This window comes from Clostridium sp. CM036, from assembly GCF_055081135.1.
This window is the reverse complement of the sequence record NZ_CM143652.1, coordinates 1,038,089-1,095,759: the sequence shown is the minus strand read 5'-3', so window position 1 is coordinate 1,095,759 and position 57,671 is coordinate 1,038,089. Positions and strand designations below refer to the sequence as shown.

General features: G+C 31.2%; 47 protein-coding genes (2 of these 47 running past the window's edge). 33 read left to right on the top strand and 14 right to left on the bottom strand.

Features of this window, described 5'->3' with window-relative positions:
• The 4 genes from ACWJKE_RS05215 to ACWJKE_RS05200 form a co-directional block, all read left to right on the top strand.
• Window positions 1–804, top strand: the 3' portion of a protein-coding gene (locus tag ACWJKE_RS05215; RefSeq protein ID WP_216304418.1) for a dicarboxylate/amino acid:cation symporter. It extends 408 nt beyond the left edge of the window; the window shows 804 of its 1,212 coding nt (coding positions 409–1,212); its start codon lies beyond the left edge, outside the window; the stop codon is at window positions 802–804.
• A 77-nt stretch (window positions 805–881) separates the two neighbouring features.
• Window positions 882–1,721, top strand: a complete 840-nt coding sequence (gene larE / locus ACWJKE_RS05210; protein WP_462959204.1) for an ATP-dependent sacrificial sulfur transferase LarE — start codon at window positions 882–884, stop codon at window positions 1,719–1,721.
• 259 nt (window positions 1,722–1,980) lie between these two features.
• The gene (locus ACWJKE_RS05205) at window positions 1,981–3,660 is read left to right on the top strand and encodes a glycoside hydrolase family 13 protein (protein WP_220286879.1); all 1,680 of its coding nucleotides are present in this window, start codon (window positions 1,981–1,983) and stop codon (window positions 3,658–3,660) included.
• A 283-nt stretch (window positions 3,661–3,943) separates the two neighbouring features.
• Window positions 3,944–6,043 carry a sodium-translocating pyrophosphatase gene (locus tag ACWJKE_RS05200; protein ID WP_216304422.1) on the top strand — a complete coding sequence of 700 codons (2,100 nt, stop codon included), beginning with the start codon at window positions 3,944–3,946 and terminating at the stop codon, window positions 6,041–6,043.
• A 100-nt stretch (window positions 6,044–6,143) separates the two neighbouring features.
• On the opposite strand, the gene ACWJKE_RS05195 is transcribed toward ACWJKE_RS05200, so the two are convergent.
• Window positions 6,144–6,827 carry a tetratricopeptide repeat protein gene (locus tag ACWJKE_RS05195; protein ID WP_216304423.1) on the bottom strand — a complete coding sequence of 228 codons (684 nt, stop codon included), beginning with the start codon at window positions 6,825–6,827 and terminating at the stop codon, window positions 6,144–6,146.
• Window positions 6,828–7,169: 342 nt separating this feature from the next.
• On the opposite strand from ACWJKE_RS05195, the gene ACWJKE_RS05190 reads away from it, so the two are divergent.
• Entirely contained in the window at window positions 7,170–8,462 is a 1,293-nt protein-coding gene (locus ACWJKE_RS05190) for a Na+/H+ antiporter NhaC family protein (RefSeq protein WP_216304424.1), read from the top strand.
• 141 nt (window positions 8,463–8,603) lie between these two features.
• Here the strand turns inward: ACWJKE_RS05190 and ACWJKE_RS05185 are convergent, their stop codons facing one another.
• The gene (locus ACWJKE_RS05185; RefSeq protein WP_220286877.1) at window positions 8,604–9,080 is read right to left on the bottom strand and encodes a DsrE/DsrF/DrsH-like family protein; all 477 of its coding nucleotides are present in this window, start codon (window positions 9,078–9,080) and stop codon (window positions 8,604–8,606) included.
• Between the two features lie 138 nt (window positions 9,081–9,218).
• On the opposite strand from ACWJKE_RS05185, the gene ACWJKE_RS05180 reads away from it, so the two are divergent.
• Window positions 9,219–9,560, top strand: a complete 342-nt coding sequence (locus ACWJKE_RS05180) for a hypothetical protein (RefSeq protein WP_216304425.1) — start codon at window positions 9,219–9,221, stop codon at window positions 9,558–9,560.
• A gap of 281 nt (window positions 9,561–9,841) precedes the next feature.
• Here ACWJKE_RS05180 and ACWJKE_RS05175 read toward each other — a convergent pair whose 3' ends face one another.
• From ACWJKE_RS05175 to ACWJKE_RS05165, 3 genes are all read right to left on the bottom strand, one after another.
• Complete coding sequence (locus ACWJKE_RS05175; RefSeq protein ID WP_216304426.1) at window positions 9,842–10,564, bottom strand: phosphatase; 723 nt, start codon at window positions 10,562–10,564, stop codon at window positions 9,842–9,844.
• 87 nt (window positions 10,565–10,651) lie between these two features.
• A complete protein-coding gene (locus tag ACWJKE_RS05170; RefSeq protein ID WP_216304427.1) occupies window positions 10,652–11,674 on the bottom strand; it encodes a metal-dependent hydrolase in 1,023 nt (340 codons plus the stop codon).
• A 54-nt stretch (window positions 11,675–11,728) separates the two neighbouring features.
• Window positions 11,729–12,370, bottom strand: a complete 642-nt coding sequence (locus tag ACWJKE_RS05165; RefSeq protein WP_462959203.1) for a pentapeptide repeat-containing protein — start codon at window positions 12,368–12,370, stop codon at window positions 11,729–11,731.
• 220 nt (window positions 12,371–12,590) lie between these two features.
• On the opposite strand from ACWJKE_RS05165, the gene ACWJKE_RS05160 reads away from it, so the two are divergent.
• The 7 genes from ACWJKE_RS05160 to ACWJKE_RS05130 all read left to right on the top strand — a co-directional run bounded on the left by ACWJKE_RS05160 (window position 12,591) and on the right by ACWJKE_RS05130 (window position 19,097).
• Window positions 12,591–12,845 (top strand): spore coat associated protein CotJA, encoded by a 255-nt coding sequence (locus tag ACWJKE_RS05160; RefSeq protein WP_462959202.1) that lies wholly within the window; start codon window positions 12,591–12,593, stop codon window positions 12,843–12,845.
• Window positions 12,835–13,110, top strand: a complete 276-nt coding sequence (locus ACWJKE_RS05155; protein ID WP_165414510.1) for a spore coat protein CotJB — start codon at window positions 12,835–12,837, stop codon at window positions 13,108–13,110. Before ACWJKE_RS05160 ends, ACWJKE_RS05155 begins: the two co-directional genes overlap by 11 nt.
• Window positions 13,111–13,113: 3 nt before the next feature.
• Window positions 13,114–13,695, top strand: a complete 582-nt coding sequence (locus ACWJKE_RS05150; protein WP_165414511.1) for a manganese catalase family protein — start codon at window positions 13,114–13,116, stop codon at window positions 13,693–13,695.
• 468 nt (window positions 13,696–14,163) lie between these two features.
• Window positions 14,164–15,387 carry an arginine deiminase gene (gene arcA, locus ACWJKE_RS05145; protein ID WP_216304573.1) on the top strand — a complete coding sequence of 408 codons (1,224 nt, stop codon included), beginning with the start codon at window positions 14,164–14,166 and terminating at the stop codon, window positions 15,385–15,387.
• Window positions 15,388–15,436: 49 nt separating this feature from the next.
• A complete protein-coding gene (gene argF, locus ACWJKE_RS05140) occupies window positions 15,437–16,435 on the top strand; it encodes an ornithine carbamoyltransferase (RefSeq protein WP_216304574.1) in 999 nt (332 codons plus the stop codon).
• Between the two features lie 95 nt (window positions 16,436–16,530).
• The gene (arcD, locus tag ACWJKE_RS05135) at window positions 16,531–17,952 is read left to right on the top strand and encodes an arginine-ornithine antiporter (protein ID WP_216304575.1); all 1,422 of its coding nucleotides are present in this window, start codon (window positions 16,531–16,533) and stop codon (window positions 17,950–17,952) included.
• Between the two features lie 23 nt (window positions 17,953–17,975).
• Complete coding sequence (locus ACWJKE_RS05130; RefSeq protein WP_216304576.1) at window positions 17,976–19,097, top strand: aminotransferase; 1,122 nt, start codon at window positions 17,976–17,978, stop codon at window positions 19,095–19,097.
• Window positions 19,098–19,256: 159 nt separating this feature from the next.
• Here ACWJKE_RS05130 and ACWJKE_RS05125 read toward each other — a convergent pair whose 3' ends face one another.
• The 5 genes from ACWJKE_RS05125 to ACWJKE_RS05105 form a co-directional block, all read right to left on the bottom strand.
• Entirely contained in the window at window positions 19,257–19,964 is a 708-nt protein-coding gene (locus ACWJKE_RS05125) for an MIP/aquaporin family protein (RefSeq protein ID WP_216304577.1), read from the bottom strand.
• 105 nt (window positions 19,965–20,069) lie between these two features.
• Window positions 20,070–21,560 carry a glycerol kinase GlpK gene (gene glpK / locus ACWJKE_RS05120; protein WP_462959201.1) on the bottom strand — a complete coding sequence of 497 codons (1,491 nt, stop codon included), beginning with the start codon at window positions 21,558–21,560 and terminating at the stop codon, window positions 20,070–20,072.
• A 261-nt stretch (window positions 21,561–21,821) separates the two neighbouring features.
• A complete protein-coding gene (locus tag ACWJKE_RS05115; protein WP_220287842.1) occupies window positions 21,822–22,187 on the bottom strand; it encodes a DUF1667 domain-containing protein in 366 nt (121 codons plus the stop codon).
• Between the two features lie 6 nt (window positions 22,188–22,193).
• Window positions 22,194–23,453, bottom strand: a complete 1,260-nt coding sequence (locus ACWJKE_RS05110) for an NAD(P)/FAD-dependent oxidoreductase (RefSeq protein WP_304518689.1) — start codon at window positions 23,451–23,453, stop codon at window positions 22,194–22,196.
• Between the two features lie 15 nt (window positions 23,454–23,468).
• Window positions 23,469–24,908 carry an NAD(P)/FAD-dependent oxidoreductase gene (locus ACWJKE_RS05105; RefSeq protein WP_258280696.1) on the bottom strand — a complete coding sequence of 480 codons (1,440 nt, stop codon included), beginning with the start codon at window positions 24,906–24,908 and terminating at the stop codon, window positions 23,469–23,471.
• A 267-nt stretch (window positions 24,909–25,175) separates the two neighbouring features.
• On the opposite strand from ACWJKE_RS05105, the gene ACWJKE_RS05100 reads away from it, so the two are divergent.
• The 11 genes from ACWJKE_RS05100 (at window position 25,176) to htpG (ending at window position 37,791) form a co-directional block, all read left to right on the top strand.
• On the top strand, window positions 25,176–25,748 hold the full coding sequence (locus ACWJKE_RS05100; RefSeq protein ID WP_165414344.1) for a glycerol-3-phosphate responsive antiterminator: 573 nt from the start codon (window positions 25,176–25,178) through the stop codon (window positions 25,746–25,748).
• A 503-nt stretch (window positions 25,749–26,251) separates the two neighbouring features.
• Window positions 26,252–27,577 (top strand): IS3 family transposase, encoded by a 1,326-nt coding sequence (locus ACWJKE_RS05095; protein WP_462959040.1) that lies wholly within the window; start codon window positions 26,252–26,254, stop codon window positions 27,575–27,577.
• 133 nt (window positions 27,578–27,710) lie between these two features.
• A complete protein-coding gene (gene aroF, locus ACWJKE_RS05090) occupies window positions 27,711–28,724 on the top strand; it encodes a 3-deoxy-7-phosphoheptulonate synthase (protein ID WP_216304052.1) in 1,014 nt (337 codons plus the stop codon).
• A 12-nt stretch (window positions 28,725–28,736) separates the two neighbouring features.
• Window positions 28,737–29,597: a prephenate dehydrogenase gene (locus ACWJKE_RS05085; RefSeq protein ID WP_216304051.1), complete on the top strand. Its 861-nt coding sequence runs from the start codon at window positions 28,737–28,739 to the stop codon at window positions 29,595–29,597.
• Window positions 29,590–30,666, top strand: coding sequence for a 3-dehydroquinate synthase (aroB, locus tag ACWJKE_RS05080; RefSeq protein WP_216304050.1), 1,077 nt, complete (start codon window positions 29,590–29,592; stop codon window positions 30,664–30,666). The genes ACWJKE_RS05085 and aroB overlap by 8 nt, the downstream gene beginning before the upstream one ends.
• A gap of 28 nt (window positions 30,667–30,694) precedes the next feature.
• Window positions 30,695–31,987, top strand: a complete 1,293-nt coding sequence (aroA, locus tag ACWJKE_RS05075; protein WP_220287794.1) for a 3-phosphoshikimate 1-carboxyvinyltransferase — start codon at window positions 30,695–30,697, stop codon at window positions 31,985–31,987.
• Window positions 31,968–33,038 (top strand): chorismate synthase, encoded by a 1,071-nt coding sequence (gene aroC, locus ACWJKE_RS05070; protein WP_462953004.1) that lies wholly within the window; start codon window positions 31,968–31,970, stop codon window positions 33,036–33,038. The genes aroA and aroC overlap by 20 nt, the downstream gene beginning before the upstream one ends.
• A 13-nt stretch (window positions 33,039–33,051) precedes the next feature.
• Window positions 33,052–34,191, top strand: a complete 1,140-nt coding sequence (pheA, locus tag ACWJKE_RS05065) for a prephenate dehydratase (RefSeq protein ID WP_220287790.1) — start codon at window positions 33,052–33,054, stop codon at window positions 34,189–34,191.
• A gap of 40 nt (window positions 34,192–34,231) precedes the next feature.
• Window positions 34,232–35,056 carry a shikimate dehydrogenase gene (gene aroE, locus ACWJKE_RS05060; RefSeq protein ID WP_220287788.1) on the top strand — a complete coding sequence of 275 codons (825 nt, stop codon included), beginning with the start codon at window positions 34,232–34,234 and terminating at the stop codon, window positions 35,054–35,056.
• A 3-nt stretch (window positions 35,057–35,059) separates the two neighbouring features.
• Entirely contained in the window at window positions 35,060–35,569 is a 510-nt protein-coding gene (locus tag ACWJKE_RS05055) for a shikimate kinase (RefSeq protein ID WP_216304045.1), read from the top strand.
• Window positions 35,570–35,910: 341 nt separating this feature from the next.
• Window positions 35,911–37,791, top strand: coding sequence for a molecular chaperone HtpG (htpG, locus tag ACWJKE_RS05050; RefSeq protein ID WP_216304044.1), 1,881 nt, complete (start codon window positions 35,911–35,913; stop codon window positions 37,789–37,791).
• A 141-nt stretch (window positions 37,792–37,932) separates the two neighbouring features.
• Here htpG and ACWJKE_RS05045 read toward each other — a convergent pair whose 3' ends face one another.
• Window positions 37,933–38,193 (bottom strand): IS3 family transposase, encoded by a 261-nt coding sequence (locus tag ACWJKE_RS05045; RefSeq protein WP_462959200.1) that lies wholly within the window; start codon window positions 38,191–38,193, stop codon window positions 37,933–37,935.
• 336 nt (window positions 38,194–38,529) lie between these two features.
• On the bottom strand, window positions 38,530–38,679 hold the full coding sequence (locus ACWJKE_RS05040) for an IS3 family transposase (protein WP_369811885.1): 150 nt from the start codon (window positions 38,677–38,679) through the stop codon (window positions 38,530–38,532).
• A gap of 292 nt (window positions 38,680–38,971) precedes the next feature.
• Between ACWJKE_RS05040 and ACWJKE_RS05035 the strand changes: the two genes are divergently transcribed.
• From ACWJKE_RS05035 to ACWJKE_RS05025, 3 genes are all read left to right on the top strand, one after another.
• On the top strand, window positions 38,972–43,528 hold the full coding sequence (locus ACWJKE_RS05035; RefSeq protein WP_462959199.1) for an amino acid adenylation domain-containing protein: 4,557 nt from the start codon (window positions 38,972–38,974) through the stop codon (window positions 43,526–43,528).
• A gap of 101 nt (window positions 43,529–43,629) precedes the next feature.
• Window positions 43,630–46,818 (top strand): non-ribosomal peptide synthetase, encoded by a 3,189-nt coding sequence (locus ACWJKE_RS05030; RefSeq protein ID WP_462959198.1) that lies wholly within the window; start codon window positions 43,630–43,632, stop codon window positions 46,816–46,818.
• Window positions 46,815–52,817: an amino acid adenylation domain-containing protein gene (locus ACWJKE_RS05025; protein WP_462959197.1), complete on the top strand. Its 6,003-nt coding sequence runs from the start codon at window positions 46,815–46,817 to the stop codon at window positions 52,815–52,817. The genes ACWJKE_RS05030 and ACWJKE_RS05025 overlap by 4 nt, the downstream gene beginning before the upstream one ends.
• 273 nt (window positions 52,818–53,090) lie before the next feature.
• Here the strand turns inward: ACWJKE_RS05025 and ACWJKE_RS05020 are convergent, their stop codons facing one another.
• Window positions 53,091–53,330, bottom strand: a complete 240-nt coding sequence (locus ACWJKE_RS05020) for a hypothetical protein (protein ID WP_216304039.1) — start codon at window positions 53,328–53,330, stop codon at window positions 53,091–53,093.
• A gap of 97 nt (window positions 53,331–53,427) precedes the next feature.
• On the bottom strand, window positions 53,428–54,168 hold the full coding sequence (locus tag ACWJKE_RS05015; protein ID WP_216304038.1) for a LytR/AlgR family response regulator transcription factor: 741 nt from the start codon (window positions 54,166–54,168) through the stop codon (window positions 53,428–53,430).
• 472 nt (window positions 54,169–54,640) lie between these two features.
• Here ACWJKE_RS05015 and ACWJKE_RS05010 point away from each other — a divergent pair, with 472 nt between their 5' ends.
• From ACWJKE_RS05010 to ACWJKE_RS04985, 6 genes are all read left to right on the top strand, one after another.
• On the top strand, window positions 54,641–55,423 hold the full coding sequence (locus ACWJKE_RS05010) for an HAD family hydrolase (protein ID WP_216304037.1): 783 nt from the start codon (window positions 54,641–54,643) through the stop codon (window positions 55,421–55,423).
• A 252-nt stretch (window positions 55,424–55,675) separates the two neighbouring features.
• Complete coding sequence (locus tag ACWJKE_RS05005) at window positions 55,676–56,290, top strand: TetR/AcrR family transcriptional regulator (protein WP_220320506.1); 615 nt, start codon at window positions 55,676–55,678, stop codon at window positions 56,288–56,290.
• A 15-nt stretch (window positions 56,291–56,305) separates the two neighbouring features.
• The gene (locus tag ACWJKE_RS05000; RefSeq protein ID WP_216304035.1) at window positions 56,306–56,785 is read left to right on the top strand and encodes a flavodoxin domain-containing protein; all 480 of its coding nucleotides are present in this window, start codon (window positions 56,306–56,308) and stop codon (window positions 56,783–56,785) included.
• Window positions 56,786–56,806: 21 nt separating this feature from the next.
• Window positions 56,807–57,190: an FMN-binding protein gene (locus ACWJKE_RS04995; protein WP_216304034.1), complete on the top strand. Its 384-nt coding sequence runs from the start codon at window positions 56,807–56,809 to the stop codon at window positions 57,188–57,190.
• Between the two features lie 134 nt (window positions 57,191–57,324).
• Window positions 57,325–57,609, top strand: coding sequence for a putative quinol monooxygenase (locus tag ACWJKE_RS04990; RefSeq protein WP_216304033.1), 285 nt, complete (start codon window positions 57,325–57,327; stop codon window positions 57,607–57,609).
• A gap of 42 nt (window positions 57,610–57,651) precedes the next feature.
• Window positions 57,652–57,671: the start of a flavodoxin family protein gene (locus ACWJKE_RS04985; RefSeq protein ID WP_216304032.1), read on the top strand. The gene runs 616 nt beyond the window's last position; only the first 20 of its 636 coding nucleotides appear in the window; its start codon is at window positions 57,652–57,654; its stop codon lies beyond the right edge, outside the window.

Here is a 57,671-nt window from a genome sequence, read left to right as displayed (position 1 = left end):
GTAATGACTGCTTTAGTTCTTGCATTTACAATAGGTATAGGAATTGCTGCAATAAAATCTACTGCCATAAAGAGTGTTATGAAGGAATTCCAAGAAATTATAAGTAAACTGATTTCTGGAATAATAATTCCACTACTACCTATATACATTATGGGTACTTTCGCAAATATGACTTATGCTGGTCAAGTTGAATCTATATTAAAGGTATTCTCAAAAGTATTCATTTTAGTTATTTTACTTCACATTATAGTAATTGTTCTTCAATATGTAGTTGCTGGAAGCATATCAGGTGCTAATCCATTCAGATTAATTAAGAAAATGATTCCTGCATATTTAACAGCTATAGGAACTCAATCATCTGCAGCAACTATTCCTGTTACTCTTGCTCAAACTAAAAAAAATGGGGTAAGTGATGGAGTAGCTGATTTTGTAATACCACTTTGTGCAACTATACATCTTTCAGGTAGCACAATAACTTTGGTAAGTTGTTCTCTTGCAATAATGATGTTAAATGGTATGAATTATGGTTTTGGAACTTTCTTTGGATTTATTTTAGCATTAGGAGTTACAATGGTAGCGGCTCCCGGAGTTCCTGGCGGAGCGGTTATGGCATCACTTGGACTTCTTCAAAGTATGCTCGGATTCAATGAAACATTGACATCGCTTATGATAGCTCTATATGTAGCCCAAGATAGTTTTGGTACTGCTTGCAACATAACTGGAGATGGAGCAATTGCTGTTATAATAAATAAAATCTCAGGACATAAACTTGAAACTCCAAAAGAAAAAGATGCTATTGCTTAGATATTATGGTAAATTAAATATAGTGATATATTTTTAGTGTAAATAGTAATAGCATTATAAGAACAGGAGGACGAAATATGAAATTAGATTTGAAATTTCAAAAGTTAAAGGAGATTCTTCAAGATTTAGAAAGTGTAGCGGTAGCGTATTCTGGGGGTGTTGATAGCACGTTTCTTTTAAAGGTAGCAGCTGATGTTTTGGGGAATAGGGTTATAGCAATAACGGCAAAGTCATCAACATACCCGGAAAGAGAATTTAAGGAAGCTGTTAAATATATTGAAGGTATCGGGGCAAAGCATATAGTCATAATTTCGGAAGAATTAGAAATTGAAGGATTTGCTAAAAATCCTGTTAATAGGTGCTATTTTTGTAAAAAAGAACTTTTCTCAAAGATTAGAAAAGTTGCTGATGATAATAACATTAATGCAGTTTTAGATGGTTCGAATGTTGATGACTCTTCCGATTACAGACCGGGAATGAAGGCAGCTAAGGAATTAAAAGTTATTAGCCCATTAAAGGATGCTGGCTTTACGAAAAATGATATAAGAGCACTGTCAAAGAGATTGGGTGTACCTACTTGGGACAAGCCAGCATTTGCATGTCTATCCTCAAGATTTCCATATGGCAATGAGATAACGGTGAAAAAACTAAGTATGGTTGAAAAAGCCGAACAGTTTTTATTGGATTTAGGGTTCAGACAGATAAGGGTAAGGCACCACGGAGATATAGCAAGGGTAGAGGTTAATGTTGAAGAAAGAAATAAATTTTTCAATATTGAAATGATGGATAAAGTTGGAAACAAATTGAAAAGTATTGGTTTTAAATATGTAACCCTTGATTTGTTAGGCTATAGAACTGGAAGTATGAACGAAGTACTTAGCGTAGCAGAAAGAAATTCAGTAAAAGCTCTTGATTAAAATCAAGAGCTTTTTTATTAATAGTTGCTACTATATCAAAGATTGTTTTATCTAAATAAATTTAATTTTCATGAAATATTTTTTATAGCAAGTAAAAAATATATACTAATTTACGTTTATATGGTAAAATGTGGTAGAGGAAATTTAATATAGACTAACTGCAATTGGTAGGAACTTAAAGACAAAAACTAGCCATATTATAGAGGTATTGTTACCAAATGTTAAGGAAGTTATAAAACAATAGAAAGAAGGAGAGTTTATGAATAAATATTGGTGGAAAGAAAGTGTAGTTTACCAGATTTACCCAAGAAGTTTTAAAGATAGTAATGGCGACGGAATCGGAGACTTAAGAGGAATAATAGAAAAACTTGATTATCTTGAGGAACTAGGAATTGATGTAATATGGTTGTCGCCTGTTTATGAATCACCTAATGATGATAATGGATATGATATAAGTAATTACCAGGGGATAATGAAAGAATTTGGAACCATAGAGGATTTTGATTTATTGCTATCACGAGCTCATGATAGAAAGATTAAGATAATGATGGATCTTGTCGTAAATCATAGTTCTGATGAGCATAAATGGTTTATTGAGAGTAAGAAATCTAAAACAAATAAATATAGAGATTATTACATTTGGAGGGATGCAAAAGATAGCTTGCCTCCCAATAATTGGGGATCGTGCTTTAGTGGTTCTGCTTGGGAATTAGACCCTCAATCACAAATGTATTATTTACACTTATTCTCGAAAAAACAACCAGATTTAAATTGGGAGAACGAAAATTTAAGAAAAGAAATCTTTGGTATGATGGAATGGTGGCTAGAAAAAGGAATTGATGGTTTCCGTATGGATGTTATTAATATGATTGGAAAAGATCAAAGCTATCCTGACGGTATTCTTAATGGAGATAATAACTATGCAGATCCAGGTAATTTCAGCAAAAATCATCCAAAGGTTCATGATTATTTACAAGAAATGAATAAAGAAGTATTAAGCAAGTATGATGTTATAACTGTTGGCGAAACGCCAGATGTAACACCTGCGCAAGCTATCGAATACGTAGATGAAGATAGAAATGAATTAAATATGGTGTTTCAATTTGAACATATGAGTGTAGGAGATGGGCCAGAAGGGAAATGGGGCAAAACAAAATTTGAGCTGAGTGAATTTAAAACTATTATGTCAAAATGGCAAAATGAACTTGAAGCTAAAGGATGGAATAGTCTTTATTTAAATAACCATGATCAACCAAGAATGGTTTCACGTTTTGGAAATGACAATAAATATAGAATTGAATCTGCAAAAATGTTAGCAACCTTTCTTCATATGATGCAAGGTACTCCCTACATTTATCAAGGTGAGGAAATAGGTATGACAAATGTCAAATTTGATAACATCAATGATTACAAAGATATTGAAACACTAAATGCATATAGAGATTTTACTGAAAGTGGTAAGAAAAGTCATGATGAGATTATGAATTCTATTTATAAAAGGGGCAGAGATAACGCAAGAACGCCATTTCAGTGGAATAATAAAAAAAATGCAGGTTTTACTGATGGAACTCCTTGGATCAAGGTAAATCCAAATTATAAATATGTTAATGCGCAATCGCAATTAGAAGATGAAAACTCTATTTTTAATTATTATAAAAAACTTATAAGACTTAGAAAGAATAATGAAATAATAGTATATGGAAAATATACTTTAATTTTGGGGGACCACAAAGATATCTATGCATATAAAAGAGAATTAAAAAATGAGACTCTTTTAGTAATATGTAATTTCTGTGAGAACATTGCTAAATTTGCTCTTTCCAACAATATAAAATATGAGCATAAGGATCTTCTAATTTCAAATTATATTGTAGAGACTGAGTCCATAGATGAAATTAACCTTAAACCTTATGAAGCAAGAGTATATTTGTTAAAATAAGTGAACTATATAAGTGGAATTAATACTCAAGGTTCGCAACCCTCAAAAACTTGTTAAATAAGGATTTGAGGGTTTTTATTTATAATGATAATTAGGTGTACGAATGATTTTCAAAAATCGATTTATGAGAAGTAAGCTGCTAGAGCATTTAATGTTGGTGGAAAGTAGTAGAAAAAATTGATGATAGCTTAAAGCTTTCAACTAAGCTTAATTTGTGGTATAATAAGACAATATTGTAAAGATAATGAAACACTATTACTAAAATACTTGGGAGGGAATTATTATGAATTTATTGATTTTAGCCCCAGCTTGTTCCATATTAGCCCTTGCTTTTGCCGGTTATCTTGCAGCTAAAGTACTAAAAAAAGATGAAGGAACCGAGCAGATGAAAAAAATTGCGACTGCTATTAGAAATGGTGCAGATGCATATTTAAAAAGACAGTATACAGGAGTGATTATTTTCTTTGCAGCTATGTTTGTAATACTAGGAATACTTGCATCATTTGGGTTTATTACCCCATTTGCACCTTTTGCATTTATAAGTGGGGGGTTCTTCTCAGGTCTCTCAGGCTTTATAGGAATGAAAATTGCTACCCGTGCAAATGTTAGAACTACACATGCAGCTGGGAAAAGTCTTAATAGTGCTTTAAACGTTGCTTTTTCAAGCGGTGCAGTAATGGGACTTACCGTTGTAGGTCTTGGACTTCTTCATGTTAGTATATTTTATTACTTATTGGATTTTTTCTATAGAGATTTAGAAGCGGGTATAAGAATTCAAAATATAACAAGTGCACTGATTACATGTGGAATGGGAGCTAGTGCAATGGCATTATTTGCACGTGTTGGTGGCGGTATATTTACTAAAGCAGCAGATGTAGGTGCAGACCTTGTTGGTAAGCTTGAAGCAGGAATTCCTGAGGATGATCCAAGAAACCCTGCAGTTATAGCGGATAACGTTGGAGACAATGTTGGAGATGTAGCTGGTATGGGTGCAGATTTATATGAATCCTATGTTGGGTCAATAGTAGCTACTGCTGCTCTTGCCGTAGCAGCTGGACTTGGAGTTTCAGGTGTTACAATTCCTATGATCATAGCAGCTATAGGTATAGTTGCATCTATTATTGGAACCTTCTTTGTTAAATCAGGGGAGAAAGCTGAGCAAAAAAGTCTTTTATCAGCTCTTAGACGAGGTGTTTACGTTAGTTCTGCAATAATTGGGATAGCTACATTCTTCCTAGTCTGGAATGTACTTGGATGGGATCATATTGGAGTTTACTTTGCAATATTAAGTGGTCTTATAGCAGGTAATTTAATTGGGTTTTGTACAGAGTACTTTACTTCAGACACATACAAGCCTACCCAAAAACTAGCACAAACAACAAAAACCGGTGCAGCAACAGTTATAATAGGTGGTCTTTCACTTGGAATGATGTCTACTTTTCTTCCAGTTGTAATAGTAGCTGTGGCTATAGCAACTAGTTTTTATTTTGCTGGAGGAGCAGTAGATTATAATATGGGGTTATATGGCGTAGGAATAGCCGCAGTAGGTATGCTTAGCACACTAGGTATAACACTTGCTACGGATGCGTATGGTCCTGTGGCAGATAACGCTGGTGGTATTGCAGAAATGACTCATCAAGATCCTATAGTACGAGAAAGAACAGATGCTCTTGATTCTTTAGGCAATACTACTGCAGCTACAGGCAAAGGTTTTGCTATAGGTTCTGCAGCACTAACAGCTCTTGCGCTTATCGCAGCATATAGAGATCAAGTAGAAATTATTATAAAAAAAGAAAATTTGGATTTTGTTTTTAATTTGTCAGTATTAAATCCCCAGGTTCTTATAGGGTTATTTATAGGTGGAATGGTGCCTTTCATATTTGCAGCACTCACCATGGATGCAGTCGGCACGGCAGCACAACTTATAGTGGTAGAAGTTAGAAGACAATTTAAAGAGATAGTGGGTCTTATGGAAGGTAAATCAGAAGCTGATTATGCAAGGTGTGTTGATATCTGTACAAAATCAGCTCAAAGGGAAATGATTATGCCAGCACTACTCGCTATTACTATTCCAATAGTAGTTGGTTTACTTTTAGGTGTAAATGGCGTAGTAGGATTATTAGCAGGAGCAACTGTAACAGGTTTTGTACTTGCTATTATGATGGCAAATTCAGGTGGAGCTTGGGATAATGCTAAAAAGCATATTGAAGCCGGAAACCTAGGTGGAAAAGGATCGGATTGTCATAAAGCTGCCGTTGTTGGTGACACTGTAGGAGATCCATTTAAGGATACCTCAGGTCCATCCATAAACATATTGATTAAATTACTTTCAATGGTATCAATAGTATTTGCAGCATTTATTTTGAAGTTCTCAATGTTTTAGATATTACAAAGTCAACTGTAAAATAGTAATAATAACCATCGGTTAAGATGCAAGCAGCATCTTAATCGGTGGTTATTATTAGTATTATGGCAAAGAAAAGTTATTCTATTAATTCCTTAAACTCCATATGGTTACGTACATTATCAAAATCTTCCTCATTCTTTGCATTATTTTTTACACTTGGATTAATATCAATAGCTAGTTTTAAGTATTTTACGGTATTATTAACATCACCTTTTCTTCCATAGATACTAGCTATACCATAATAGCTCCATTCAAACTTTTCGACTTCTAGATCTTTTTTATACCATGTTATAGCTTCATCATAATGTTCGTATAATTCATTGGCTAGTGCTTTATTAAATCTTGCATATCCGTAATTAGGGTTAAGTTTTAATGATTGATTGATTTGCTGCATACCTTTTTCAAAATTTCCACTATAAGCTAAGGCAATTCCTTCTACAGCATATGCTTTATAAAAAGTAGGATCTTCTTTTATGACTTGTCTTTCCGTTTCAATAGCTTGCTTATATTTTTTATCAAAAAATTCATCATACCCTTTCTTCCATACCTTTTCTAAGTTTTCTTGTTTTTGATTTATCTGTTGCTGTTTTTCTTTTTCTTTTTCTTTTTCTTTTAATTGTTGCTTTTTTATTTCTTCGTTTTTATTGCTCGATACAATCACACTGTTATTTTTCATTGTAGCATTAACCATTATACCTATCACTATAGCAGAAAGAATAGCAAACATTATTACCCTAAATTTAAATGATTGTGATTTCATATTTTCCACCGATTCCTTTACTATAATATTTTAAACTTAAACTTTAATATTACGCCATATGATTTTGTTCGTTTTTGACAAGTATATGGTAGAGATACCTATATAATAACAATATATGAATATTTAATATAGTAAAAGTTATTAAGGGCTGTGTTTATTTAAAAAAAACATAAAAAAATACCGGAATATATCAAAATACATCGAAATAAACGAAATTAAATGATAGAATAGTAAAAAGATATACAAAATAAATGGTTATATCTAAACAAAAGCTTTAGAACAGACTAAGGCGATGATTTAACATGAAAGAATAATTATTATTATACTTAGGAGGAAAATTAAATGGAAAAAAGAACTAATTTTATAGGATTATTACCTTTGGTATTTTTCTTAATATTGTTTATGGGGGTTGGTATTTTAACGGGAAACTTCTCTAGTATGCCATTATTGCTAGCATTTGTTTTCGCTACTGCTTTTGCTTTATTATTGGATAAAAAAGGAGAGAAAACATCGTTGTCCGACAAGATTGATATATTTGCGAAAGCGGCTGGAGAACCTACTATTATGTTAATGGTAGTTATATTCATATTGGCAGGCGCTTTTTATTCAATTGCAGATGCAATGGGTGCTGTTACTTCCATAGTAAATATGGGATTAAGTGTTTTACCAGCCAATATGATGTTACCAGGTTTATTTATAGTTTGTTCTATTTTATCATTTTCTATGGGCACTTCAATGGGAACTATAACAGCTTTAGCGCCAATAGGAGTTGGTATAGCATCGCAAACGGGTATGGGATTACCTTTGGTATTAGGAACTGTAGTCGGTGGTGCAATGTTTGGGGATAATCTATCTTTTATTTCAGATACAACAATTGCAGCTACAAGAACGCAAGGAGTAAAAATGAGAGATAAATTTAAATCAAACGGTTTAATTATTTTACCCGCTTTTGTTATTACTGTAATAATATTGACTTTTCTATCTGGTGGAAATGTTCAGTTGCAAGCACTTGAATACTCGTTAGTTAGAATAATTCCATATATATCAATTATTGCTAGTGCGGCAATCGGCCTAAATGTTATGGTTGTTTTAGGAATAGGTATAGCTACTGGATCAATAATAGGACTTGCAATGGGTAGTTTTAATATAGTTGAGATGTTTGCAATATTGCAAAGAGGGATGGGCTGGATGGAAGATTTAGCACTGATATCTATTATAGTAGGCGGATTGGTTGGCCTTATGCATTATTATGGGGGGATTGAGTATCTACTAGAAAATTTAGCATCTAAAGTTAAAACAAAAAAAGGAGCAGAAATAGGAATAGCTGCACTAGTAAGCGTGCTAGATATAACTACAACAAATAATACAATATCTATTATTACGGCAGGACCACTCGCAAAGGATTTGTCAGAGAAATATGGGGTTAGTCCAATAAGAGCAGCAAGTATTTTAGATATATTTTCGGCTGGGTTTCAAGGCGTAAGTCCTTATGCAGGGCAAATGCTATTAGCAGCAACAATTGGGAAGATATCACCTATTCAAATTATTCCTTTTTCAATATATTCTTATTTAATGATAGTTTGCGGATTACTTTCAATATTCTTAGATTGGCCCAAAGCCCAAAGTTTTAAATAAACAGGGGCAGTCATGAGAATGGCTTTAGTGGAGTTTTATTCTAGCAATAAGGAAGTAAATCCTAAGTAAGCTGGCACCTATAGAGTAAACACTTTTTTATGTGCTTACCCTATAGGTGCCAGTTTATTTATGCACTTACCCTTATATGAATAATTGTATATCTGATTCGAGAGCATCCTTTAGATAGTCCTTAGCCTCAATTACCTCAAGTTCTGGAATGAGTTCTTCCTTTTTAAGGCCCATAACTTCCATTGAAAGCTTACATCCATAAAACTTAACACCTTTTTTTACAGCACCTTCTAGAAATTTAGAAAGGGTAGGTGTTCCGTCTTCCTTCATCATAGCCTCAAGCATTTTTTTTCCGAAACCACTAAAATTCATGGTGGAAAGGGGTAATTCATCTGGACCTTTTGGAGTCATTGCACCCATAAGTTTCTCCAGCGAAGACTTACCTTCACTTGTATTTATATTTGGATTTCTCAATAAAAGCAGACCCCAAAAGGCGAAAAACATAGACACTTCCATTCCTAATTCTTTAGCTGAATTTGCCAGTATTAATCCAGCTAAAGCTTTGTCATATTCTCCACTAAACATTATAAGACTTAGTTTTTTATTCATTATAGCACCTCATTTTCTTTAGTATGTGTATATATTTACATATTTATTCTTATTCATTAATTGAATTTTTTTATAATAATGGGGAAATAATATAATAAATGTTGCAAAAATATTTATTATATTTAGGAGGATTATTGTATGAATTCTTTAGACAGACTATCAAATAAAAATAAATTTAAAAAAAGAAAACAAAGGGTTTGCCCTATTAACAGTTTAGCAGTGATAGGTGTCGCAATTGGAGGAGCTATTGCAGGTTTGTTCGTTCGAAGTTGTTGTGGCGAAATAAAAAATATTATTATTAGTAATGCAAAAGATATTGAAGAGGATATTGAAGAAGATACAAATACTAAAAGGGATGAAATTAAGCAAACATTGGATAAAGCACTTGATGAATCTGTAGGTGACGTAGGAATTGCAATGGAGAGGGCCTTTGAAGACTTGGAAGATGAGAAACAAAGCAAGGATGAGGTTATAAAATAATATGTATATATTAAATCAACTCCTGCGGAGCTGCACAGCATCGAAGAAGATGAATTGACGACTTCAGAAGGAGATTAATACCGCACTTATAGAAGTAGGAGACTTTCCTTCTGAAATGTCGTTAAACTTTGAGTTATAAAAAATGATTATATGCTAATAGTTAAGAAAGAGGATTAAAAACAACAGAGATTGGAAGCTTTTAGAAGCTTCCAATCTCTGTAAATGGTAAGAACTTTTTGAACAGTCTTATTTATGTCTGTTTAATGATTTTAGCTACTGTATTATATATTTTTACCTTTTTCTTTAAGAAATGATAATAACATTTTTTTATTAGTATTAATAATAAGTTCTTCAGGCATATTTATATCTCTAAGTAGTTTTTCTACAACACTAAAATTTCCTATAGAATAGCAGAAATGAGCATCACTGTTTACAATAATCCTTACTCCAAATTCTTTGCAAAGTTTTAGAATTTTAAGACAGTTTTTGTCACTGCCTTTTCTTGAAGTTACAAAAGAGCTATTATTTATTTCGATTAGTATATTTTTTTCTTTTGCTTTTTTTACGATTTCTTCCGCATGTATAGGGAATTTAGGATTTCCCATATGTCCTAAAATATTCACATAAGGATTATCCATAGCTTTTAAAATAGTAGCTGTATTTAAGTCTGCACTCTTTTCACCTTCCATTAGAGGTTCATGCATGCTTGCTATCATTATGTCAAGAACATTTTGTAGCTTTACTGGTATATCAAGATTACCTTCATAATCAATTATATTAGCTTCACATCCGTAAAGCATTTTAACACCGTATAATTCTCTTGGCAGCACTTTAAAATTTTCAAAATACCAAGGGTCGGGAGCCCCTGGCATATTAGGACCGTGATCTGTAACTCCTAATATCTCAAGACCTTTCTCACTAGCATATTTCGCATTCTCCATTAAAGTACTATATGCATGGCCACTAACTATAGTATGGGTATGTAAATCAGCAATAAACTTCATAAAATCTCTCCTCTCACTTTTCCATCTGTATATATTTAATTGTATCCCAAAATCCATGCTAGTGCTTAAAAAGGGGATATATTTTACTTATATTACTCTGAATTCTCCACCATAAACATTGAAACCTATCACGACTACTACAAATAATACTACAATATATATTACTTCAAATAAATTTCCAGTATCAGAGCCTGTGGTAATATGTGGTGGGAATTTAAGTTTAAACTTACCTATTTTTTCTAATATATTAACAAATTTATTATGAATACCTAATTTTTTCAATAACTGCGCAAGAAACCTGGGTATTGAAAGTATTGGTACTCCTTCTTTAGTAAATATATCAGCCCAATAAATATGACTTATATATCCAACGAAAAAACACCCCGTTAAATATTCATAGCCTAATTTATTAAATACATATGAAGCTGAAATAGTAAAAATAGTAACGCCTTCTATTGAGTGCAAAAATGTTCTGTGTGGGAATATTGCTATACAAATTAATAAAATACAAATAAGATAAATAAATGCATCGTTTAAATTAGTAACGTTATACATTGCTAAAATTGCACTCGAACCAATATAAGTTATAAGCATGGTCGACCTTTTGAAATTATTTGTTCCTTTACTAATTGTGGCGGATAATTTCTTATAAACTAAACCAATGATAGGAATCCTTTTGTAATACCTATCATTGGTGATTCCTAAAACTATAAAAAGGAAAGACATAAAATATGTGAATATCTCAGCATATTTACCTATATATTTTATCATTGTTAACTCTTGTACAATAGTTTTTGAATACCACAAAATCAGTGCCCCAAGTCCAATACTTAATAATAATTTTAGTAATAACTTTAATGATTTTTCCATATTATTTATTACTTTAGTACTTGTGCCTGAAAGTGGGTTCATTTGGTTTATCTTACTATTTTGACTATCTGCATCAACAAGTAATCCCGCCAGAGAGGCAGTTCCAAGGCCAATAATGCTTATTCCCATTGGAACATGTATATATTTATTGTTGAATATTGGCATTGAATTAATTAAAGGTATTGTCGCTACTATAGCATATGATAATATCGCTATTTTTTGGTGTGATCGCCCATTCATCTTATGTACTCCTTACTTCCGTTGATGTCATTGTAAATTTTTTTATAAATTACATTACATATTGTTTTTTAAAAACTTAATTATATAACTTAATGTGTGAAAATCACAATTTAAATCGGATTTAATGATATTTAATCCTTTAATTAAGGTATCCTCATCAAAGTTCTCTAATAATATTGTTAAATTTATCATGTTAATGCCACCATCTTTTGTATCTAGAACCCTTGCAGCCTTTACATATTTATTTTTCATTGCATCTAGAATAGCTATTTTAAGGTCCTCACTAATTTCAAATTGTGGCATTTCATCAAAAATTTTGATGTCTGAGTTTTTAATGCTAAGATTCTTAGCTTTTGTAACATCAGTTGACAAAAATATAGTATTTTTAAATTCCGCATCTTTAAAATCAACACCGTCTAGATTCACAGAATCAAATATAGTATTTTCAAATATAGTATTTTTGAAATCACTGCCTTTTAGATTTGTTCCAATAAATTCGGCCCACTTAAAGGTACACTCAAAAAACACACATGATTTAAAATGCGCACCTCTAAAATTTACAAAATTAAAATTAGAGTTTGAAAAATCACTATTATAACAATTGCTTCTCTCAAGATTTTTATACATAAAATTCTTACCTATTTTCTCTATGTTGTTGTAAATAAAATTACCTTTAACACTTTGATTCTTACCCATTTTTACCTCCATGGCAAATGCATTTATTTGCCTTCCTTAATATTAGTATACCTTAAAAAAACTTCTAACCAATTTTAAGGTGGTTAGAAGTTTTTACATTCATTATAAATAGTATACACAATTTCAATAAAAGTCAATAATTAATTAAAAGAAAACTATCACATTTTTAAATACGTGAATATAATATTATGTACTCAACAATATTATATGGAGGATTAAATTGGAACAGAATGAAATGAGAAAAAAAACAAACTGCCCAACATTGAGTAATTGTATTCCACAAGAAACTATAATAGAAAATGTTAGATTAGCCGCAGCTTACGTTCCGTACCAAAAACTTTGCACGATTTTTGCGCCTTTAGAAGCACTTAAAAGAGGAACTGCTTTCCCAGAACTTTATAGTCCGTTTGAGGGGGAAAACAAAAAAAATAGTCCATTTGCATCAAGTAAAAAGGGGAGAACTTATGAAGACTAAAATGGAACTTTTAAAACTAATTGTTGCTTCAGAATTTATGAAAGATGACCTAGGTTTGTTTCTTAATACCCATCCAATGGATCAAGAGGCTCTTGCAAAATATAATTTTTATGTGATGGAATCAAGAGGATTAAGAGAAAGCTATGAGATGAATTACGGAATGTTGTCTGACAACTCGCTGAGCCCTTATCCATGGCAGTGGATAAATAATCCATGGCCTTGGGAAACTGATGCTAATTTCAAACTTGAAAGGGGGGATATGTAATTTATGTGGACATACGATAAGTTTTTACAGTATCCAGTGAAAATTAAAAATCCAAATCCTGCAATGGCGAAAATTATTATTACTCAATATGGCGGACCGGATGGTGAATTAGGTGCCTCATTAAGATATCTGAGTCAGCGCTTTTCTATGATTACGCCTCAAGCTATAACAACATGTACTGATATTGGTACGGAAGAATTGGCCCATTTAGAAATGGTAGGTGCTATGGTTAGACAGCTAATGAAAGGTGCCAGTCTTGAAGAAATTGAAAAAGGAGGCATGAGTGGCTATTATGTGGATCATGGTAGAGGAGTATACCCTGTAAGTGCTTCAGGAGTACCCTTTAATGCTTCTTATCTTCAATCAAAAGGGGATCCAATTGTTGATCTAACAGAAAACTTAGCAGCAGAGCAAAAAGCAAGGGCCACTTATGAATATCTAATTAACATGGCAGATGACCCTGATGTATTAGATCCATTGAAGTTTCTACGAGAAAGAGAAATTGTTCACTATCAAAGGTTTGGTGAATCTCTTAGGATTGTTCAAGATTACTTACAGGAACCTCGTTTGTTTACAATGAGATAATGAATTATAAGTACACATATAAATGATAATAAAGCTTAGGATTGTGAAAACAATCCTAAGCTTTTAATTTATAAAAAAAATTTGCGGTTGACTTCCATATACAAAGATGGTAAAATCTTAACAGAATTATGAACAAATTATTAACAAAAATCATTAAACACATTTATAAGTATAAATAACCAAAAATAAGTTGAATGAATATTTATGCTTTAGTTTTATTATTATGCATATCAAATTAGATAATTGCGAATATATATACAAACAATCTGACGTTTTAACTTATCAAGAGGAGATGTATGTAGTATTATTGCGCAAAATAGAGATTTTCATAACCATATAGTGATAATTCAGGAGCAAAGCTAATAATCAAGATATATATGCAATTACAGTGAAATAATGGGGTTCCCTTATAAAATCGTACACTTTATAATGATAGTATAAATAAAAATGAATAGGAGGCCAAGTTAAATGGAATCATTTATAAATGTAACTTCTGAAATAGGAAAACTTAATAAAGTAATGCTACATAGACCCGGTAGAGAAATAGAAAATTTAGTACCAAATCTTCTTGAAAGATTGCTTTTCGATGATATTCCTTATTTAGAAGTAGCGCGAAAAGAACATGACATATTTGCAAAAATATTAAAAGAAAACGATGTTGAAGTTCTTTATTTAGAAGAACTTGTTACAGAGGCTTTGAATGAGGATCAAACAAAAAAAATATTTTTACAACAGTTTTTACATGAAAGCCACATTAGTAATAAAGAAATATATAAATCTCTTTATGATTATTTAATGTCAAAGCCTACAAGAGAAATGATTGATATACTTATGGCTGGAGTTAGAAAAAACGAAATAGCTGTTAAGGAGATTCATTCTCTAAGAGGATTAATAGGAACCCAGTATCCATTCTACTTAGATCCTATGCCTAATCTTTACTTTACTCGCGATCCAGGTGCTTCAATTGGAAATGGGATTACTATAAATACTATGCAAACTGAAGCTAGAAGACGTGAGACTTTGTTCCTAGAATTTATTCATGAATATCATAGCTCTTTCAAACAAAATGAAGTGCCACTTTGGTATGATAGAAGCCTCCCAAATAATATCGAAGGTGGGGACGAACTTATATTATCTGCCACAACCCTTGCAATAGGATGCAGTCAAAGAACTTCCCCTGAAGCTATAGAAGTTGTAGCAAGAAATTTGTTTGAAATACATACTACTTTTGAAAAAGTATTAGTACTAGAAATTCCATCTAGCAGAGCATTTATGCATCTTGATACTGTATTTACTATGGTTGATTATGATAAATTTACAATACACCCAGAGATAGAAGGACCACTTAATGTTTTCGAAATTACAAAAGGTGTCAATGGAGAATTAAATATTAAGCAAGAAAAAGATATATTACAAAATGTATTAAAATCTGCATTAAAAGTGCCTTCAGTTGATTTAATAAGATGTGGTGGTGGTGACGCTATTGTAGCGGCAAGAGAGCAATGGAATGATGGATCAAACACTCTAGCTATTGCACCAGGAAAAGTTATAACTTATGAACGAAATTATGTTACAAATGAAATTTTATCAAAACGTGGTGTAACAGTGCTCACAATGCCAAGTGCCGAACTTTCAAGAGGAAGAGGCGGCCCAAGATGTATGAGTATGCCACTAAATAGAGACAACTTATAAACACAATATAAAAACAATATAAAAACAACAATATTAGGAGGAATTTATTATGTTTAACTTAAGAAACAGAAACTTTTTAACTTTGATGGACTTTACTCCAAAGGAAATAAACTACTTTTTAGATTTAGCTAGAGATTTAAAAAGAGCTAAGTATGCAGGTACAGAACAACAGAAATTAAAAGGTAAAAACATTGCGCTAATATTTGAAAAGAGTTCTACAAGAACAAGATGTGCTTTTGAAGTAGGAGCACTAGACCAAGGAGCTCATGTAACTTACCTTGGACCTACAGGAACTCAAATTGGTAAAAAGGAATCTGTAGCAGATACAGCTAGAGTTCTTGGAAGAATGTATGATGGAATAGAATATAGAGGATATGGCCAAGAAATAGTTGAAGAACTAGCAAAATATGCAGGAGTTCCTGTCTGGAACGGATTAACAACTGAAGACCACCCAACACAAATTCTTGCAGATTTTTTAACTATAAAAGAACACTTTGACAAGCCATTAAGCGATATTGTGTTTGTATATGCCGGAGATGGAAGAAACAACATGGCAAATGCATTGATGATAGGCGCTGCTAAAATGGGTATGGACTTTAGAATTGTATCACCAAAGAGCTTATTCCCAGAAGCAGCATTAGTTTCAAAATGTAATGAAATTGCTAAAGAAACAGGAGGAAAGATTACCATTACAGATAGCGTTGATGCAGGAGTTAAAAGTGCAGATGTAATCTACACAGACGTATGGGTTTCTATGGGCGAAGCAGACGAAGTATGGGCATCAAGAATAGAATTATTAAGGCCATACCAAGTTAATATGGAAATGCTTAATAAGACAGGTAATAAAAACGTTAAATTCATGCACTGCCTACCAGCTTTTCATGATTTAAAAACACTTGTAGGTAAAGATATATTTGAAAAATATGGTCTTGAAGGTTTAGAAGTTACAGATGAAGTATTTGAAAGTACACATTCTATAGTATTTGATGAAGCAGAAAACAGAATGCATACAATCAAAGCAATTATGGTTGCTACACTTGGAAACTAGCCTAAAATAATTATAAAATTAATTGGTGAGGGCAATATTATTGCTCTCACCAATTTAAAATATGGCTAATACATTAATCAAAAGGAGATTACAAAATGTCTGATAGATCAAAAAAACTAGGGTTGTTTTCACTAACAGCATTAGTTATTACGTCCTCAATAGGTGCTGGTATATTTAGTATATCTAGTGATTTAGTATCTGGTGCTGCAGCAGGACCTGCAATTATTGCATGGATAATTGTTGGTTTTGGTGTTTTAATGTTATCGTTATCTTTTAACAATTTATTATTAAAAAAGCCTGAATTAAATGGCATATTCAGCTATGCAGAAGATGGTTTTGGAAAATTTGGAGGTTTTATTAGTGGATGGGGATACTGGTTATCATCTTGGCTTGGCAATGTAGCCTTTGCCACAATGCTTATGAGTATACTTTCCTACTTCTTTCCCGTCTTTGGAAATGGTCATAATATACCATCAATTATCGGTGCAAGTGTTTTTATATGGTTACTTACTTACATAGTTAATAGAGGAGTTGAAGAAGCCGCTGTTATAAATACACTAGTTACCTTATTTAAATTAATACCAATCTTTTTATTCATAGTAATAGGTATTATAGCTTTTAAGGTGGATTTATTTACATATCATTTTTGGGGAAACATATCTACTAATTTTAAGATATCAGATATATTCGTGCAAGTTAAAAGTTGTATGATGGTAATGATGTGGGTTTTTGTCGGTATAGAAGGGGCCTCTATGTTATCTTCTCGTGCTAATAAGAAATCTGAAGCAGGCAGGGCAACTGTACTAGGACTATTAGGTTTATTAATTATTTATGTTTTAGCTTCTATGATTCCTTATGGTCTTATGAGTAAAGAGCAACTAGTAAATTTACCAACTCCTACAATGGCGTATATCTTAAAAGATATTGTTGGGCCATGGGGAGCTACATTCATAAACATAGGTTTAATAATATCTATTTTAGGTTCATGGTTATCGTGGACAATGTTACCCGCTGAAACCACTCTTTTAATGGCACGTGCAAACCTACTGCCGAAAAAATTTGGTGAAGTAAATAAAGCTGGTGCGCCTACTTTTTCATTAATTATCACGGCGGCTTTAACTCAATTATTCATTTTCACTTTATTATTTACAGATAAAGCATATCAGTTTGCTTATTCAATGGGTACTGCTGCAATATTAATATGTTATTTATTCGTTGGAATGTATCAATTTAAAATATCTTATATCGACAGACATAAAAAAGGTGAAATAAAACAAATAATCATAGGTTTAATTACAGTAATTTTTGAAATTTGGGGAATTCTAGCTTCAGGAATAAACTATACTTTGCTTTGTCTTTTGGCTTATATTCCTGGGATTGCGTTTTTTGTAATGGCTAGAAAAGAAAATGGTGAAAAGAAATTACTAACAAAAAACCAATTTGTATTAACTTCTTTGATCGTTATTGGATCAATATATGTTATTTATCTATTAGCAATAAGTAAAATTACAATTTAAATTGTTGAAAAGAGGTTTTTAATATGAAAATTGCAAATTTTGGCGTTGAAGAATGGTTAAATGTTTGGGAAAATGATGCTATCTATGATATAGCAGGAAGCTCAATAGCTTCATTTTCATTAGAGGAAATAATATCTATAGATGGGACAACTCCAGAGGAATTTTTCCATGGACTATTAAAAACAAAAATGAACTATGGATGGATAGAAGGGTCCCCAGAGTTTAAAAAAGAGGTTAGTAAATTATATGAAAATGTTCCAGCTGAAAATATTCTACAAACTAATGGAGCAACTGGCGCAAATTTATTAGCTTTATATTCATTAATTGAGCCAAATGATCATGTGATTGCCATGCATCCTAGCTATCAACAATTATATGAGATTCCAAAGTCTTTTGGTGCTGAAGTGGAGTTTTGGGAAATTTATGAAGATAATGACTGGCTACCTAAGTTAGATGAATTAAAAAAATTAATGCGTCCAAATACAAAATTGATTTGTTTGAATAATGCAAATAATCCTACTGGGACTATTTTTGATGATAACTTTCTAAAAGAAATAGTTAAGATTGCGGATGCTGTGGGTGCTTACATTTTAGTTGATGAAGTATATAAACCTTTAGATTCTGACATTTCTGTTTCATCAATAGTAGACCTATATGATAAAGGGATTTCTACAAATAGTCTATCAAAAACATATTCAGTTCCAGGAATACGTGTTGGTTGGATTGCTAGCAATAAAGAATTAGCAGATTCATTTAGGAAGTATCGTGATTACACTATGATTTGCGCAGGTGTTTTTGATGATTATCTAGCTGTTCATGTATTAAAAAATAAAGAATTAGTCCTAGATAGAAATAAAAAAATTATCCATACGAATTTAGAAATTGTTAAGGAATGGATTAAAAATGAACCTCGCGTTTCATTAGTGTTTCCGAAATATGTTTCTACATCATTTATAAAATTAGATATACCTGTTGATATTGAACAATTCTGCATAGATATTTTAAAAGAAAAAGGAGTTCTTTTAGTTCCAGGCAATCGTTTTGATGTTCCGGGGCATGCTAGGTTAGGATACTGTTCGCATTCAAATATATTAATAAATGGATTAAAAGAGCTATCTGCTTATTTAACAAAGTTTGATAAATAATCTAATCTAAAATAATTTATACTTACAAAGTTAATATATTTTACAAATAAAAAAGTTTACATGGAAGTCATAAGATGAAAATACTTACGGCTTGCATGTAAACTTTTAATTTAGTTTATTGAGGATCTATGTGTTCCAATTTAATGACTACATGATTTACTAAAATACAGCTACCCAAACTAATGCTGCAAGTACTGCTCCAACTATTGGGGCAAATACTGGAATCCATGAATACGCCCAATCAGAATCTCCTTTACCGGCTATTGGTAATATTGCATGAACAATTCTTGGTCCTAAATCTCTTGCTGGATTTATTGCATATCCCGTTGGTCCACCTAAAGAAAGTCCTAAACCCAAAATTAATCCTCCAACAACAAATGTTGGTAATCCTGCAGCAGCTGTAACACCACCTATACCTAATATAACAAAAACCAATACAAATGTTCCGATTACTTCAGTTAAAAAGTTTGAAGAATACTTTCTAATTGCTGGTCCTGTACAAAATACTGCGAGTTTTCCAGCCTGGTCATCTGTTGCCTTCCAGTGTTCTAAGTATGTAAGCCATACTAGTGTAGCTCCAGCCATAGCTCCTAACATTTGGGCTATAACATAACCAGGCACTTGCGCCCAGGAAAATTTTCCAGCAACAGCTAAAGCAATAGTAAGCGCTGGGTTAAAGTGAGCACCGCTTATTGCACCAAAAATGAACGCTGGCAACATAACGGCCATTGCCCAACCAGATGCAATTACAATCCATCCGCTATTTTGAGACTTACTTTTGTTTAGTACACTGCCTGCAACTACACCGTCTCCTAAAAGAATAAGTATCATAGTACCAAAAAATTCAGCTAATAGTTTTGTTGACATTTTATTTTCCCCCTAATTTTCGAATATCTTTATAGATGAAATGTATTGCATTTCATCTATATTTGAATACATTTCATATCATATCATATTATAGCTTTATTTTCCTTATTTCGACCAATTTCTTGATCTTCCAATAGCTTTATGCCATCCTTTTAAAAGTTCTACTCTCTTTTCTTCTCTCATTTTTGGTTCAAAGGATTTTGATAGTGCCCAATTTTTCGCAATTTCCTCTTGATCTTTCCAATATCCAACTGCCAGGCCTGCTAAATAGGCAGCACCTAACGCTGTTGTTTCAATTACTTTTGGTCTGTCAACTTGAACATCTAATATATCTGACTGAAACTGCATTAAGAAGTTATTAGCACATGCACCACCATCCACCTTTAATGATTTAAGTGTAATACCTGAATCTTCTTGCATAGCTTTTAATACATCATTTGTCTGATAAGCTAAGGATTCAAGTGCTGCTCGTATAAAGTGTTCTTTCTTAGTTCCACGAGTTAAACCAACTATTGTTCCTCTTGCATATGGATCCCAATATGGAGCACCAAGTCCAACGAATGCTGGCACCATATATACACCATCTGTATCTTCAACAGCACAGGCATACTCTTCTGATTCAGGTGCGGTCTTTATCATTCTTAATTCATCTCTTAGCCATTGAATAGTTGCACCTGCAACAAATACACTTCCCTCAAGAGCGTAGTTAACTTTGCCATTAATGCCGTAAGCTATAGTTGTAAGTAAACCATTGTGGGAATCAACTGCTTTTTCACCAGTGTTCATTAATAAGAAGCAACCAGTACCATAAGTATTTTTAGCCGTTCCAGATTGATAACAAGTTTGTCCAAACAGGGCAGCTTGCTGATCACCGGCTGCGCCAGCTATTGCAATTGGAGAACCAAATATTGAATTATCGGTGTATCCATAAACACAGCTTGATGGTTTTACTTCTGCAAGCATTGATTTAGGTATATCTAAAGTACTAAGTATTTCATCGTCCCATTTCAATTCATGAATGTTGTATAGAAGTGTTCTTGAAGCATTTGTATAATCTGTTACATGAACCTTTCCATTTGTTAATTTCCAAATTAACCATGTATCAATAGTACCAAATATTAAATTACCTTTTTCAGCCTCGTCTCTAGCACCAGCAACATTATCAAGTATCCATTTAACTTTTGTTCCAGAAAAATATGCATCAAGTATAAGTCCAGTTTTATCGCGTACTACTTTATTAAAGCCTACAGTCTTTAATTCATCACACATGCCAGCGGTTCTTCTACATTGCCAAACAATTGCATTGTATACAGGAACTCCAGTATTTTTATTCCAAACCACTGTAGTTTCTCTTTGATTAGTAATACCAATAGCGGAGATATCTTTTGCTGTGGCACCAATTTTAGCCATAGCTTCTTGTGCCATACCTAATTGAGTAGCCCAAATTTCCATAGGGTCATGCTCAACCCAACCTGGACTCGGAAATATTTGTGTAAACTCTTTTTGAGCTACGCTTGCAATAAGTCCTTCTTTGTTAAATAAAATGCATCTTGAACTTGTTGTTCCTTGATCTAGTGCCATTACATACTTAGCCATAATTTGTACACTCCTTTTTCGGTTTAATAGTAATCGTTTACTTAATGATTTATGGAAACACGATATTAATTAATATAATATCGTGAATTATTATTGGATTAGTTGTTAATGTTAAATCATCACCTGCGCAGCGGCAGTATCAACGACTTCAGAAAGAAATTTATACTCTCACTGAAGTTTTTTCTTTATTATAGTGTATAACCCCCTCTTATAGAAGAAGGGGTTATATACTATTACTAATATACTATTAAAGTAATACTATTAGACCACTTTAACGTTCTTAGTTGCTATAATATTCACTCCGGTGTCAAGTATGTTTTCTAGAACCACATCACCTATAGAAATAGGAGCTTTTACTATAACATTTTTTAATGCTCTTACGCAGTCATAAATCATATCCTTTGGAATATCTCTCTCAGTTTTAACAGGAAGTATCTCATTTTCCCCACCTGAAACTAAAACAGAGGATGTAACGACTCTTGTTGGATTAGTGCATTCTTTCTTGCCGTAGGTTTCTCCCAGCTTACAGGTATTTCCTTTAACGCTAATAACTTCTTTGCCCTCAAGCGCTACCACAAGAGCACAACCTATTGGACAGCCTATGCATGTTAATTCCCTTGTACTCATAGTTAACTACTCCTTTTCTACCTTTATGGTAATCTTTTTACAGTTACTATATTTATCAAAAACTGCTTTAGTTAATTTAACGCTTTCCATTTCGCCTGGTGTAAGAATCTTTTTCTTTAAATGCATTTCGCGCACATCATCAAAATAAACAGATATATAAGCAGATTTATGTACCTCACCAACCCTAAATCTAACATCTATTATGTTATCGATATTTTCAGGATTGATAGTACTTGGTACTGTATACCTAACTCCGTCTGTCGCGAAGATCTCAATACTCTTTCCGGCATGGTAAATTCCTTTTATATAATCAGAAGCATTTCTACCAGCAGTGTAGCTTTCAGTGGTTACATTATCTACTAAATCATGAACGTGAAGCACATTGCCACAGGTAAATATTCCAGAAATGCTCGTCTGCATGCTTTCATCTACCTCAGGACCCCCAGTAACTCTGGAAAGTTTAACATTAGCTTTTCTAGAAAGTTCATTTTCGGGTAGAAGGCCAACAGATAAAAGTAATGTATCACAAGCAATGTATTCCTCAGTTCCCTTAATTGGTTTTCTATGGTCATCAACTTGAGCTATAGTAACTCCGCAAAGTCTATCATGCCCATGTATATTTGTTATAGTGTGACTTAATTTTAAAGGAATATTAAAATCGTCTAAGCATTGTACAATATTTCTCTTAAGTCCACTTGAATGAGGCATTAGTTCTACACAAGCCTTTACATTTGCACCTTCGAGGGTCATTCGTCTTGCCATTATAAGTCCGATATCTCCAGAACCAAGTATTACTACTTCTTTTCCTGGCATTAGACCCTCAACATTAACATATTTTTGAGCTGTTCCAGCTGTATAAATACCTGCGCATCTTGCACCTGGTATGTTTAAAGCTCCTCTTGGTCTTTCTCTGCATCCCATTGCAAGTATAACTGCTTTTGCCTGGAGCTCCAATATACCATCTTCTGTATTTACAGCAGTAACTTGTTTACTATCATTTACATCTAGAACCATGGTATTTAGTTTATACTCGATATTAAGTGCAATAACCTTGTCAATAAACCGTTGTGAATACTCAGGACCAGTAAGTTCTTCTTTAAAGGTGTGAAGACCAAAACCATTATGAATACATTGATTGAGAATACCACCTAATTGATTATCTCTTTCTATAATTAAAATGCTGTTTATCCCTTGATCCTTTGCAGAAACTGCAGCTGCAAGGCCTGCTGGACCTCCACCAATTATGATTAAATCATATTCTTGCATATATATTCCTCCAATTTATAAAGATTGTTTATTTTTGCCAGTGAGCAGTATAGAATTTTCGCCTGATTTTGTGATGGCGCATCGTGGTATATTAAGTTCTCTTGAAAGAATATCTACAACTTTTGTTGCACAAAAGCCCGATTGGCATCTCCCCATTCCAGCTCTTGTCCTTCTTTTAACTCCATCAAGTGTTTTTGCTCCAAGAGGTCTTCTTATAGAGTCTATAATTTCACCTTCTGTTACAGTTTCACACCTACAAACAATTGTTCCATATTCAGGTATTTCCTTGATTATTTTTTTTCGCTCATCGTTTGACATTTCTCTAAATTTTCTTGTACCTTTTCGTATAGGGTTGAATTTTACATTTTCCTGCGGTGCTAATTTTTCTGTTACTATATCAGCTACCATTGCAGCAATACTTGGAGCACTAGTTAAACCTGGAGAATCAATTGCTGCTACATTAATAAAGTTCTTAGCGTCTTCTGCTTCCCCAATTATAAAATCATTTCCCTCGCATTTTGATCTATTCCCTGCAAAAGAAGTTATAACCATATTCATAGGAAGTGGCATTTGGATACTTAATTGAGCATTTAAAACGATATCATCGATGCCTTCGCGAGTTGTACTAAGATCAGCTTTGTTATCTTGATCTACAGCATTAGGTCCAATTAGAAGGTTACCATCAACAGTAGGGGTAACTAAAACTCCTTTTCCAAGTTTAGTTGGAAGTTGAAAAATAGTTTTTGTAACTAAATCTCCGCAAGCTTTATCAAATAAGACATATTCTCCTAGCTTGGGAAGTATTTTAAATTTATTATTGCTTACCATATTATTAATTTCATCCGAAAATAAACCGGCTGCATTTATTACTACTTTTGTTTCAATGTCGCCTTTATTAGTTTTTATAACGTAACAACTTTGTTTTTTTTCTATATTAAGGACCTCAGTTCCAAATTCAAATTCCACGCCATTGGTGTATGCGTTTTCAGCCATAGCAATAGTCATTTCATATGGGCAAACAATTCCTCCTGTTGGAGCATATAAGGCACCGACACAGCTCAATGTTACATTAGGTTCCATTTCTCTAACTTGATCTCCATCAAGAATAGCTAAATTAGGTACTCCATTTTTTTCGCCTTGTTCTAGTAATTCTTTAAGATCATTCATGTGTTTCTCGTCGAAGCACAGAACCAATGATCCATTCCTCTTAAATGGGAAATCTAATTCCTTTGCAAGCTTTGTATACATTTCATTACCTTTTGCGTTTAATTTTCCCTTAATAGTACTTGGATTAGCATCATACCCTGCATGTACTATTGCACTATTTGCTTTTGTTGTACCAGAAGCAACATCACTAGATTTTTCAATAACACATGTTTTTAAATTATATTTAGATAGCTCTCTTGATACTGAGCAGCCAATGATGCCAGCACCAATAATAGTTACGTCAAACATCCTTTTACCTCCTAAGTGCAAATAAAAAGAGAACCTTGATTAATAGGTATAAAATACCCATACATCAAGGCTCTCTTTTCTCCGCCTTTACTTATTTAAGTACATACTAACATAATAATTAAAGAAGTACAAGTCCCAATTAAAAACATACATAATTTCGAAACAACAACAGAATGATGTGAATTTGCTTGAATGAGAAATGAGAATGTGATAGTATTTAATTAATTATATCTTATAAACCTAAATAAATTTTTGGAGGGTACATCATTGGAAAACCTAGAACAATTATTAATAGAGAACCCAGTTATTGCAGCCATACGAAATGAGCAGGATTTAAAAAAAGTGATTCTTAGTAATGTTCATATTGTGTTTGTCTTATATGGGAGCATAATAAATTTAAAGAAAACATGTGAGGACCTTAAAGAGGCGGGCAAAGTAGTATTTGTTCACGTGGACTTAATAGAAGGATTAAAGGCAGATTATGCAGGGCTGCTTTTTCTAAAACAATGTGGAGAACCTTATGGAATTATAACTACAAGGGCAACAAATATAAAAAATGGGAGAAAGCTAGGATTCTGCGCTATACAGAGAATATTTGCAGTAGATTCTTTGGCTTTAGAAACGGGAATAAGAAATATACAATCTGTAATTCCAGATGCTGTAGAGGTTATGCCTGGGGTTGCAAGTAAGATTATTAAAAATATAGGAAGTGCAGTGAGAGTACCAATTATAGCAGGGGGATTGATTCAAAATAAGAAGGATATAATGGAATCAATTAGCGCAGGAGCAATGGCTATTTCAACGTCAAAACAAGAATTATGGGGTTTATCTGAAGAATAGTAAAGATGAGATTTTCTTATAGGAACATAAGTTGGTAATTAGTTATCAACTTATGTTCCTATAATTTTTGAGAAATAGACCATTGACAAACATGTTAACATGTTATATCATTTAAACATTAAAGAATTTGAAGATATTAATTTAAACTTTTGTGAGGTGTTATTATTATGAAAAATATCATTATTAAGGAAATCAATAAAAAAGTATATTTTTATTTTAGCTGGGGCTATCGTTATTTTAGCGTTAGTTACTTTTTGTGCAAAAAAAAATATATGGTTTTTTTAAATAATGAGTTTAGTAATAAAACTATGATACCAGCGTATGCTGATTTATAGAAAGTAAACTAAGTCTGTACGCAAGGAGGACTCATTATAGGGGTTCTCCTTTTTTAAAAGGAAGACCCATTATTATAATGGTACCTATAGGAAGGACACTTGAAAAAAAAGTGTTTGGATTATAGGTATTTTTTTCGTATAATTTATATATAGATAGGATGGTGGCAAATGAGTAAGATTTTATTTACCCAAAAAGATATTATAAACCTTGAAAATAATAAAAATGTTAAAAAAGTTAGTGAATATGCGATCACATATAATTATGAATTTAAAATATTATTTATAGATGAATATATAGCTGGAAAACTACCAAGACAGATTTTTGCCGAAAATGGGTTTGATATAAATGTAATTGGATTAGGCAGAATCGAACAATCAGCATATAGGTGGAGTGCAGCTTACAAAAAAGATGGAATAATTGGGTTAGAAGACACAAGGAAAGGGGCAAGTGGTAGACTACGCTCTACCGAGCTTACAAAAGAAGAAATAATAGAGAGGCAAGATGCTAAAATAAAACTGCTTGAGGCACAGGTAGAATTGTTAAAAAAATTAGACGCGAAAGAAAGGCAGGTGGTACAAAAAAATAACAAAATCAAATCAAGCGATGTTTTTAAAACTATAAAAGAAGTTATTGAAAAATATAGCTTTAAAAATGTAACCAGATACTTATGCGAATTATCAGGAGTGTCTAGATCTGGGTACTACAATTATATTGCTTCAAAGGATATACAGATTGAACGCGAGCAGCGTGATTTAGAGGATAGGGACTTAATATTGAAGGCGTTTAATCGAAGGGGTTATAAGAAAGGCTCTAGATCTATTAAAATGACTTTGAAAAATGAATTTAATATTATATATAGTATAAAACGTATCCGTAGGATTATGAACAAATATGAAATAATATGTCCTCACAGAAAGGCAAATCCATATAGAAGAATTGCTAAAGCAACGAAAGAGCATAGCGTAGTAAAAAATATTTTGAATCGTGAATTCAAGCAGGCTACGCCAGGAAAGGTTCTTCTTACTGATATAACATATTTACCATACGGTAATAGTAAAATGGCTTACTTATCCACAATTAAGGACTCCTCAACAAATGAAATATTAGCGTATCAAACTTCAGATAGAATAACACTTGATATAGCCTTAGATACAATAAAGAAGCTAGTTAAAAACAGACGAGTAACGTTAACAAAAGATGCCTTTATTCATTCAGATCAAGGTAGTCATTATACAAGTCCAACATTTCAAAAGCTACTAAAAAAGCACAAATTATCGCAGTCAATGTCGCGTAGAGGTAACTGTTGGGACAATGCCCCTCAGGAATCATTTTTTGGACATATGAAAGATGAGATAGATTTAAAGTCCTGTACTACGCTTGAAAATGTTAAGAAAATGATAGATAGGTATATCACATATTATAATAATTATAGATACCAGTGGGACTTGAAAAAGATGGCTCCTGTACAATACAGAAACCATCTCTTAGCTTGATAGCACCTTTTTTTAGAGTGTCCTTGACATAGGTAACAGTTTATATAAGGGGTCTTCCTTTTTTTATAATTTTTTATAAGTTAAATGACTTATTAAGACTAAGATCAAAATAATATTTTAGGAGGAATTTTAAATGGTAATCGTAATGAAATCAACTGCAAAACAAGAACAGATTATGAATATTAAGAAAAAACTTGAGGGGTTAGGTTGTGCCATCTTTATTACACAGGGAGAAAACTGTTGCATTTTAGGGATTGTTGGAGACACAAGTTCAATAAATGCAGGCCAGATTGAAGCAGAGGAATGTGTTGATAATGTTATGAGAGTTCAAGCTCCTTACAAAAGAGCTAATAGACTTTTTCATCCTGATGATTCATTAATAAAGGTAGATAACAGAATAATAGGTGGAAAAGAACTAGCGATAATTGCAGGGCCTTGTGCTGTGGAAAGTGAAGAGCAATTGATAACTATTGCAAAAGATGTAAAGCTAGCAGGAGCTAATTTTCTAAGAGGCGGAGCTTACAAACCTAGAACTTCTCCATACGCATTTCAAGGAATGGAGGAAGAAGGATTAAAAATATTATTAGAAGCAAGAAAAATAACGGGGCTTCCAATAGTAACTGAAGTTATGAGTGTTGAACTAGTTGATAAAATATCGCAATATGCTGATGTACTTCAAATTGGAGCTAGAAATATGCAAAATTTCGATCTTTTAAAAGAAGTAGGAAGATGTAATAAGACAATACTTTTAAAGAGAGGTATGAGTGCAACAATTGAAGAACTTCTTATGTCTGCGGAGTACATAATGTCTGAAGGAAATCAAAATGTAGTTTTATGTGAAAGAGGTATTAGGACCTTCGAAACTTTCACAAGAAACACCTTAGATTTAAGTGCAATTCCAGTACTTAAGAGGCTTAGTCACTTGCCAGTTATAGTAGATCCAAGTCATGCCGCTGGTAAATGGTGGTTAGTAGAGTCACTTGCGAAAGCAGCTATAGCAGTTGGTGCAGATGGTCTTGAAATTGAGGTGCATAACGATCCTACCAATGCATTGTGTGATGGACAACAATCATTAAAACCGGAGAAATTTGAGGATCTTGTAAATTCCATAAGAGTAATTGCAAAAACACAAAATAGAATAGTTTAAGAGGTGGTAAATTTGGATTGTACAGACTTTAACATTACAATTGTAGGATTAGGACTTATAGGTGGCTCCTTTGCTATGGCACTAAGAGAATTAAAACCTAAAAATATTTGGGCTATTGACATTGATAAAGATGTTTTAGATATAGCTGAGGAAATGAACATTATTGATAAAGGATATACAAGTCCAGAAATACCACTTAGTAATTCGGATATTGTGATACTTGCAGTTTATCCTCAAAAGACTATAGATTTTGTGAAAAACAATATGAACTTATTTAAAAGTGGAGCAGTTATTACAGATACTGCTGGAATTAAGAGTAATTTAATAAGTGAAATTATGATTGAACTTAGAGATGATTTAGATTTTATCGGTGGTCACCCAATGGCTGGAAAAGAAGAATCAGGGCTCAAGGCTGCAACTAAAGATATGTTTAAAAATGCTAACTATATCTTGACACCAATTAATGGAAATAAAGAGGAGAATATAAATTTAGTAACGGGGATAGTTAGGGGAATGGGGTGTAAAAGTGTGGTACGACTTACACCGAATCAGCATGATGATATAATTGCTTATACAAGCCAGTTACCACATGTTATAGCTGTTTCCTTAATAGATTGTAATAGTTTAATTGTCGGAATACCCCAGTTTGTTGGAGGAAGTTTTAAGGATACCACTAGAGTTGCTACTATAAATGGTGAATTATGGCCTGAATTACTTTTTTATAATGAAGAAAATATAGTTAGCAAAATCGAAGACTTTGAAAATAATATAAAAGAAATAAAAGATGCAATAATAAATCATGATGAAGCTTTTCTAAAGAAAAGGTTTGAGAATGCAACTAATAAGAGAAAGGAGATAAGCAAAGGTGTATAGTATAGAAGTTAAAGCTTCTAGCAGAAGCTATCCAATATACATTAAGAATGGATTACTAGAGGAAATTGGAGCAGAAGTTAAGAAGATATATAAAGGAAGAAAAATAGCCGTAGTAACAGATTCTAATGTTAATGGATTTTATGGGCAAAAGCTTATTTGTTCATTAAAAGAGTCAGGATTTGAAACTTTTAAAATTGTTGTAAAAGCTGGTGAAGAAAGCAAGTCCTTCGAAACTCTTTTAGAGGTGTATGATAAACTTTTAGATTTTAAGATAAACAGAGGAGATATTATAATTGCCTTAGGTGGTGGAGTTGTTGGAGATATGAGTGGTTTTGCAGCCGCAACTTTTTTAAGAGGGATTCCACTCATACAAATTCCAACTACATTACTAGCACAGGTGGATAGTAGTGTAGGTGGTAAGGTTGCAGTAGATTTGCCTCGTGGAAAGAACCTTGTGGGAAGTTTTTATAGCCCTACAGCAGTTTTTATTGATCCATTACTGCTTGGAACACTTAATGACAAGTTTTTTAGTGATGGAATGGGTGAAGTTATAAAATATGGAGCAATAAAAGATAGTGAGCTATTTTATACATTAATGAATTATGAAAACAAAGAAGCCCTTTTAAAAGAGATAGATAAAATCATTTATACTTGCCTTAGTATTAAGGCCGCTATTGTTGAAGATGATGAGTTGGATACTGGGGGCAGAATGTTATTAAACTATGGTCATACCATCGGTCACGCAATTGAGCAATTCTTTAATTTTGAGGTGTATTCCCATGGAGAAGCAGTGGCAATGGGGATGTATTCTATAACAAAACTAGGAGAAGAACTAGGAATGACTAAAACTGGAACAGCAAGTGCTATAAAAGATATTTTAATTAAGTATAATTTGCCTTGGATGTTACCTGAAATAAAAAGTGAGAATATAATTGAGACTATTAGTCATGATAAGAAAAACATTGGGGAATCCATGAATTTCATATTAATAGAATCCATTGGAAATAGTTTTATTGAAAAAATTAATGAAGCTAATATTAAGGGTTATCTGCAAAAAATTCTTAAATAATTATTATATTGAATTGAGGTGTTCGTCGATGAAGTCAGTTATAATTCAACCTTTTTCTTTGAATGGAAAAGTCAAAATTCCGCCTTCAAAATCATTATCCCATAGAGCGGTTATAGCTGCAGGATTAAGTGGCGATGAATGTGCCATTAATAATATTAGTATGTCTGAGGATATAATAGCTACTTGTGAAATAATGGAGAAACTTGGAGTTAAGATTAAACAATTCCCAAACAATCTTGTGGTATGTGGAAAAGGTAAGCTTCAGCTTGCATGCGGTGGAACTTTGGGAAGCGAGCTACAATGCAATGAAAGTGGATCAACACTACGTTTTTTAATTCCTATAGCAATTTTAACTGGAGAAAAAATAATCTTTAAAGGGAAGTCCAAACTAGTACAAAGAACACTTAAACCTTATTATGAAATTTTTGATAAGCAGAATATAAAGTACACTACTAACAATGGTTGTCTTCCTTTAACAATACACGGGAGCCTTAAACCTGGGATTTTTGAACTAAGAGGAGATGTAAGCTCTCAGTTCATTACCGGTCTTATTTATGCGCTGCCTCTATTAAATGGAGAGTCAACGATTAAAATTACTAGTTCCATAGAATCTATTGGGTACATAGATTTAACCCTAGATGTGCTTTCTAAATTTGGGATAAAGGTAGAAAATAATAATTATAGAGAATTTAAAATAAAAGGAAATCAACATTTCATGAAAAGAGATTATAGAGTTGAGGGCGATTTTTCTCAAGCTGCATTTTACCTTGCTGCTGGTGTTTTAGGTGGAGAAATTGAATGCATTGATTTAAATATGGAATCACTTCAAGGAGACAAAGTAATATTGGACATAATTAAAAATATGGGCGGAAAGATTACTATTGAAGATGGTATTATAAGGGCTTCAAAATCAAATTTAAAAGGCACCGTTATTGATGCATCACAATGTCCTGACCTTGTACCAATTGCTGCGGTGCTTGGTGCTTTAAGCGATGGAACAACAGAGATCATTAATGCTGCTAGAGTTAGAATAAAAGAATCTGATAGATTAAAAGCTATAGCAACAGAGCTAAATAAAATTGGAGCAGAGGTTATTGAAAGAGAGGATTCACTTCTAATTCATGGTAAACCATGGCTTAAGGGCGGAATTGTAAGCAGTTGGAATGATCATAGAATAGCTATGGCTATGGCAATTGCTTCAATTAGATGCACGCAGAAGCTCACAATTGAGGATAGTGGGGCAGTGAAAAAATCCTATCCAGAGTTTTATGAGGATTTTAAGGGGTTAGGAGGAAAAGTTAATGAGCGGACAATGGGGTAAAAAAGTAAAGTATTCCATCTTTGGAGAATCGCATGGAAGAGGAATAGGAATAATTATTGATGGATTACCGCCAGGTATAAAGCTTGATATGGATTTTATTAATAGTGAAATGCAAAGACGCGCTCCAGGACGAGATGAATTTTCAACTAAAAGAAAAGAAGGTGATAAATTTGAAATACTAAGTGGATATTTTAATGGATATACCACAGGGACACCTCTTTGTAGCGTTATTTTTAATGAAAATCAAAATTCGAAGGATTACGATAAGTTAAAGGATTTAGTAAGACCGGGTCATGCTGATTTTACAGGAAAGGTTAAATATTCAGGCTTTAACGATTATAGAGGTGGCGGACATTTCTCAGGAAGAATTACAGCACCACTTGTTTTTGCAGGTGCTGTTGCGAAACAGATACTTTTTGATAAGGGAATCGAAATAGGAAGTCACATTTTAAGTATTGGGAATGTGTTTGATAGTTATTTTGATGGGGTCAATTTAAAGAAACAGATATTAGCAGATATTCTAAAGAAAGATTTTCCTGTAATTGATGATTCAAAGGGAAAAGAAATGAAGAACATTATATTAAAGGCGAAGGAAGAAACAGATTCGGTTGGAGGTATAATTGAAGCTACTATATTAAATGTGCCTTGTGGACTGGGGGAACCATTCTTTGATTCTATAGAGAGCAATTTAGCTCAATTACTATTTTCTGTGCCTGCAGTTAAGGGGGTAGAATTTGGCATGGGCTTTCAAATAACAAAACTTCGGGGAAGCGTATCAAATGATGTACCGTGCATTAAAAATGGGAGTGTATTGACGAAAACTAACAATAATGGTGGAATTAATGGTGGTATTTCTAATGGAATGCCGATAGTTTTTAGGGTAGCTATGAAACCAACACCTTCTATTGCAAAAACTCAAGATACCATTGATATGGTGACTTGTGAAAATTCGGAAGTATCTGTTACAGGAAGGCATGACCCTTGCATAGTTTTAAGAGCGCTAGCAGTGATAGAAGCTTGCGCTGCAATGAGTATTTTAGATTTTATTTGAAGGATGTGCTTTAATGAGTAAATTAGATGATTTTAATATAGATAATTTAAGAAGTGAAATTGATAAAATTGACTCAAGCCTTGTATCATTATTTGAAAAGCGTATGGAAGTAGTTTTAAAGGTAGCTGAATATAAAAAAAATAATCATATGGAAGTTTTAAATAAGGCTAGAGAAGAAATAGTTATAAAGAAGAATTTAGACTTAGTTAAAAATAAAAATTTGTTTTTAGAGGTAGAAGAATTTTTCAAATCCGTTATGGAAATAAGTAGAGGGTTTCAAAACAAAAATTTAAATCGGGAGGGGGCTTTTGCTACTGAGAAAAAGCTAACAGTTGGTTTTTATGGCGTAACAGGTTCCTTTAGCGAACAAGCTTTAAAGGGATATTTCGGTGAAAATGTGGACGCAAAAGCAATAAGTGAGTTTGAAGATATATTTTTGCAATTGAAATATGGGAAGATAAATTATGGTGTTATCCCTATAGAAAATTCTTCCACAGGAGCAATATCCGCGGTTTATGACCTTCTAAATAAATATAATTTTTATATAACAGGAGAAAAATATCTTAAAATAAGCCAAAACTTAATGGGAATTAGAGGATCAACACTAGATGATATCAAAGAGGTTTACTCTCATCCACAGGGATTAGAGCAAAGTATGGAATTTTTAAAAGGCTACAAGCAGTGGAAGTTAGTTCCCTATAACAGCACTGCAAAAAGTGCGCAGTTAGTTAAAGATAGACAGGACAAAACCTTGGCAGCCATAGCTAGCGCTAAGGCAGCGGAAATATACAACCTTGAGATTTTGCAGAAAAATGTAAATTCAAATGCAACAAATATGACTAGGTTTGTTGTTATTGGTAAAGAGTTGGAGTCAACTAGCGGAAACAATAAAACAAGCTTAGTTTTATCTACTACCCACAAGGCAGGTTCGCTCTATCATGTTTTAAAGCATTTTGAAGAAAATGGTATAAACCTTTTGAAAATTGAATCTAGACCAATAAAGGATAAGCCATGGGAATATTTCTTTTACATAGATTTCCACGGAAACATAGATGAAGATAAAATTATATCTTCAATTAAGTTAATTAAAAAGAATAGCCGTTATTTTAAAATATTGGGCAATTATAAAAGTGAAATGATTGACAATGAATAAATGATATTAGTAAGTTTTACTTAAGAAATGAGGGTGAGTTATGTCAGGGTTATATGGTTTACTTGGAGAAAAACTATCACATAGTGTTTCGCCGCAAATACATTCAATGGTATTTAATAAATTGAATATGAAGGGTTATTATCATCTCTTCGAATTTAAAAGCAAAGATCTGAAAGCAGCAATGGCCGGATTTAATGTTATTAAACCAAGAGGTATTAATGTAACTATTCCTTATAAAATTAAGGTTATGGAATTACTTGATGAGGTTAGCATAGAAGCAAAAGCGATAGGATCTGTAAACACCCTAAAGTTTGAGGAAAACAAAACTATTGGATACAACACAGATTACTTTGGAATTGGAATGCTTTTCAATAAGTATGATATTGAAGTGAAAAATAAAAAAGCAACAATACTTGGAAACGGTGGAGTAGCAGTTACTGTGGTTCAATATTTATTAAATAAGGGAATAACTGAAATTACTGTAGTTACAAGAGATATCTCAAGGATTAAGGAAAACAGCAAATTTAATGGTTGTAAATTGATTTCTTATAATGAAATTCAAGGGCTTAAAGAGTCAGATATAGTGGTAAACTGTACACCACTTGGAATGTATCCTAATTTGGACAATTCTCCAATTGAAAAGAAACATATTGGTAAATTTGGCGCCGCTGTAGATATGATCTACAATCCTAAGGAAACCCTATTTTTAAAGTATGCGAAGGAGACGGGTTTAAAAGCAGTTAATGGTCTTTATATGCTAGTTGGCCAGGCAATTGCTGCTCAGGAAATCTGGAATGATATTAAGATCCCAAAGATAATAATTGATGAAATTTATGATGAACTAGAAAAGGGAGTAGAAAATTAAAAGATGAAAAATATAGTTTTAATTGGGATGCCCGGTTGTGGTAAAAGTGTCATTGGAGAAATAATCGCAGAAAAGATAGAAATGGCATTTATAGACATAGATGCATATATTGAAGCTAGTACAAATCTTACGATTACTGAAATGTTTAAAAATGGTGAGGCTGGATTTAGAGACATAGAATCTAAAGTAGTTGAGAAATTATCTAAAAAAAATCGAGTAATTATTTCAACTGGCGGTGGAGTGATTAAAAAACATGAAAATATTTTAAATTTAAAGAAAAATGGTATTATAATTTACATAAACCGTCCTATTGAAAATATAGTAGCGGATATAGATGTTGAGACCCGCCCCTTACTAGCAAAAGATCCATCTAAGCTTTATAGATTGTTTGAGGAGAGAGGTCACTTGTACAAACAATATTGTGACTATGAGGTTATGAATACTAGTGATATTTACGATGTAGTGAATAATATCATAGAAATATATATAAATGAGATGTCGTTAATTAAATAACTTAACACAGAAAAAAAGCTGTTGATTATTAAACAGTATCGTTGAAAAATAATTGTAAACAAGTATTTTATCATTTAGCATTGAGTAATATGGAAATTATTATTGTGAAATGAATTCAAATAAAGTAATATATATATAAGATTAAATTCAAAACAACAAATTATCTATATTTAAAATGGAGAGAGTAAGTTAATAAATGTTTGAGATGGAAGAAAAATATATTATGTACGTTGACAAATTATAAAAAAAGGTGTAGTTTATAACTAGCGTTAGCACTCGATAACATAGAGTGCTAACAAAATAAAAAATAAGAAGATTTGGTACGAAAGGGGAAATTTTAATTGGAAAAAAAGCAGTTTAAAACGGAGTCTAAGAGAATTCTGGATATGATGGTAAATTCAATATATACTCATAGGGATATTTTTTTAAGAGAACTTATCTCTAATGCTAGTGATGCTATTGATAAAATTTATTATAAGACATTAGCGGATGATTCATTGAATTTTGATAAGGGTAATTACTATATTACAATAGCCAGTGATAAGTTAACTAGAACAATAAAAATTTCTGATACAGGAATTGGAATGACAGAAGCTGAACTTAGTGATAACCTAGGAGTTATAGCTAAAAGTGGCTCTTTAGCATTCAAAAAAGAAAATGAAATAAAAGATGGGTACGACATAATTGGACAATTTGGAGTGGGATTTTATTCTGCATTTATGGTAGCAGATAATATTACTGTTATAAGTAAAGTTTTTGGTAGTGATGAAGCACATAAATGGGAATCTAATGGTGCAGAGGGTTATACCATAGAACCTTGCGCAAAAGATACTGTTGGAACAGAAATTATACTTAAAATAAAAGAGAATACAGAAGATGATAACTTTGATGAATTTCTTGATGAAAATGGACTAAAATCTATTGTAAAGAAATACTCCGATTTCATTAGGTATCCAATTAAAATGGATATAAGTCAGTCAAGACTTAAAGAAGGTAGTGAAACAGACTACGAAGACTTCGTTGAGGAAAAGACTGTAAACAGCATGGTTCCTATATGGAGAAAAAATAAAAGCGAACTTACTGATGAAGATTATGATAATTTTTACGCTGAAAAGCACTATGGATTTGACAAACCAGCAAGGCATATCCATATTAGTGTTGATGGTGTTATAAGTTATAATTCAATTTTATATATTCCAGAAAAAACGCCTTATGATTTCTATACAAAAGAATATGAAAAAGGCTTAGAATTATATTCAAGTGGTGTTTTAATCATGGATAAGTGTGCAGATTTATTGCCTGACTATTTTAGTTTTGTAAAAGGAATAGTTGATTCAGAAGATCTGTCGCTTAACATATCTAGAGAAGTACTGCAACATGATAGACAACTTAAACTTATAGCTAAAAACATTAAAACTAAAATTAAAAATGAGTTAGATAGTTTACTTAAAAATGAAAGAGAAAAATATGAAGAATTTTATGAAGCATTTGGAAGACAATTGAAGTATGGTATTTATAGCGATTTTGGAAGTAACAAAGATGTTTTGCAAGATTTATTGTTGTTTTATTCATCAAAGGAGAAAAAGAATGTTACTTTAGATGAATATGTTTCTAGAATGCCAGAGGATCAAAAATATATTTATTATGCTTCAGGAGAATCAAACGCGCGAATTGAAAAATTACCACAAATTGAAATGGTATCAGATAAGGGATTCGAAATTTTATATTTCACGGATGAGGTAGACGAATTCGCTGTGAAAATGATAATGAAGTACAAAGAAAAGGAATTTAAATCTGTATCAAGTGGTGACTTAGGTATAGAAGTAGATGAAAAAGAAAATCCTTCTAGCACTGATGAAAAAGACAATAAAGAATTATTTGAACATATGAAAAGTGTTTTAACAGGTAGAGTTAAGGATGTTAGGGCATCAAAAAGACTTAAGAACTACCCAGTATGTTTATCAAATGATGGTGACCTTACAATAGAAATGGAAAAAACATTAAATTCTATGCCTAACAATGAAAACATAAAAGCAGATAAGGTTTTAGAAATAAATATAAATAATGATATGTTTAAAGTACTTAAGGAATCTTTCGAAAAAGATAAAGTTAAGTTAGATTTATATACTAATATATTATATAATCAGGCGCTACTTATTGAAGGATTACCGATTAACGATCCGGTAGAATTCACAAACAATATATGTAAAGTAATGATATAAGAAAAATACGCTTTCAATAAAAATTTAAGAGAGCTTTGCAAAAGCGTTACAAATATATAAAAAAAGCATATGCTATATTTGGAAGATGGTTTCTGTATTGTGAAATATAACCCATAAACTAGACAGTTTAAAAAAAATGACCTATGTTAGCACTAAAAAGTGAGTCCTGTATTGAGCAGGGCTCATTTTATTTAATCCCCACTGGTATCTGTCATTATTATAGTAACTCATATAATTATCAACTATTTCTACTAACTCACCGAATGACATAGCTTGTTTATATTCCATCTCGTCTTTCATATGCCCGAAAAATGATTCCATAGGAGCATTATGTAAACAATTACCTTTTCTAGACTTTGATTGTGTCAGTCCTAATTCTTTAACACGAGATTGAAAATGCATTTGTATAATGAAATCCTTGATCAGGGTGTATAATTGTATCTGAATTATCTTCCAAATTAAGGTTACATTCTAACCTATTAAGCGTTTTTAACACTATACTCAATCTGATATTGTTTAAATTCTCGTTTTAATAGGTTTGATAGTGTTTTATGTTCATGGTTTGCTTTTAACATCTTAGCATAAGTCTTTGCCCTTCCTACCTTAGTAATTAAACTATATTTTTTCATAAGCCTTCTTATACGTTTGTGATTCGTTCATTTATTAATCCAGCTTCCCCCAAATGATCATAGATTTTTCTCCAGCGAGCCAGCGTATTGACTGGGTTTCGCTTTTCTATTATAGATATGTCAAATCCACAATGCCTAAAGAAATCCATAGGGGCTTTTTTAGAGTCCATTGATATCTATCTTTATTATAATAGTTCGCATAGTCCTTAATTTCATTTTTTACGCTTTTAGAATAGCAGGCTACCGCCTGAAAAATCATGTGATATTTTAAGTTGAATAATATATCGTGAATACATTTTTTTATCTCAAAGCTAACAAATTTAAATTATATAACGACTTATGGTCTAAAATATGTATTTCATGGTAATAGAGTTTACACTATTTGTACATCTGTGTAAAATGATTATTATAAAGTAATGCCCTATGTATGAAAGAGAATTAACATGTCTTACAAAACTATTATTTAGTATGGAGTGCAATGAGCAAGCAGCATATTGTAGTTCATAGAAGGAGTGGTTAATCACTGAATAAGAAGAATAGGTGGTATAAAAATGGTAAAAAAACAATTAAATGAAGAAGAAATACAAATTTATCCGTTAAGTTTATATCAAAAAGATGTATGGGTTGAACAATGCTTATATAAAGATAAACCAATATATAATATTGGTGGTTATGCAAATATTAATGGTCCTATCGAATACCAAATGTTTCAAAAATCGGTACAAAAGCTAATTGAAGACAATGATAGCTTAAGAATTAGAATATTTGAAAATGATGGACAACCTTCGCAGAAAATATTAAAAGAATTGAAATATGAGGTACCGTTTTATGATTTTTCCATAAAAGAATATGCGGAGAAATTTTCTTTGAATTGGATGCAAAAGGAATTTTTAAAACCATTTATTTTTGATAATGGTGAGAATTTATTTCGATTTGTTCTTATTAAAGTAAATAATAATAGGTATTTCTACTTTATGGAATCGCATCATATAGTATCAGATGGATGGGGATTTTCACTAATATTTAAAGAGACAGTTAATAATTATAACAATATAACTGAGACAAAAAGCAAGTTAGAAAAGTATTCCTATTTAGAATTTATAAAAGAAAATAAAAGATACCAAGAATCAGATACATATTTAAAAAATAAAATGTTTTGGAAGGATAAATTCAAACATATTCCAGAAGCTCTATTTACTAAGGGTGTGAATAGTAATGGAGGTATAGTTAGTAATAGAGAAAGTCTAGTAATAGAAAGAAAAGTGTATGATGAAATAATTGAATTTTCTAACAAGAGAAAATGTTCCGTATTTCACTTTTTTCTTGGTATATTAGCTGTATATTTCGGAGAGGTTTGCAATAAAGAAGAGGTAGTAATAGGAGTTCCCATATTAAACAGAACAAAAGCTAGCAATAAGCAAATAGTAGGACATTTTGCCAATGTTATACCATTAAAGATAGCTATAATAAAAGAAAAGACATTTTCATATATGATAAATGAAATAAGGATGGAATTAGGAGAGTGTTACAGACATCAAAAACTTTCTTTTGGTGAAATTTGCGGTAGCATTTATAAAGAAAGAAAAGACGGCTTATTTGATATAACTTTATCCTATGAACATCATAATTACGCAGCAAATTTTAATGGGGCAAAAACGGATATAAAAACGTTAAGTAATCATCATGAAAGAAATTCCATGAGCGTATTTATACGAGAGTTTGACGAGTGTAAAGATGTTGAGATTAACTTTGACTATAATATTGAAGTATTTAAAAAATTTATGCCTATAAAAGATGTAATTACACATATCCAATATTTAATTAAACATATTATAGATAGTGATGAAAAAAGTATTAATGATATTGAAATAATTACAGAACAAGAAAAACATCAGATATTATGTGATTTTAACGATACAAAGGCAGAATATCAAAAATATAAGACAATATACGAATTGTTTGAGGAACAGGTTGAAAAAACGCCAGATAATATAGCGGTAGTATTTGAAGATAAGAAGCTAACTTATAGAGAACTAAATGAGAAAGCCAATAGTTTAGCAAGAATATTGAGGGAAAAAGGCGTTAAACCAGACAGTGTAGTAGGAATAATGATAGAGAGTTCTCCGGAGATGATAGTAGGAATACTTGCAATTTTAAAAGCTGGAGGAGCCTATTTACCAATAGAACCAAGTTACCCACAAGAGAGAATAAAATACATATTGGAAAACAGTAAGTCTTCTATACTTATTACAAAGTCAGCATATATGGATCTATTTAACATTGAGGTAGAAATAATAGACATGGATAATACTGAAATCTATAATACTGATAAAGAGAATTTGGGGAAAGTAAATATACCCCAAGATTTAGCTTATATAATCTATACATCAGGGAGTACTGGAAAACCTAAAGGTGTTGTAATTACGCATGAGGCAGTGTTAAATACAATACAGGATATAAATAGTAAATTTGCAGTAAAAGAAAATGATAAAATCATAGGACTTTCTTCTGTGTGTTTTGATCTATCAGTATATGATATCTTTGGGGCTTTGAGTACAGGAGCAAAGCTTGTGCAAATTAAAGATCAACGAGATGTAAATAAAATTATTGAGGTATTAAAGGATAAAAGTATAACTATATGGAACTCAGTTCCTGCTATTATGGATATGTTAATAGAAAGTATAACAGAGCCATTTAAAAATGAAAATTTGAGACTAGTAATGTTAAGTGGAGATTGGATTCCTTTAAAATTGCCTGGAAAAATAAAAAAATATTTTCCAAATGCAGCAATAATAAGTTTAGGTGGTGCAACAGAAGCTTCTATTTGGTCTATCTATTATCCGGTTACGGAAGTTAAAATCGAATGGAATAGCATTCCATATGGAATGCCTTTATCTAATCAAAGTTTCTATGTGTTAAACAAAGAAATGAAGTTATGTCCATTTGGAATCCCTGGAAAGTTATATATTGGAGGAGTTGGATTAGCAAAAGGGTATATGAATGATATAGAAAAGACGAAAAATGCGTTTATTAATCATCCTGAGTTGGGTAAATTGTATAGTACTGGAGATTGGGGGAGATTTCGTAAAGAAGGATATATTGAATTTTTAGGTAGAAGAGATCATCAGGTGAAAATAAGAGGCTTTAGAATAGAACTTGGTGAAATAGAAAATCAGTTATTAAGGCAAGAAAATATAAAAGAAGCAGTAGTAGTAGATAGAGAAGACAAAAAAGGGAATAAATACTTATGTGCATATATAGTATTTAAAAAGGAAATGACATTATCAGAATTAAGAGAAAGTTTGTCAAAAGAACTACCAGACTACATGATACCATCATATTTTATACAGATAGAAAAGTTGCCGTTAACACCAAATGGAAAGGTAGATAGAAAATCACTGCCAGAGCCAGATGGAGAAATAAGTACAGGAGTAGAATATGCGGTACCACGAAATGAAATAGAAGAGAAAATGGTAAAGGTATGGTCTGAAGTATTAGGAGTAAAAAAAGTAGGAATTGATGACAGTTTCTTTGAATTAGGGGGAGATTCAATTAAGGCTATACAGGTCTGCGCTCGTTTAAGCAGATATAATTTGAAGATAACAGTTAGTGAGTTGTTTGCAAATCCAACAATAAGAGAATTAAGTATAAATGCTAAGCAAGAGGATAAACAAATAAATCAAAAAGTTATACAAGGAGAAGTAGAACTAACTGCTATACAAAGGTGGTTTTTTAAACAGGAATTTACCAATATGCATCATTGGAACCAAGCATTTATGATGTACTCAAAAGAGTGTTTTGATGAAAAAATTATAGATAAGGTATTTTCGAAAATAGTTGAACATCATGATGCATTAAGGATAGTTATTAGAAAAGAAGAAAATAAGCTAATTCAGTACAACAGGAGAGTAGAAGATAAATTATTTGATTTATCAGTTATGGATTTGGGTAATAAAGAATCATATCAAGCAGAAATGGAAGAAGAGGCAACAAAGATACAGTCAAGTATAAATCTAATTGATGGACCTCTTGTAAAGTTAGGGTTGTTTAAAACTAAAGATGGAGATCATTTGTTAATAGTAATACATCATTTAGTAGTGGATGGTATTTCGTGGAGAGTTTTACTTGAAGATTTTTCGGCAGGATATAGATGTGCTGTAAATAAAGAAAAAATAGAACTACCTATAAAAACACATTCATTTAAGGAATGGTCAGAGAATATTCAAAAATACGCTAAGAGTAATAAACTATTAGAGGAAATAGAGTATTGGAAAAATGTCGAAGATACTGAAGTAATAAAACTTCCTAAAGATCATCAAACTACAAGTAATAATTGGTATAGTTCTAAGAAGGTACAAATGAAAATATCAAAAGAAGAGACAGATAAGCTATTAACAGATACAAATAGAGCTTATAATACAGAAATAAATGATATTTTATTAGCTGCACTAGGATTATCAATAAAAAATTGGACAGGTGAAAATAAAGTTTTAGTAAGTATTGAAGGGCATGGAAGAGAAGAAATAATACCTAATATGAATATAACAAGAACAATAGGATGGTTTACATCATCTTATCCTGTAATTTTAGATTGTGAAAAATCTGAGGATATAAATTACTATATAAAATCAACAAAGGATGGTATAAGGAGAATTCCCAATAAGGGAGTAGGATACAATATATTAAAATATGTAACACTTAATGAGTATATAAAAGATTTAGAATTTAAACAAAACCCTCAAATAAGCTTTAATTATTTAGGCCAATTTGATAATGATGTAAACCAAGAAATGTTTAATGCATCATTTATTCCTACAGGAGATGCTATAGGTAAGGAATGTCAACGTTTATATGATATAGACATAAATGGCATGGTAGTAAAGGGAGAATTGTGTTTAAACTTTGAATATAATAAAGATGAGTATGATGAGAGCACAATTATAGAACTTGTTAAAAATTATAAAGAAGCACTACTAGATATTATTAAATATTGTGTTGAAAAAGAAGAGACGGAAATGACACCAAGTGACTTGGACTATAAAGAAGTTTCTATTGAAGAACTTCAAGATATAAAGTTAACAATTGGAAGTTTATTTAATGAAATCTGATCTCTATTGAAGTGCAATTTGAAATTACTACTAATATATCTTGCTTCGTGTTTCAGTTAGACTGAAGCAAGGTATATATTAAAAATGGGAGATGATAAATAGTGAGTAATAATGAAATGATAAAAAATATATATCCCTTATCTCCAATGCAAGAAGGTATGCTATTTCATAAATTATTGGGTAATGATAAAAATGCATATTTTGAACAATCATCTTCTAAAATAATTGGAAGCTTAGAAGTGGAATTATTTGAAATAAGTATAAATAAACTCATTGAAAGATATGATGTTTTAAGAACCTTATTTATATATGAAGATAAAAAAAGACCTTTACAGATTGTACTAAAAAAAGCCAAAATAAAAATATGCTTTGAAGATATATCGTCCTTAAGAAGTAGTGAGAAAGTAATATTCATAAAGGAATTTAAAGAAAAGGATACAGTTAAAGGATTTAACTTGTCAAGGGAAATTTCAATAAGAGCTTCGATAATTAAAACAGATGAAGAAAAGTATATTTTTATATTAAGTTTTCATCACATAATTTTAGATGGATGGAGTATTCCAATTATATTTAATGAGCTTATGTATATATATAGTGCGCTTAAGGAAAATAGGCCTATAAAATTTAAAAAAGTAAACGAGTACAGTAATTATATAAAATGGTTAGAAAAGCAAGATAAAAAAGAAGCTCTTTTATATTGGGAGAAATACTTAGAAGACTACGAACAACAAGCGCAGATTTCACAATTAGCTAAGTCCGTTAAAGAGGTTAAGTACATAAACAGTGATATAAAATTTATTATAGATAAAGAAACAACAAACAAGTTAGAAAATATAGCAAGAAAGAATAAAGCAACTGTAAACACAGTGTTTCAAACTATATGGGGAATATTACTTCAAAGATATAATAATGTAAATGATGTTGTGTTTGGAGCCATAGTATCAGGTAGACCGGCTGAAATTGATGGAATTGAAAATATGGCAGGGTTGTTTATAAATACTGTTCCAGTACGAATAAAAAGTAGCACAGACAAGAGGTTTATAGGATTATTAAAAGAAGTACAAGATGCTAATGTTAAGTCTAAAAAGTATGAGTATGTGCCATTAGCAGAAGTACAATCAAATACAAGTATAAAACAAAAATTAATAGATAATATAATGGTATTTGAAAATTATCCAGTGATTGAACATAATAAAAAATTAGATTTTAAAATACAAATGGATGAAGTTGTTGAACAAACTAATTATAATTTTAATATTATAATTGGAATGACTGATGAAATATTTATAAAATTAAATTATAATGCATCTATTTATGATGATAAGTATGTAAATATGATAGCAGGTCATATAAAACATGTCATAAAAGAGGTATCAGAGAATCCAGAAATAAAGATATCAGAAATAGATATGCTTTCAGAAGAGGAAAAGACAAAAATATTAGTAGAGTTCAATGATACAAAAGCAGAGTATCCAAAGGATAAAACAATTCATGAATTGTTCGAAGAACAGGTAGAAAAATCACCAGATAATATAGCAGTAGTACTTGAAGATAAAAAGCTAACTTATAGAGAACTAAATGAGAAAGCAAATAGTTTAGCAAGAATATTGAGAGAAAAGGGCGTAGAGCCAGATTCTATAGTAGGAATAATGGTGGAAAGATCTCTGGAGATGATGATAGGGATAATGGGAATATTAAAAGCGGGGGGAGCATATCTACCTATAGATCTAAGCCATCCAAAGGAAAGAATTGAGTATATGCTAGTGGATAGTGGAGTCAAAGTATTATTAAGCGCAGAAAGATTAGTAGATAACATAGAGTTTGATGGAGAAGTTATAGATTTAGTTGATAAAGATTTATTTAAAGGTAATTTAAGTAATCTAGAGAAAGTAAATCAATCAAGTAATTTAGCGTATATTATATATACTTCAGGTACAACTGGTGAACCTAAGGGGGCGATGATAGAGCATTTTAACCTTAATAACTTTATACATTCCTTAGCTAAACAATTTGATAAGGGATTTAATTCAAATGATAGGATTTTATCATTAACAAACTATGTGTTTGATGTAAGTGTATGCGAGTTCTTTGTGTCATTAATCAGTGGAGCAACTTTAGTTATTAATCATAAACAAAAGACCTTTGATCCTATTGAAATAGCAAAATTAATAGTTAATAATCAAATAACGTTTACGTATATTCCACCGTCTCTGTTATTAGAAGTCTATGAAAATTTAAAGATGAATAAGAGAAAGGTAAGGCTAAGGAAATTACTGGTTGGTGTTGAAGCAATAAGAGGCGAGACATTAAATAAATTTTATACTCTAAATAAAGACTTAGAGATAGTAAATGGTTATGGACCTACTGAAACAACTATATGTTCAACTTTTTATAAGGTAACTAAAAATGAGCCTCAAAATAGAAATGTACTAATAGGAAGAAGTGTAGGAAATACTAATATTTATATTTTAAATAAATATTTAAAAATAGTTCAGGTAGGAGTAGTAGGAGAGTTATTCATAAGTGGAGATGGGGTATCAAGAGGATATATAAATAAACAAGAATTGACAGATGAAAAGTTCGTAGGAAATCCATTTAAATTAGGTACTAAAATGTATCACACAGAAGATTTTGCAAGATGGCTACCTGATGGAAATATAGAATTTATAGGAAGAACAGATAATCAAGTAAAAATAAGAGGCTTTAGAATAGAACTTGGTGAAATAGAGAATCAGTTATTAAAGCAGAAAAATATAAAAGAGGCAGTAGTAGTAGATAGACAAGATAATCAAGGAAATAAATACTTATGTGCGTATATAGCATGTGATGAAGAAATGACGGTAGCAGAATTAAGAGAAGGGTTGAAAAAAGAATTACCAGAGTACATGATTCCAGCATATTTTATGCAAATAGAGAGGATGCCACTAACACCAAATGGAAAGATAGATAGGAAAGCATTACCAGAGCCGGATGGAGAAATAAACACAGGAGTAGAGTATGCATCAGCAACAAATGAGACAGAAGAGAAGCTAGTAAAGGTATGGAGTGAAGTACTAGGAGTAGAAGGAATAGGTATTGATGATAATTTTTTTGTATTAGGAGGACATTCACTAAAGGCTATACAGGTAGTGTCAATGATACATAAAGAGCTAAATGTAGAAGTGCCTGTAGGTGAGGTATTTAGTAATACAACTATAAGACAGATAGGAGAATATATAAGCAAATCAAAGGAAAGTATATACTCATCAATAAAAGTGGTAGAAGAAAAATGGGAGAAGGAAGTACTATGAGTTTGATATTTAGAATAAAAGCATCTTCAGCACAAAAGAGGTTATTTACATTAAATCAGTTTGAAAAAGAAAAAACAAGCTACAATATGCCATCAGTAATGGTAGTAGAAGGAAATTTAGAAAAAGAAAAAGTAGAAGAAACATTTAGAAAGCTTGTTGAAAGGCATGAAGCATTTAGAACTTCTTTTGAATTAAGAGATAAAGAAATAGTACAAAAAATACACAAAGAGGTAGAATTTTATTTAGAATACATAGAATTAAAGAAAGAAGAAGAAGAAGAAACAATAAAAATAATAGTAAAAAGCTTTATAAAACCATTTGATCTATCAAAAGCACCTTTATTAAGAGTGAAACTAATAAAAATAGAAGAAGAAAAACATATATTAATGATAGATATGCATCATATAATATCAGATGGTACATCTATAGGAATTATTATAGAAGAATTCTCAAAGCTTTACAAAGGAGAAGAATTAAAAAAATTAAAAATACAATATAAAGACTATTCAGCATGGCAAAATGAAGCTTTAAGCTCAGAAAATATGAAAAACCAAGAAGAGTATTGGAAAAATGTATTTAAGAAGAAAATACCTGTATTAGACATGCCAACAGATTATAAAAGACCTACAATGAAAAGCTTCGAAGGAGAAAGTATAGGATTTAAGATTGATAAATATATAACAGAAAAGGCAAAGAAAATAGGAATGGATAATGGAACAACATTGTATATGACATTATTGTCAACATACAATATACTGCTATCAAGATATAGTGGACAAGAAGATATAATAGTAGGCTCACCAATAGAGGGAAGACCACATGCCGATTTACAAAAAATAGTAGGCGTGTTTGTAAATACTCTTGCAATGAGGAACTATCCAAAAGCAGATAAAACCTTTAAAGATTTTTTGCAGGATGTAAAGAAAAATGCATTAAATGCATACGAAAATCAAGATTATCAATTTGATGAATTAGTAAAAAAGTTAGATATAAGAAAAGATTTAAGTAGAAATGCACTATTTGATGCTATGTTTGTATTACAGAATACTGATGTTTACGGTATAGATATTGATAGCTTAAAATTCAAACCATATAGCTTTGAATATAAAATGTCTAAGTTTGATATTACATTATCAGCAATAGAAGCAAAAGGAGAAATATCATTCAACATAGAATACTGCACAAAGTTGTTTAAGAGAGAAACAATAGAAAGAGTAATACAACACTTTATAAATATATTAAAAGAAGTATCAGAGAATCCAGAAATAAAGATATCAGAGATAGAGATGATTTCAGAAGAAGAAAAGATAAAGATACTAGTAGATTTTAACAATACGAAGGCAGAATATCAAAAAGATAAAACAATATATGAATTGTTTGAGGAACAGGTTGAAAAAACGCCAGATAATATAGCAGTAGTATTTGAAGATGAGAAGCTAACTTATAGAGAACTAAATGAGAAAGCCAATTGTTTGGCAAGAATATTGAGGGAAAAAGGCGTTAAACCAGACAGTGTAGTAGGAATAATGATAGAGAGTTCCCCGGAGATGATAGTAGGAATACTTGCAATTTTAAAAGCTGGAGGAGCCTATTTACCAATAGAACCAAGTTATCCACAAGAGAGAATAAAATACATATTGGAAAACAGTAAGTCTTCTATACTTATTACAAAGTCAGCATATATGGATCTATTTAACATTGAGGTAGAAATAATAGACATGGATAATACTGAAATCTATAATACTGATAAAGAGAATTTGGGGAAAGTAAATATACCCCAAGATTTAGCTTATATAATCTATACATCAGGGAGTACTGGAAAACCTAAAGGTGTTGTAATTACGCATGAGGCAGTGTTAAATACAATACAGGATATAAATAGTAAATTTGCAGTAAAAGAAAATGATAAAATCATAGGACTTTCTTCTGTGTGTTTTGATCTATCAGTATATGATATCTTTGGGGCTTTGAGTACAGGAGCAAAGCTTGTGCAAATTAAAGATCAACGAGATGTAAATAAAATTATTGAGGTATTAAAGGATAAAAGTATAACTATATGGAACTCAGTTCCTGCTATTATGGATATGTTAATAGAAAGTATAACAGAGCCATTTAAAAATGAAAATTTGAGACTAGTAATGTTAAGTGGAGATTGGATTCCTTTAAAATTGCCTGGAAAAATAAAAAAATATTTTCCAAATGCAGCAATAATAAGTTTAGGTGGTGCAACAGAAGCTTCTATTTGGTCTATCTATTATCCGGTTACGGAAGTTAAAATCGAATGGAATAGCATTCCATATGGAATGCCTTTATCTAATCAAAGTTTCTATGTGTTAAACAAAGAAATGAAGTTATGTCCATTTGGAATCCCTGGAAAGTTATATATTGGAGGAGTTGGATTAGCAAAAGGGTATATGAATGATATAGAAAAGACGAAAAATGCGTTTATTAATCATCCTGAGTTGGGTAAATTGTATAGTACTGGAGATTGGGGGAGATTTCGTAAAGAAGGATATATTGAATTTTTAGGTAGAAGAGATCATCAGGTGAAAATAAGAGGCTTTAGAATAGAACTTGGTGAAATAGAAAATCAGTTATTAAGGCAAGAAAATATAAAAGAAGCAGTAGTAGTAGATAGAGAAGACAAAAAAGGGAATAAATACTTATGTGCATATATAGTATTTAAAAAGGAAATGACATTATCAGAATTAAGAGAAAGTTTGTCAAAAGAACTACCAGACTACATGATACCATCATATTTTATACAGATAGAAAAGTTGCCGTTAACACCAAATGGAAAGGTAGATAGAAAATCACTGCCAGAGCCAGATGGAGAAATAAGTACAGGAGTAGAATATGCGGTACCAAGAAATGAAATAGAAGAGAAAATGGTAAAGGTATGGTCTGAAGTATTAGGAGTAAAAAAAGTAGGAATTGATGACAGTTTCTTTGAATTAGGGGGAGACTCAATTAAAGCCATTCGTATGATATCGAAACTGCGAGAATACGGTTATGAGATAGGTATAAGAAATATTATGAGAGATAGAACTATTCGAGCAATTCGTACAGGAATTAGTAAAGTAGAAATAAGTAATGCAGAACAATCAGAAATAGTAGGTAAAGTTGGGTTAACACCAATACAAATAGACATCTTTACAAATAAGCTTGAAGTTCCAAATCATTTTAATCAATCCTTTATTCTTGAAAGTAAAGAAAGAATAAAGCAAGAAAGTCTTAAAAAGGCACTCACAGCAATTGTAGAGCATCATGATATACTTAGAGCAGTGTACAAAGATGATGAACTAACAATAAGGTCAAATTCTGAAGGTAGCTTGTATAACTTTAAGTATTATGATTTTTCTGATATTAAAGAAGAAGAAATATTATACAGAAAAATAGATGAAAGTGCAAATGAAATACAATCGAGTATTAATATTTCAACTGGACCATTAATGAAAGTAGGAGTATTCTGTACAGAATACAAAGACTATTTATTCATTTCCATTCATCATTTAGTGGTAGATGGAGTGTCGTGGCGAATCATTTTAGAAGACTTAAGCAGAGGATATTTAGCATCAAAAGAGAAAAAAGAAATTATACTTCCAGCAAAAACTGTTTCATTCAAGAAATGGAGTGAGACATTAAGAAGATATAGAGAGAGCAATGATTTGAAGAAAGAGATTGTTTATTGGAAAGATATTGAACAAAAGGTTAAAGAGAGTAAGATGGGATTTACAGTAAATGAAGTCGAACATGGAATAAATGATGTTACTGTTCATTTAACTAGTGAACAAACAAATGATTTACTATATAAAGCGGGACGAGCTTATGGGACAGAAATTAACGATTTGCTTTTAACAGCATTATTTAGAGCAGTTAATAAAGTTACAGGAATTAAGAGTGTGTCTGTAAGCGTTGAAGGGCATGGAAGAGAGCCAATAGGGTTCTCCATGGCAATTGACAGAACTGTAGGATGGTTTACAAGCGTTTATCCTGTAGCAATAAATGAAATCGGAGAAACAATAGTAAAGGACATATGTAAAATAAAAGAGACTCTAAGAAAAATTCCTAATCATGGAATTGGATATGGAGTGCTAAAAGTATTAGGAGATGATGTGCTGGAGGGAATAGAGCCTGATATCACATTTAATTATTTAGGGGAATTTGGACAGGAAAATAATACTGAGGATTTTTTATTAAGCAATATCTCTTGTGGACAAGAGATATCAGAAAAAAATAGATTTGGAACACCTATTTCAGTTAATGGTGCTATTATTAACAAAGAACTTAATCTAATTATCAATTTTGATAAGGAGAGATTCAGTAAATGTTTCATAGAAGATTTCAAAAGACAGTATGAAAAACAATTACTTGATATCATAGGGCACTGTGTAAAGGTAAGAAAAAGAGAGAGTATAGAAGTAAATGGACTAGAAATGAATAATAGTTACAATAATTTCGATATGAATCAGTTTATTTGGTCAAGATTTAGTGTTGATAGTATTCTTAAGGTTATTAGTGTAGATAAGCAAGCATATTCTATATTATTTGTAGAAAACATGGATCAAAAAATCAGAAATGAAATTATTAACACAATAACTGAAAAATTGTCAATAAAACATATGCCACATTACTGTATTAATATGAGAAAACATCAACTCTCACAAAGCATAATGGATGAAAAGATGTTTAGAGAGATGTGTAGCGATAATAACTCTTTAAGCAATAAAGATTTTTCACAGATTGAATTAAAGAACTTTAATAATAATTTGAATAACAAAATTATAGACCAATATATAGCTTCTTGTATGCAAAAATCTTTTCTTGAAGCAACGGGCACTATAATAGAAGAAGTGATAACAATTAATGGAATTTATAGCCAAGATAAAATTATGGAAGCAGTTAAATTAGTTGTTCAAGAACAAAGTGTATTAAGAAGTTCATATGAGAAGTGTGATAGAGAATATATTATTTCCGAACATAAATATGATACTTCATGGTATGTTCCATATGTTGACTTAAGATACAGTTCCTATGAATATATCACTACCATTCATAAAGATATTTACGGAATGAAAAATGGAGAAGGTAACTGTGATGGTCGAAATAATTTGATTAGAATGGTGATTACTAGAGAGTCGGAAGTATGTCATAAACTCCATATTATAGCACATCATAGTGGATGGGATAAAGCCAGTACACAAATTTTAAATGATAGGTTAAATGATTTAATTAAATCTGATTCAACTGAAACATTAATTAAAACAACGTATAAAAATTATATTGAAGAGATTAAAAATTGTAATGGATTTACAAAAAATATTGGATATATGGCAGAATTAAAAATTGAAGATTTTATAGAAAATGTTAATGAATATGTTCGAGGTAATATAGATAATAATCTCGAAAAATCAATACTTTTAACAATAAAAATGGGACCAAAATCGTTGAAGGTTTTAAAAGAAAAGCCATGGAATTTATTAACTCATGTATTGAGAATTGTAGCAAGGGAGAATCAATTAATCTCACTAGATAAAACTATTATACCAATGTTTATTTTACAAGAAGATAGAAGAGGTAAGGAGAGAAATTATACCAATACAATGGGTGAATTTTTAGATATATTACCAATATTAATAGATTGCTCACAAGATGCAATTAAATGCGATATGCAAAAATACGTAGAAAAAGTTCAAAATATTAAAAAAGATGAAAATATTAATTATTTAGAACTTTTTAACAGGCAACAGCAAGATTTTTATTTATTAACTGCATCTGTTTTGTCAATCAATTATCATGGTATTTTTGAATTAACATATGATATAGTACAAAAAATGTTAAGTTTAGATAAGATAAGAAGGGCAACAGAAATTTTTGTTAATTGTTATTCAAACTATCTAGTTATATCATTTCCTATTTATAAGAAATGCATTAATAATTTAGAAAAAATCTTACAAGATGAATTCAACATATTAGAGACTAAATTTAGTGAGGGATAACATTTAAACTTCAAATGAAAAATGTGGATTCCACCATTCTCATTTAAAAGGTAAAACAGTTTATGGTCATCAATTAGTTACCGTTATGTTATTGTGCGATACTCTTGTGCTACCATATATCATCGTGGTGAAAATAAAGCATGAATCAATTAGTTAATTCACGAGGAAATACCACTAAAAAATAAAAGTGGTATTTTCTCATGATAAAAATAATATAAAGAGTAATGGATGAAAATTTATGATGTACCCTGGTTAACCAACTAAACTCCTTATTTATATATATTCAATTTGTTTATTAAAGGAATAAAGTGAATAATTTAAAATATTTATAATCATGTTTAAAGATTCGTAGTCTTTTGAAACATATTCTAACATATTTGTGTATTCCATAAGTTTAGACAATTCTTCGTTTCTGCATTCTTGTTCAAAATTTCTTTTTACATTTTCATTATTTAATTCTGTAAGTATAATTATTAAAACTAAAGAATTTAATACAATAAATAGATTTATCATGAATAATTTTATGAAGATATTTAAATGACTTATAAAAAAATTGGATATAAATAGAGTACCATTACAATAGTAGAAATTATAGTACTTATATTTAAAACTAAGCTAAGCATTTTTTTATCAGTCCCTTTAGATACATTGCAGAAACAAAACAAGTTTCATCATTTACAAAATATATAATACGATTTTGTTTATCAATTGAGTTTATGTTAGTTATGTTTACCAAATATGATTTATGAGCTTTATAAAAACATGAGTTTAATTCAACCTCAAAATCTTTCAATTTTCCATAAAACTCAAATTGTCCATTATTTGTATGGAGCCTCAATTTATGAGTTATAGTTGTTGTTTCAAAAAATAACATGTCGCATAAAGAGAAATTAGTTATTCTATTTCCTAAATTTATCGCTATAGTTACTTTTTCTTTAGTATTATTTTTGTTGTAATCATTACATGATTCTAAAATACACTCATTAATTTTATTCTTAATACTTTTAATATCACCTTTTAAAATATAATCTAAAGCTTGTACTTTATATTTGAAAGTTAAAAGAGACATCTCAGAATGTGCTGTAATAAAAACAATATATCCTTTTGAATCATACTTTCTTATAATCTTAGCAAGTTCTATTCCTGATATTTGATCTTTTAGGTCTACATCAAGAAAATAAATAAAGATTCTCTCTTTATTGCTTTTTACATAAGCAATGACTTCTTCATATTTTCTTGTTGATAATTCTATTTCTAAATCAATTTTCAAATTTATTAATTCATCTTTTATAATGTTTTCAATTTGTTTTTTTTGATGTTCATTATCTTCACAAATTATGATACCAAGCATTGTATACCCTCCTAAAGTTATTTCAACACTGATTATTACATATTGTAACATAATAATCCGAATTATGCAGTCCTATTGGTCAAGATATTATCATAAGCATATCTCTCCTTCGTTCGAGAAGATCATATTCCATTATCTTTTATATAAAATTAAAATAATTATTCAACAATAAGTAAATTATGTAATATTTTAAGTTGTACTAAAAATGTTCTTAACATCCGACTCGCCACGCACTCTCGTGACTTCAGTCATGAGTTAGTGGCGGACGCATATGTCGAAAAAAATATAGATAAATCGTTATACATGATTATTTTATTTATAAACATATGTTATTATAAATATATCAAATAAAAAAACGGAGTAATAACATGTGAGTAAAATATATCATGGTAGAGGGTATGTTTATTCCATTCAAATCACAGGCTCTAAGGAGTTTTCGTGAATGCTCTGGTAAACAAAGGAGAAAATACTTATGGTAAAACTCATCGCAACAGATATGGATGGTACCTTATTAAATGACAATGGAAATATAAATGAAAAAATATTTGATTTAATACATATGTTTAATGAAAAGGATATAAAATTTGCAGCAGCAAGTGGCAGATTTTACTCTCAACTAAGCAAAAATTTTGAAAAGGTCAATACAGATATGATATTTATTGCTCATAATGGAGCCCTTGTTAAGTATAATAATAAGGGTAAGACGTTGTATTCAAGCAGTATTGATAGAGAAGAAATAGACTCTGTGGTGAATTTAAATCCAAAGCTAGGAGAGGAATTATTTTTAGCTGGAGAAAATGAGGCATATATAGTAAATCCATCAGAAGATATGTTGAATAACTTTACATCTTTTGAGGTGCCTGTGGTAATATTAAAATCTTTTAGCGAAATAAAAAATCCAATATATAAGATTACTTATTATATGACTGATGGAGTTAAACCATCTATAGTGGATTATATAAAGGGGAATTTGAGTGATAAGCTTGAATTTGTTGTATCCGGCGACAAGTGGATAGATATAATGAACAAAGGTATAAGCAAAGGAAAGGCTATAAATATGATTCAAGAAAAATTTAAAATAAATCAAAAGAACACAATGGTTTTTGGGGATTATTATAATGATTTGACTATGTTTAAAGCAGCACATTATAGTTATGCAATGAAGAATGCTCCAGAAGATGTGAAAAAACATGCTAACTTTATTGCAGGAAGCAATAATGAAGATGGCGTTTATAATGTAATAGCTTCTTTGTAGAAATAAATGCTTTTTATACAATTAGTTAATGAGTTTAAAACAAAGCATAGCCTTTCCTAATAATGGGAGAGGCTATTTTTGGCTGACTCTGTAAGTTATTCGTTGAAGTTCTAGAAATCTCTTTGGATCGTCATTACGCAAAAATTATATGTTTCAATCTATTTACTTATAATCAAGACAATGGTAAAATTACATTAAACGATGTTTAATATAATTACAGTGATTAATAAAACATTAACTATTGGAGGGATTATGGGAATAACAGAAAGAAGACAATTAGAAAAAGAGATCATAAGAAAAAAAATAATAGATGCCACAAATGATATATTAGTGGAAGAAGGCTATGAAAATTTATCTATTCGTAAGATTGCTAGTAGGATTGAGTATTCTCCAGGTATTATTTATCACTATTTTAAGGATAAGGCTGAAATAGTGTCTTTTGTTGTAGCGGAAGGGTATGGAAACATATTAAAAATTATAAGTGAGATTCCTATAGATACTGAAAACCCAGATAAGACAATAGTAAATGGGATGAGGTCTTATATTGAACTTATGCTAGAAAATCCACAGCAATTTAGGGTTGTTTTAATGAATGATATTGAAACTATACAAGAAAAGGTAAATATGCTGCAGGAGGGTATTTCAAAGGAAAGAAAAAGTATACAAGGGCTTTGTAAGTTAGTAGAGTTGGCGATCAGAAAAAACATTTTCAGAAAAATGGATATTGAGCTTACTGCACAAATAATATGGACATCTACTCATGGGCTTGTTTCTAGATTAATATTAGAAAAAAATATTACTAAGCAACAAAAAGAGAGACTTATAAATCATCATTTTGAAATTCTTATTAATGGATTATTAAAATAAAGGGGGGGGGCAAGTATGAAAACAGTTATTATTTATGCATCTAAGCATGGTTGCACAGAAAAATGTAGCAATATTTTAAAAGGTAAGCTACATGGTGAAGTGAAAATTGTAGATATAAAAAAGGAAAGTATGCCGGAAATGATTTTGTTTGATAACATTATTATCGGCGGATCAATCTACATGGGGAGAATTCAAAAGGAGGTAAATTCGTTTTGTTTAAAAAATATTAGTGCATTAAAAAAGAAGAAACTTGGATTTTTTATTTGTTGTATGAGTGAAAATGAGATGGCAGAAAAACAGATACACACATCTTTTCCCGAAGAATTGTTAACAGATGCAATTGCAACACAATACTTCGGAGGAGAGTTCATATTTAAAAAAATGAATGTCCTTGAAAGATTTATTATTAAGAAGATTAGTAAAACTAATAAGGATACATCAACGCTTTCAAAGGAAAATATTAATAAATTTGCACAGGTAATAAACAATGGTTAAGTTGAGGGAGGGTGGGATTAAATGAAGAAAATTTTAAAAGTTACAGTATCTATATCCATTCTCCTATTTTTAATTGCTATAGTCGGAGTGCTTTTTGTTACTCGTGGGCTCGAATCGGGTATCAATCTAGTCGTTAATGATGTGAATTTGTCATCATTAAGTGATGGAATGTACAATGGGAAATATAATGCTGGAAGATGGTCTAATGAGATGAATATAATAATTAAAGAACATAAAATTATTAAAATAGATGTGGTAAAGGATGTTTTTTTCTCAAAACCAGAGGTTACAAAAGCCCTGCTAAGTAAGGTTCTAGAAAAACAAAATACTAATGTAGATGTTATTTCAGGGGCAACAGTAACTTCCAAAGCATATTTAAAGGCTATTGAAAATTCATTAAAGTAAAAAAACAATGCAACATTTCATACCTTTTGGTAAGTTATATTACAAAAAAATGTGTACTTGTTCTATGTTTTTTAATGGCGTATACTTTCAAGTAGAAATGTATTTAATATAATACTAAGGAGTGTGAAAATTTAATGATTACTATAGTCGCAAAAAATTCAATTAAACAAGCCAAAGTAGAAGAATTCAAGCGTTTAGCAGAAAAACTTATAAAAGAAAGCAGAAAAGAAAAAGGAAATATATCGTACAATTTATATCAAGACGCTAACAAATGTAATGTATTAACATTTATAGAAGAGTGGGAAAATGAAGATGTAATTAAGAGTCATAACATCTCAGAACATTTCACTAGCATTGTTCCCCAATTTGAAGATTTACAAGAAAGTCAGTCAGAGGTTAATTTATATAAATTGATATAACAAAATATTTTATTCGGAGAATAAAATTAGGAGGTAGAATAAATGAAAGTTGTAGCTATTAA

Coding starts and splice junctions, on each gene's coding strand:
- aroC (WP_462953004.1), top strand. CDS start 31,968: ATGAGCGGACAATGGGGTAAAAAAGTAAAGTATTCCATCTTTGGAGAA.
- argF (WP_216304574.1), top strand. CDS start 15,437: ATGTTTAACTTAAGAAACAGAAACTTTTTAACTTTGATGGACTTTACT.
- ACWJKE_RS05190 (WP_216304424.1), top strand. CDS start 7,170: ATGGAAAAAAGAACTAATTTTATAGGATTATTACCTTTGGTATTTTTC.
- arcA (WP_216304573.1), top strand. CDS start 14,164: ATGGAATCATTTATAAATGTAACTTCTGAAATAGGAAAACTTAATAAA.
- ACWJKE_RS05165 (WP_462959203.1), bottom strand. CDS start 12,370: ATGGGTAAGAATCAAAGTGTTAAAGGTAATTTTATTTACAACAACATA.
- ACWJKE_RS05155 (WP_165414510.1), top strand. CDS start 12,835: ATGAAGACTAAAATGGAACTTTTAAAACTAATTGTTGCTTCAGAATTT.
- ACWJKE_RS05125 (WP_216304577.1), bottom strand. CDS start 19,964: ATGTCAACAAAACTATTAGCTGAATTTTTTGGTACTATGATACTTATT.
- ACWJKE_RS05185 (WP_220286877.1), bottom strand. CDS start 9,080: ATGAATAAAAAACTAAGTCTTATAATGTTTAGTGGAGAATATGACAAA.
- ACWJKE_RS05000 (WP_216304035.1), top strand. CDS start 56,306: ATGAAAACAGTTATTATTTATGCATCTAAGCATGGTTGCACAGAAAAA.
- ACWJKE_RS05025 (WP_462959197.1), top strand. CDS start 46,815: ATGAGTTTGATATTTAGAATAAAAGCATCTTCAGCACAAAAGAGGTTA.
- ACWJKE_RS05175 (WP_216304426.1), bottom strand. CDS start 10,564: ATGAAGTTTATTGCTGATTTACATACCCATACTATAGTTAGTGGCCAT.
- arcD (WP_216304575.1), top strand. CDS start 16,531: ATGTCTGATAGATCAAAAAAACTAGGGTTGTTTTCACTAACAGCATTA.
- aroE (WP_220287788.1), top strand. CDS start 34,232: ATGTCAGGGTTATATGGTTTACTTGGAGAAAAACTATCACATAGTGTT.
- ACWJKE_RS05095 (WP_462959040.1), top strand. CDS start 26,252: ATGAGTAAGATTTTATTTACCCAAAAAGATATTATAAACCTTGAAAAT.
- aroA (WP_220287794.1), top strand. CDS start 30,695: ATGAAGTCAGTTATAATTCAACCTTTTTCTTTGAATGGAAAAGTCAAA.
- ACWJKE_RS05045 (WP_462959200.1), bottom strand. CDS start 38,193: ATGCATTTTCAATCTCGTGTTAAAGAATTAGGACTGACACAATCAAAG.
- ACWJKE_RS05005 (WP_220320506.1), top strand. CDS start 55,676: ATGGGAATAACAGAAAGAAGACAATTAGAAAAAGAGATCATAAGAAAA.
- ACWJKE_RS05170 (WP_216304427.1), bottom strand. CDS start 11,674: ATGAATGGGCGATCACACCAAAAAATAGCGATATTATCATATGCTATA.
- ACWJKE_RS04990 (WP_216304033.1), top strand. CDS start 57,325: ATGATTACTATAGTCGCAAAAAATTCAATTAAACAAGCCAAAGTAGAA.
- ACWJKE_RS05010 (WP_216304037.1), top strand. CDS start 54,641: ATGGTAAAACTCATCGCAACAGATATGGATGGTACCTTATTAAATGAC.
- ACWJKE_RS05035 (WP_462959199.1), top strand. CDS start 38,972: ATGGTAAAAAAACAATTAAATGAAGAAGAAATACAAATTTATCCGTTA.
- ACWJKE_RS05200 (WP_216304422.1), top strand. CDS start 3,944: ATGAATTTATTGATTTTAGCCCCAGCTTGTTCCATATTAGCCCTTGCT.
- ACWJKE_RS05110 (WP_304518689.1), bottom strand. CDS start 23,453: ATGCAAGAATATGATTTAATCATAATTGGTGGAGGTCCAGCAGGCCTT.
- ACWJKE_RS05180 (WP_216304425.1), top strand. CDS start 9,219: ATGAATTCTTTAGACAGACTATCAAATAAAAATAAATTTAAAAAAAGA.
- ACWJKE_RS05015 (WP_216304038.1), bottom strand. CDS start 54,168: ATGCTTGGTATCATAATTTGTGAAGATAATGAACATCAAAAAAAACAA.
- aroF (WP_216304052.1), top strand. CDS start 27,711: ATGGTAATCGTAATGAAATCAACTGCAAAACAAGAACAGATTATGAAT.
- larE (WP_462959204.1), top strand. CDS start 882: ATGAAATTAGATTTGAAATTTCAAAAGTTAAAGGAGATTCTTCAAGAT.
- glpK (WP_462959201.1), bottom strand. CDS start 21,560: ATGGCTAAGTATGTAATGGCACTAGATCAAGGAACAACAAGTTCAAGA.
- ACWJKE_RS05105 (WP_258280696.1), bottom strand. CDS start 24,908: ATGTTTGACGTAACTATTATTGGTGCTGGCATCATTGGCTGCTCAGTA.
- ACWJKE_RS05195 (WP_216304423.1), bottom strand. CDS start 6,827: ATGAAATCACAATCATTTAAATTTAGGGTAATAATGTTTGCTATTCTT.
- ACWJKE_RS05055 (WP_216304045.1), top strand. CDS start 35,060: ATGAAAAATATAGTTTTAATTGGGATGCCCGGTTGTGGTAAAAGTGTC.
- ACWJKE_RS05040 (WP_369811885.1), bottom strand. CDS start 38,679: ATGATTTTTCAGGCGGTAGCCTGCTATTCTAAAAGCGTAAAAAATGAA.
- ACWJKE_RS04995 (WP_216304034.1), top strand. CDS start 56,807: ATGAAGAAAATTTTAAAAGTTACAGTATCTATATCCATTCTCCTATTT.
- pheA (WP_220287790.1), top strand. CDS start 33,052: ATGAGTAAATTAGATGATTTTAATATAGATAATTTAAGAAGTGAAATT.
- ACWJKE_RS05205 (WP_220286879.1), top strand. CDS start 1,981: ATGAATAAATATTGGTGGAAAGAAAGTGTAGTTTACCAGATTTACCCA.
- ACWJKE_RS05115 (WP_220287842.1), bottom strand. CDS start 22,187: ATGAGTACAAGGGAATTAACATGCATAGGCTGTCCAATAGGTTGTGCT.
- ACWJKE_RS05150 (WP_165414511.1), top strand. CDS start 13,114: ATGTGGACATACGATAAGTTTTTACAGTATCCAGTGAAAATTAAAAAT.
- ACWJKE_RS05130 (WP_216304576.1), top strand. CDS start 17,976: ATGAAAATTGCAAATTTTGGCGTTGAAGAATGGTTAAATGTTTGGGAA.
- ACWJKE_RS05020 (WP_216304039.1), bottom strand. CDS start 53,330: ATGATAAATCTATTTATTGTATTAAATTCTTTAGTTTTAATAATTATA.